At 67.7% G+C, this 56,080-nt stretch carries 52 protein-coding genes and 1 pseudogene (1 of these 53 cut by a window edge); 29 read left to right on the top strand and 24 right to left on the bottom strand.

The window, feature by feature from the left end; genetic code table 11:
- On the top strand, positions 1 to 246 hold the 3' portion of the coding sequence (locus MKD38_RS15235) for an MFS transporter (RefSeq protein WP_252677978.1). It extends 1,113 nt beyond the left edge of the window; 246 of the gene's 1,359 nt are visible here — the last part of the coding sequence; its start codon lies off the left edge, out of view; it ends in the stop codon at positions 244 to 246.
- A gap of 103 nt (positions 247 to 349) precedes the next feature.
- Here MKD38_RS15235 and ycaC read toward each other — a convergent pair whose 3' ends face one another.
- Both ycaC and MKD38_RS15225 read right to left on the bottom strand, forming a co-directional pair.
- A complete protein-coding gene (gene ycaC / locus MKD38_RS15230) occupies positions 350 to 976 on the bottom strand; it encodes an isochorismate family cysteine hydrolase YcaC (RefSeq protein WP_252677976.1) in 627 nt (208 codons plus the stop codon).
- Between the two features lie 86 nt (positions 977 to 1,062).
- On the bottom strand, positions 1,063 to 1,740 hold the full coding sequence (locus MKD38_RS15225) for an isochorismatase family protein (RefSeq protein WP_252677973.1): 678 nt from the start codon (positions 1,738 to 1,740) through the stop codon (positions 1,063 to 1,065).
- 148 nt (positions 1,741 to 1,888) lie between these two features.
- Here MKD38_RS15225 and MKD38_RS15220 point away from each other — a divergent pair, with 148 nt between their 5' ends.
- The 4 genes from MKD38_RS15220 to MKD38_RS15205 all read left to right on the top strand — a co-directional run bounded on the left by MKD38_RS15220 (position 1,889) and on the right by MKD38_RS15205 (position 4,168).
- Entirely contained in the window at positions 1,889 to 2,797 is a 909-nt protein-coding gene (locus tag MKD38_RS15220) for a LysR family transcriptional regulator (RefSeq protein ID WP_252677971.1), read from the top strand.
- 453 nt (positions 2,798 to 3,250) lie between these two features.
- Entirely contained in the window at positions 3,251 to 3,484 is a 234-nt protein-coding gene (locus MKD38_RS15215) for an isochorismatase (RefSeq protein WP_252677969.1), read from the top strand.
- Between the two features lie 108 nt (positions 3,485 to 3,592).
- Positions 3,593 to 3,814 carry a translation initiation factor IF-1 gene (gene infA / locus MKD38_RS15210; protein ID WP_008646230.1) on the top strand — a complete coding sequence of 74 codons (222 nt, stop codon included), beginning with the start codon at positions 3,593 to 3,595 and terminating at the stop codon, positions 3,812 to 3,814.
- Positions 3,815 to 3,913: 99 nt separating this feature from the next.
- Positions 3,914 to 4,168 carry a translation initiation factor 1 gene (locus MKD38_RS15205; RefSeq protein WP_252677967.1) on the top strand — a complete coding sequence of 85 codons (255 nt, stop codon included), beginning with the start codon at positions 3,914 to 3,916 and terminating at the stop codon, positions 4,166 to 4,168.
- Positions 4,169 to 4,222: 54 nt separating this feature from the next.
- Here MKD38_RS15205 and MKD38_RS15200 read toward each other — a convergent pair whose 3' ends face one another.
- The 4 genes from MKD38_RS15200 to MKD38_RS15185 form a co-directional block, all read right to left on the bottom strand.
- On the bottom strand, positions 4,223 to 4,597 hold the full coding sequence (locus tag MKD38_RS15200; protein WP_018008445.1) for a hypothetical protein: 375 nt from the start codon (positions 4,595 to 4,597) through the stop codon (positions 4,223 to 4,225).
- 115 nt (positions 4,598 to 4,712) lie between these two features.
- Complete coding sequence (locus MKD38_RS15195; RefSeq protein WP_252677965.1) at positions 4,713 to 5,039, bottom strand: hypothetical protein; 327 nt, start codon at positions 5,037 to 5,039, stop codon at positions 4,713 to 4,715.
- 67 nt (positions 5,040 to 5,106) lie between these two features.
- Positions 5,107 to 5,406, bottom strand: a complete 300-nt coding sequence (locus MKD38_RS15190; RefSeq protein WP_115712909.1) for a hypothetical protein — start codon at positions 5,404 to 5,406, stop codon at positions 5,107 to 5,109.
- A 178-nt stretch (positions 5,407 to 5,584) separates the two neighbouring features.
- On the bottom strand, positions 5,585 to 5,788 hold the full coding sequence (locus tag MKD38_RS15185) for a cold-shock protein (protein WP_020202065.1): 204 nt from the start codon (positions 5,786 to 5,788) through the stop codon (positions 5,585 to 5,587).
- A 281-nt stretch (positions 5,789 to 6,069) separates the two neighbouring features.
- Between MKD38_RS15185 and MKD38_RS15180 the strand changes: the two genes are divergently transcribed.
- Positions 6,070 to 6,288 (top strand): hypothetical protein, encoded by a 219-nt coding sequence (locus MKD38_RS15180; RefSeq protein WP_252677964.1) that lies wholly within the window; start codon positions 6,070 to 6,072, stop codon positions 6,286 to 6,288.
- Positions 6,289 to 6,389: 101 nt separating this feature from the next.
- On the opposite strand, the gene MKD38_RS15175 is transcribed toward MKD38_RS15180, so the two are convergent.
- Together MKD38_RS15175 and MKD38_RS31070 are read right to left on the bottom strand one after the other, a co-directional pair.
- Positions 6,390 to 8,627, bottom strand: coding sequence for an NADP-dependent isocitrate dehydrogenase (locus tag MKD38_RS15175; RefSeq protein ID WP_252677963.1), 2,238 nt, complete (start codon positions 8,625 to 8,627; stop codon positions 6,390 to 6,392).
- Between the two features lie 351 nt (positions 8,628 to 8,978).
- A pseudogene (locus MKD38_RS31070) lies at positions 8,979 to 10,245 on the bottom strand (methyl-accepting chemotaxis protein).
- Positions 10,246 to 10,522: 277 nt separating this feature from the next.
- Between MKD38_RS31070 and MKD38_RS15160 the strand changes: the two are divergent.
- Positions 10,523 to 10,957 carry a phasin family protein gene (locus MKD38_RS15160; RefSeq protein ID WP_252677962.1) on the top strand — a complete coding sequence of 145 codons (435 nt, stop codon included), beginning with the start codon at positions 10,523 to 10,525 and terminating at the stop codon, positions 10,955 to 10,957.
- Here MKD38_RS15160 and MKD38_RS15155 read toward each other — a convergent pair.
- The 6 genes from MKD38_RS15155 to MKD38_RS15130 all read right to left on the bottom strand — a co-directional run bounded on the left by MKD38_RS15155 (position 10,954) and on the right by MKD38_RS15130 (position 17,576).
- Complete coding sequence (locus MKD38_RS15155; RefSeq protein WP_252677961.1) at positions 10,954 to 11,259, bottom strand: DUF1272 domain-containing protein; 306 nt, start codon at positions 11,257 to 11,259, stop codon at positions 10,954 to 10,956. The genes MKD38_RS15160 and MKD38_RS15155 overlap by 4 nt on opposite strands.
- A gap of 92 nt (positions 11,260 to 11,351) precedes the next feature.
- On the bottom strand, positions 11,352 to 12,695 hold the full coding sequence (gene gdhA / locus MKD38_RS15150) for an NADP-specific glutamate dehydrogenase (protein WP_252677960.1): 1,344 nt from the start codon (positions 12,693 to 12,695) through the stop codon (positions 11,352 to 11,354).
- Positions 12,696 to 12,983: 288 nt separating this feature from the next.
- A complete protein-coding gene (locus MKD38_RS15145) occupies positions 12,984 to 13,739 on the bottom strand; it encodes a DeoR/GlpR family DNA-binding transcription regulator (RefSeq protein WP_092310324.1) in 756 nt (251 codons plus the stop codon).
- 253 nt (positions 13,740 to 13,992) lie between these two features.
- Complete coding sequence (phnY, locus tag MKD38_RS15140; RefSeq protein ID WP_252677959.1) at positions 13,993 to 15,456, bottom strand: phosphonoacetaldehyde dehydrogenase; 1,464 nt, start codon at positions 15,454 to 15,456, stop codon at positions 13,993 to 13,995.
- Positions 15,457 to 15,524: 68 nt separating this feature from the next.
- A complete protein-coding gene (gene phnA / locus MKD38_RS15135; protein ID WP_252677957.1) occupies positions 15,525 to 16,787 on the bottom strand; it encodes a phosphonoacetate hydrolase in 1,263 nt (420 codons plus the stop codon).
- Between the two features lie 72 nt (positions 16,788 to 16,859).
- The gene (locus tag MKD38_RS15130; protein ID WP_252677955.1) at positions 16,860 to 17,576 is read right to left on the bottom strand and encodes a phosphonate utilization associated transcriptional regulator; all 717 of its coding nucleotides are present in this window, start codon (positions 17,574 to 17,576) and stop codon (positions 16,860 to 16,862) included.
- Between the two features lie 264 nt (positions 17,577 to 17,840).
- Between MKD38_RS15130 and MKD38_RS15125 the strand changes: the two genes are divergently transcribed.
- The 5 genes from MKD38_RS15125 to MKD38_RS15105 all read left to right on the top strand — a co-directional run bounded on the left by MKD38_RS15125 (position 17,841) and on the right by MKD38_RS15105 (position 24,048).
- Complete coding sequence (locus tag MKD38_RS15125; protein ID WP_252677954.1) at positions 17,841 to 18,875, top strand: putative 2-aminoethylphosphonate ABC transporter substrate-binding protein; 1,035 nt, start codon at positions 17,841 to 17,843, stop codon at positions 18,873 to 18,875.
- A gap of 71 nt (positions 18,876 to 18,946) precedes the next feature.
- Positions 18,947 to 20,089 carry a putative 2-aminoethylphosphonate ABC transporter ATP-binding protein gene (locus tag MKD38_RS15120; protein ID WP_252677953.1) on the top strand — a complete coding sequence of 381 codons (1,143 nt, stop codon included), beginning with the start codon at positions 18,947 to 18,949 and terminating at the stop codon, positions 20,087 to 20,089.
- Complete coding sequence (locus MKD38_RS15115) at positions 20,080 to 21,918, top strand: putative 2-aminoethylphosphonate ABC transporter permease subunit (protein WP_252677952.1); 1,839 nt, start codon at positions 20,080 to 20,082, stop codon at positions 21,916 to 21,918. The genes MKD38_RS15120 and MKD38_RS15115 overlap by 10 nt, the downstream gene beginning before the upstream one ends.
- A 37-nt stretch (positions 21,919 to 21,955) precedes the next feature.
- Entirely contained in the window at positions 21,956 to 23,089 is a 1,134-nt protein-coding gene (locus tag MKD38_RS15110) for a 2-aminoethylphosphonate--pyruvate transaminase (protein ID WP_252677951.1), read from the top strand.
- Between the two features lie 107 nt (positions 23,090 to 23,196).
- Complete coding sequence (locus MKD38_RS15105) at positions 23,197 to 24,048, top strand: EamA family transporter (protein WP_252677950.1); 852 nt, start codon at positions 23,197 to 23,199, stop codon at positions 24,046 to 24,048.
- 30 nt (positions 24,049 to 24,078) lie between these two features.
- On the opposite strand, the gene MKD38_RS15100 is transcribed toward MKD38_RS15105, so the two are convergent.
- Positions 24,079 to 24,987 carry a LysR family transcriptional regulator gene (locus tag MKD38_RS15100; RefSeq protein WP_305882524.1) on the bottom strand — a complete coding sequence of 303 codons (909 nt, stop codon included), beginning with the start codon at positions 24,985 to 24,987 and terminating at the stop codon, positions 24,079 to 24,081.
- Positions 24,988 to 25,109: 122 nt separating this feature from the next.
- Between MKD38_RS15100 and MKD38_RS15095 the strand changes: the two genes are divergently transcribed.
- The 5 genes from MKD38_RS15095 to MKD38_RS15075 all read left to right on the top strand — a co-directional run bounded on the left by MKD38_RS15095 (position 25,110) and on the right by MKD38_RS15075 (position 32,360).
- Positions 25,110 to 26,018: a sterol desaturase family protein gene (locus MKD38_RS15095; RefSeq protein ID WP_252677949.1), complete on the top strand. Its 909-nt coding sequence runs from the start codon at positions 25,110 to 25,112 to the stop codon at positions 26,016 to 26,018.
- Complete coding sequence (locus MKD38_RS15090) at positions 26,015 to 27,484, top strand: coniferyl aldehyde dehydrogenase (protein ID WP_252677948.1); 1,470 nt, start codon at positions 26,015 to 26,017, stop codon at positions 27,482 to 27,484. The genes MKD38_RS15095 and MKD38_RS15090 overlap by 4 nt, the downstream gene beginning before the upstream one ends.
- 128 nt (positions 27,485 to 27,612) lie before the next feature.
- The gene (locus MKD38_RS15085) at positions 27,613 to 30,096 is read left to right on the top strand and encodes a GcvT family protein (RefSeq protein ID WP_252677946.1); all 2,484 of its coding nucleotides are present in this window, start codon (positions 27,613 to 27,615) and stop codon (positions 30,094 to 30,096) included.
- A gap of 339 nt (positions 30,097 to 30,435) precedes the next feature.
- A complete protein-coding gene (gene adh / locus MKD38_RS15080; RefSeq protein WP_252677944.1) occupies positions 30,436 to 31,956 on the top strand; it encodes an aldehyde dehydrogenase in 1,521 nt (506 codons plus the stop codon).
- Between the two features lie 2 nt (positions 31,957 to 31,958).
- Positions 31,959 to 32,360, top strand: a complete 402-nt coding sequence (locus MKD38_RS15075) for a DUF779 domain-containing protein (protein ID WP_252677943.1) — start codon at positions 31,959 to 31,961, stop codon at positions 32,358 to 32,360.
- Between the two features lie 73 nt (positions 32,361 to 32,433).
- Here the strand turns inward: MKD38_RS15075 and MKD38_RS15070 are convergent, their stop codons facing one another.
- Positions 32,434 to 32,676, bottom strand: coding sequence for a hypothetical protein (locus MKD38_RS15070; protein ID WP_010812795.1), 243 nt, complete (start codon positions 32,674 to 32,676; stop codon positions 32,434 to 32,436).
- A gap of 190 nt (positions 32,677 to 32,866) precedes the next feature.
- Here MKD38_RS15070 and MKD38_RS15065 point away from each other — a divergent pair, with 190 nt between their 5' ends.
- Genes MKD38_RS15065 through MKD38_RS15055 form a run of 3 tightly spaced genes read left to right on the top strand, consistent with a single transcriptional unit; the run spans position 32,867 to position 37,252 of the window.
- A complete protein-coding gene (locus MKD38_RS15065) occupies positions 32,867 to 33,832 on the top strand; it encodes an alpha/beta hydrolase (protein ID WP_252677942.1) in 966 nt (321 codons plus the stop codon).
- Positions 33,833 to 33,864: 32 nt separating this feature from the next.
- Positions 33,865 to 35,964: a penicillin-binding protein 1A gene (locus MKD38_RS15060; protein ID WP_252677941.1), complete on the top strand. Its 2,100-nt coding sequence runs from the start codon at positions 33,865 to 33,867 to the stop codon at positions 35,962 to 35,964.
- A gap of 34 nt (positions 35,965 to 35,998) precedes the next feature.
- A complete protein-coding gene (locus MKD38_RS15055; protein WP_252677940.1) occupies positions 35,999 to 37,252 on the top strand; it encodes an arsenic transporter in 1,254 nt (417 codons plus the stop codon).
- A gap of 10 nt (positions 37,253 to 37,262) precedes the next feature.
- Here the strand turns inward: MKD38_RS15055 and MKD38_RS15050 are convergent, their stop codons facing one another.
- Complete coding sequence (locus tag MKD38_RS15050) at positions 37,263 to 37,451, bottom strand: arsenite efflux pump ArsB (RefSeq protein WP_252677939.1); 189 nt, start codon at positions 37,449 to 37,451, stop codon at positions 37,263 to 37,265.
- A 296-nt stretch (positions 37,452 to 37,747) separates the two neighbouring features.
- On the opposite strand from MKD38_RS15050, the gene folE reads away from it, so the two are divergent.
- Both folE and MKD38_RS15040 read left to right on the top strand, forming a co-directional pair.
- Positions 37,748 to 38,530, top strand: coding sequence for a GTP cyclohydrolase I (gene folE, locus MKD38_RS15045; protein ID WP_252677938.1), 783 nt, complete (start codon positions 37,748 to 37,750; stop codon positions 38,528 to 38,530).
- 51 nt (positions 38,531 to 38,581) lie between these two features.
- Entirely contained in the window at positions 38,582 to 39,025 is a 444-nt protein-coding gene (locus MKD38_RS15040) for a BLUF domain-containing protein (RefSeq protein ID WP_252677935.1), read from the top strand.
- Positions 39,026 to 39,042: 17 nt separating this feature from the next.
- On the opposite strand, the gene MKD38_RS15035 is transcribed toward MKD38_RS15040, so the two are convergent.
- Together MKD38_RS15035 and MKD38_RS15030 are read right to left on the bottom strand one after the other, a co-directional pair.
- A complete protein-coding gene (locus MKD38_RS15035; protein ID WP_252677933.1) occupies positions 39,043 to 39,297 on the bottom strand; it encodes a hypothetical protein in 255 nt (84 codons plus the stop codon).
- 144 nt (positions 39,298 to 39,441) lie between these two features.
- Complete coding sequence (locus tag MKD38_RS15030) at positions 39,442 to 39,606, bottom strand: FmdB family zinc ribbon protein (protein ID WP_018008406.1); 165 nt, start codon at positions 39,604 to 39,606, stop codon at positions 39,442 to 39,444.
- 421 nt (positions 39,607 to 40,027) lie between these two features.
- On the opposite strand from MKD38_RS15030, the gene MKD38_RS15025 reads away from it, so the two are divergent.
- The 3 genes from MKD38_RS15025 to MKD38_RS15015 all read left to right on the top strand — a co-directional run bounded on the left by MKD38_RS15025 (position 40,028) and on the right by MKD38_RS15015 (position 45,608).
- Positions 40,028 to 40,675, top strand: a complete 648-nt coding sequence (locus MKD38_RS15025) for a response regulator (RefSeq protein ID WP_252677931.1) — start codon at positions 40,028 to 40,030, stop codon at positions 40,673 to 40,675.
- Positions 40,676 to 40,687: 12 nt separating this feature from the next.
- Positions 40,688 to 44,083 carry an ATP-binding protein gene (locus tag MKD38_RS15020; protein ID WP_252677929.1) on the top strand — a complete coding sequence of 1,132 codons (3,396 nt, stop codon included), beginning with the start codon at positions 40,688 to 40,690 and terminating at the stop codon, positions 44,081 to 44,083.
- Positions 44,084 to 44,216: 133 nt separating this feature from the next.
- The gene (locus MKD38_RS15015; protein WP_252677927.1) at positions 44,217 to 45,608 is read left to right on the top strand and encodes an MFS transporter; all 1,392 of its coding nucleotides are present in this window, start codon (positions 44,217 to 44,219) and stop codon (positions 45,606 to 45,608) included.
- 108 nt (positions 45,609 to 45,716) lie between these two features.
- Here the strand turns inward: MKD38_RS15015 and MKD38_RS15010 are convergent, their stop codons facing one another.
- The 3 genes from MKD38_RS15010 to MKD38_RS15000 all read right to left on the bottom strand — a co-directional run bounded on the left by MKD38_RS15010 (position 45,717) and on the right by MKD38_RS15000 (position 48,580).
- Positions 45,717 to 46,694 (bottom strand): Bug family tripartite tricarboxylate transporter substrate binding protein, encoded by a 978-nt coding sequence (locus tag MKD38_RS15010; RefSeq protein ID WP_252677925.1) that lies wholly within the window; start codon positions 46,692 to 46,694, stop codon positions 45,717 to 45,719.
- Between the two features lie 94 nt (positions 46,695 to 46,788).
- Complete coding sequence (locus MKD38_RS15005) at positions 46,789 to 47,601, bottom strand: SDR family oxidoreductase (RefSeq protein WP_252677923.1); 813 nt, start codon at positions 47,599 to 47,601, stop codon at positions 46,789 to 46,791.
- A gap of 49 nt (positions 47,602 to 47,650) precedes the next feature.
- Positions 47,651 to 48,580, bottom strand: a complete 930-nt coding sequence (locus MKD38_RS15000) for an IclR family transcriptional regulator (protein WP_252677922.1) — start codon at positions 48,578 to 48,580, stop codon at positions 47,651 to 47,653.
- 469 nt (positions 48,581 to 49,049) lie between these two features.
- Between MKD38_RS15000 and fdnG the strand changes: the two genes are divergently transcribed.
- Genes fdnG through fdhE form a run of 4 tightly spaced genes read left to right on the top strand, consistent with a single transcriptional unit; the run spans position 49,050 to position 54,575 of the window.
- A complete protein-coding gene (gene fdnG / locus MKD38_RS14995) occupies positions 49,050 to 52,139 on the top strand; it encodes a formate dehydrogenase-N subunit alpha (protein ID WP_252677921.1) in 3,090 nt (1,029 codons plus the stop codon).
- Positions 52,136 to 53,050: a formate dehydrogenase subunit beta gene (gene fdxH, locus MKD38_RS14990; RefSeq protein ID WP_252677920.1), complete on the top strand. Its 915-nt coding sequence runs from the start codon at positions 52,136 to 52,138 to the stop codon at positions 53,048 to 53,050. Before fdnG ends, fdxH begins: the two co-directional genes overlap by 4 nt.
- Positions 53,047 to 53,712, top strand: coding sequence for a formate dehydrogenase subunit gamma (locus tag MKD38_RS14985; protein ID WP_252677919.1), 666 nt, complete (start codon positions 53,047 to 53,049; stop codon positions 53,710 to 53,712). The genes fdxH and MKD38_RS14985 overlap by 4 nt, the downstream gene beginning before the upstream one ends.
- Positions 53,709 to 54,575: a formate dehydrogenase accessory protein FdhE gene (gene fdhE / locus MKD38_RS14980; RefSeq protein ID WP_252677918.1), complete on the top strand. Its 867-nt coding sequence runs from the start codon at positions 53,709 to 53,711 to the stop codon at positions 54,573 to 54,575. Before MKD38_RS14985 ends, fdhE begins: the two co-directional genes overlap by 4 nt.
- A 255-nt stretch (positions 54,576 to 54,830) precedes the next feature.
- Here fdhE and fba read toward each other — a convergent pair whose 3' ends face one another.
- Both fba and pgk read right to left on the bottom strand, forming a co-directional pair.
- On the bottom strand, positions 54,831 to 55,868 hold the full coding sequence (gene fba / locus MKD38_RS14975; protein WP_252677917.1) for a class II fructose-bisphosphate aldolase: 1,038 nt from the start codon (positions 55,866 to 55,868) through the stop codon (positions 54,831 to 54,833).
- 39 nt (positions 55,869 to 55,907) lie between these two features.
- Positions 55,908 to 56,080, bottom strand: a 173-nt coding sequence (pgk, locus tag MKD38_RS14970; RefSeq protein ID WP_252678216.1) for a phosphoglycerate kinase, incomplete at its 5' end; no start/stop codon positions are given.

The raw sequence follows: 56,080 nt of genomic DNA, 5'->3' as shown, positions 1-56,080 counted from the left end.
ATGGCGGTGCGCGGCACCGGCATCGGCTGGGCCTCGGGCGTGGGCCGCAGTGGCGCCATCCTGGCCCCGATCGTGATTGGCGTGCTGGTCGGGATGTCGCTGCCGCTGCAGCAGAACTTCATGGCGATGGCGATCCCGGCGGTAATCGCGGCGGGTGCCGTATCGATGATCAACCACCGGAGGTCGGCCTCGGCGCAGGCGGAGGTCGAGCACGCGGCAGTGGCAGCCGCGGTGAAGCAGGCTTGAGCCTGAGCAGGCGCGTCGACATCGCCACGGCCTGCCCTCTCCCCCAGCCCCTCTCCCGCAAGCGAGAGAGGGGAGCAAACCGCCAGCTTGGCGAAGGGTGTTTTTACTTCCCGCCCTTCACCGTCGTATAGGCCGTGATCAGGTTGCGGTAGTCCGGGATGTGGTTCGAGAACAGCGTGCCCAGGCCTTCGATGTCGTTGCGCCAGTCGCGGTGCAGCTCGCAGGCCACGCCGAACCACGTCATCAGCTGCGCGCCGGCCTCGGACATCCGCCGCCACGCTGAATCACGCGTGATTTCATTGAAGGTGCCCGAGGCATCGGTCACGACGAACACTTCAAAGCCCTCTTCGATCGCCGCCAGCGCCGGGAACGCCACGCATACTTCCGTGACTACGCCGGCGATCAGCAACTGCTTCTTGCCGGTGGCGCGCACGGCCGCGACGAAATCCTCGTTGTCCCAGGCATTGATCTGGCCCGGGCGCGGGATGAACGGCGCATCCGGGAACATGGCCTTCAGCTCGGGCACCAGCGGCCCGTTGGGGCCGTCCTCGAAGCTGGTGGTCAGCACCGTCGGCAGCTTGAAGTACTTGGCCAGGTCGGCCAGCGCCAGCACGTTGTTCTTGAACTTGTCGGGCTCGATGTCCCGCACCAGCGACAGCAGGCCGGCCTGGTGGTCGACCATCAGCACGGCGGCCTGGGTCTTGTCCAGGCGCTTGTAGGGCTTACTCATGGCACGCTCCTGTGGAGAAATTGCGGGCGCTGCAAGGGATCCCTTGCAGCGCCCGCGTTGAGAGGCAGTGCCTACAGGTTAGGACGTTAACGCTGGGAGTCCAGTACCTCGTGCTTCTTCTCGACTTCCTGCGCCTTCATGTAGCTTTCGATCAGCAGCTGGTAGGCCGGGAAGATCTTGGTATAGACCTCGGCCCATTGCTGCGCGTCCGGGCGGTTCCAGCTCTGCTGCAGCTCCGACGCCACCGCGGCGGTGTCCATCGGCACCACGCCGGCCTGGACGATGCGCGCCAGCGTGATCTCCTGCGCCATCTTGGAATAGGTGCCGGAAGCGTCGACCACCGCGAACACCTTGTAGCCGTCGGCGACCGCGCTGATCGACGGGAACGCCATGCACACGCTGGTGATGGTGCCGGCAATGATCAGGGTCTTCTTGCCGGTCTCGCGCACGGCGTCGACGAAGTCGGGGTTGTCCCAGGCGTTGATCTCGCCCTTGCGCGCGACGTATTTGGCATGCGGCGCGTTCTCGTGGATCTCCGGGATCAGCGGGCCGTTGGGGCCCTGCGGCACGGACGCCGTAGTGATCACCGGCAGCTTGCACAGCGTCGCCATCCTGGCCAGTGCGGCGGCGCGCAGGCGCAGCTCTGGCATCGGCATGTCGCCCACGGTCTGGAACAGGCCACTCTGGTGGTCGATCAGCAGCATTGCCGTATCGGCGGGATCGATGGCCGGACGCTTGCCGTTGAAATTGGCGGGTGTGGTCATTGGGCATTCTCCTATGCGGTTGGCAAAACCGGCGGACCGGACCATCCGGAACCGACCGTGTTGCGGAAGCATAGGACTTGGCAAATCCGCCCGGTAGACCGGAAAATCTGCCCTCAGCGTCCTACTGGCAGGACGACAGGAGCCGCCGTTGCATCCGGACCTCAATGACCTGTACTACTTCGCGCAGGTGGTCGACCACCAGGGCTTTGCCCCGGCCGGCCGCGTGCTGGGCATTCCCAAGTCCAAGCTCAGCCGGCGCGTGGCGCTGCTGGAAGAGCGCCTGGGCGTGCGCCTGATCCAGCGCTCGACGCGGCGCTTCTCGGTAACCGAACTGGGACAGACCTATTACGCCCACTGCAAGGCCATGCTGGTCGAGGCCGAGGCCGCGCAGAGCGCGATCGAGCAAAGCCGCGCCGAGCCCAGCGGGCTGGTGCGCATGACCTGCCCGGTGGCCCTGCTGCATGCGCACGTGGGCGAGATGGTGGCCGACTTCATGGCGGCCAATCCCAAGGTGATCGTGCACCTGGAGGCCACCAACCGGCGCGTCGACGTGGTGGCCGAGGGCATCGACCTGGCCGTGCGCGTGCGCGTGCCGCCGCTGGAAGACAGCGACCTGGTGATGCGGGTGCTGGCGCAGCGCGCCTGGTGCTTTGTCGCCAGCCCGGCGCTGCTGGCCAGGCACGGACCGCTGCTGGCGCCGGCGGACCTGAACGCCCTGCCCACGCTGGACCTGGGACCGCCGCGCCCGTCGCACACCTGGTCGCTGTACGGGCCCGGCGGCGCCAGCGCCGACCTGCATCACAAGCCCCGGCTGGTCACCGACGACATGATCATGCTGCGCACCGCGGCAATGGCCGGCGCGGGCGTCGTGCAACTGCCGGTGATGATGATGACCGACCAGCTGCGCGATGGCCGCCTGGTCAAGGTGCTGCCAGAATGGGCGGTCAAGGGCGGGGTGATCCACGCCGTGTATCCGTCGCGGCGCGGGCTGCTGCCGTCGGTGCGCGAGCTGATCGATTTCCTGTCGCAGCGCTTCGCGCAGATCAATGAATCCTGAGGCGGCGGCGCGCCCCCGCTACGGGCAGTGGCCGTCACGCGGGCGGCCTTGGCCCGAAAGTGGTATTATCCACGTTCCCATGTACAGACCGGATCGGCAACGCCCGCCTTCTGTGCATCTGCCGCAGACCTCTCTGCTGTAAGCACTTCAGTAGCGGCATATCAGGCGCAAACCCGGGCCGACACCCGTTGCGTCCTCGGGCCGACAGCCCATCACCCTTTTCCGACCAGCGGCTGGTCCGCTCCGCGACGAGCGCCCGTACCCTGCCCCCGGTACGCCGGCGCTTCGGCTTGCGCAGGCATGGTCCACTTCACGCCAGATGCAACGCCCGTGCTGCCGCGCGGGCCCGATGCTGGCACATCGCAACGGCTGACGGCCGCCACCGCGCCACGTGCCGCATCGGCATGCCGATGCCCGCGCTGCCGACGGCTGCGCCCTAGAACAGGTAACACATTGAATCGAGTCAACTCCATCCAGCACAGCCCTTATACCGTTTCCGTCTATCCGATCGAGCAGGAACCCGGCCTCTGGTTCGCGACCTACATGATTGCGGAATACCGCAACGGCGCCGAACACATCGTGGCCAACGTGGCCATGCGCCATGACACCCACCGCTCCGAAGCCCGCGCCAGGCAGGCAGCGCGCCGCGCCGGCGAACATGCCGCGGCGCGCCTGCGCCGGCAATAGGCCGCGCCGCAAGCCGCCTCGTCAGTCCCATCCCATCGGCCCGCCGCTATCCGGCTGGCCGCCACCACGGCACGCGCACAAGCCGCGCGGCTACAGCAAGGAGCTCCCTTGGCAAAAGAAGAACTGGTCGAATTTGGCGGCAAGGTGTCGGAAGTGCTGCCCGACAACCGCTTTCGCGTGATCCTGGAAAACGGCTTCGAAGTCTGGGCGTATTCGTCCGGGCGGCTGAAGAAGAACCGTATCCGCGTGCTGGCGGGCGACCGTGTCACGCTGGAGATGTCGCCCTATGACCTGACCAAGGGCCGCATCAATTACCGGCACAAGTCCTAGCCGGCACAAGTCCTGGCCGGCACCACTTCGCCATGGCATGCGCCGCGCCGGCGCGTGCCGTCCCGCAACGCTCTATCCCTCAATCCAGGAGAATCGATCATGTCCGTCATCGAAGAATGGGAAGCCCTGCACTTGACGCCAGAAGGCTGGCAGCCGGGCAGCTACCGGCACGCGCCCTGGCAAGCCGTGGAAATCGCACCGCCCGCGGCGGGCGTGCTGACCGTCAGGCGCCACGTGACGGCCACCTATTGCGGTCCGTCACGCGCGGTGGAAAACCGTACTCCGGAGATCACGGACATGGCGCTGATCGAAGCGCTGCTGGAGCGCCACGGGGATCCCGTGTTCCGGATCTGACGCCACGCGGCGTTCCGCGCAGCCGCCTACCGTTGCCGCTGGCGCGCTGACACGTCAGCCAAGCACGCGCACATGCGGCCGGGCCGTCCTGAGCCCGGCGCCGACCGTGCGCAACTCGCCGTCCCACGGGGCGGCGGCCAGGTCCAGCACATAGTCGCCCTCGCGCGCCTTGTCGTGCAGCTGGTCGCGCACCACCTGGCCGATGGCCAGGCGGCACAGCGCCTCGCCATTGGTGGCAAGCTGGCCGCGCAATGCGGCCGGGTCGGTCAGCACGCCGAACGAACGCCTCCCCACGCCGACGAAGCTGGTGAACAGCACGCCGGTGGGACGCTCGGCATCGATAAAGCAGATGGCCACGTGATAGGTGGTGCCTTTGCCCTCGCCGGGCAACGTGCACAGAAAACCGGATGATCCCGTACGTATGTCCATGAACGGACTCCTTGCAGTCTGACGGATGGCGCCGCGCGCCTCCGGTTGCGCAACGGGCCGGATCGACCGGCACGCTGCAAACACCGGCGCCCTATAGCGACCCTACAGCGACGCCCTACAGCGACGCCACGGATTCGCCGGCAACCAGCCCGTTGATGATGTCTTCGCCGAACTGCAGCGCGCCGCGGCGCGCCGAGCCGATGTTCTCCCAGCGCGACTGGCCCAGCGGGAACACGCGTGCATGGTCCTCGCCCGGGCGATAGCCTTCGCGGCAGATCACGATCGAAGCCTGGAAACTGTTGTCGGGCCGGGTGCGCGGCCAGGCCTGCTCGGGCCGGTTGCGGTAGACCAGCGGGTACAGGTCAAAACCCTTGTAGCTGGCAAAGGGCGTGCTGCCGGGAACATTGTTGCCGGGACTGCGGCTGGGACTGCTGTCGCTCACGACGGCTCCATGCGGCATGATGCCGCGTCGATGGGAAGAGAAATGCAGGAACGGCGCCGGGGTTAGTTCAGGACGCCGGCAATCCGGACGAGGTCACCGACACCCCGGGCACTGCGCCGTTGATGATGGCTTCGGCATAGCGCAGCGCACCACGGCGGGCGCCGCCGACGTTGTCCCACGGCGTGGCATCCAGGCGGAACGTGCGCGCCTGCGCGCCTTCCGGCGACTCGCCCTCGAGACAGATCACCACCGCCGCATCGAACGAGCGGTCGGGCCGCGGCTCGGGCCACACGCGCGTGATGGTGTGCTTGTACACCAGGGGATAGAGGTCGTACCCCTTGTAAGTCGCAGCTGGATAGATATCCATGGCAGCCTCCGGCGGAATGGTGGTGTTGCCCCCACTCTACGCCTGTTGAGGGCCGCGCAGTGGCTTTATTTCGCCATCGGCCGGCATCATGCCGGGCAAAACGAAAAAGCTCCGCCACGGCGGAGCTTTTCTTATCAAACTGGCGCCGGGGCGCTCAGCTCAACTCGGTTCGGCGCGCTCAGATCGGCTCGATCTTGGTCGCGGCCGGGCCCTTCTGGCCGACGCCGGCGACGTAACGCACCTTCTGGCCTTCTTGCAGCGACTTGAAACCGCTGCCCTGGATTTCGGAGAAGTGCGCGAACAGGTCGTTGCCGCCTGCATCAGGCGTGATGAAGCCAAAACCCTTCGAATCGTTGAACCACTTGACGGTACCGGTTTCCATGTTGGATTCCTCAAAAAGTATTTCTTGCCTGGCAAAAGCGCCGGCAAGGCATGACGATCAAGGAAGTAACTTGGAGAATAAGTGGCGCCGTGTGGGCAAGCACCTGGACTTCGAGATTGCTGCTTGAAAGACCTGCACTCACCCTTATACAGGTGCCCCCGCCCCGGGTCAATGCACTTCGCCAGATCGGCAGGAAATTGCGGCAATAAGCGTCGCAGGCGCTGGCTGCGGGCCGCGCTGTCCGTGCGTGCTACAGTGCCGCATCGAATGGAAAAGAACGAATGACACTCTGCCCTGCCTGCCAGGCCATCGAACGCCACCGCCGCGGTGCCCCCGGGCACGCCGCGCTGCGCATCACCGACACCCAACGCATCAAGCCGCCCGGGTCGGCCGCGGTGACCATCAGCACCTTTGTGTGCCAGGACTGCGGCGCGCGCTGGACTTACCGGGACCAGAAAAAAGGCACCGAACAAGGCTGGGAAATACAACCGGACACATAGAACAACCGGACACTTAGACCGGCCCTGAAAAGAAAAAACCCCGGAGACCTCGTCCCCAGGGTTTCGAGCCTGCTCCGGCCCGTCATGCGGGCCGGCTTCCATCAGGCCGTGACCGAGGCCAGCGCGGCGTTCAGCGTCTGGCTCGGGCGCATCGCGGCGCTGAGCTTGGCGGCGTCCGGCTGGTAGTAGCCGCCGATGTCCACCGGCTGGCCCTGCACCGCGGCGAGTTCGCCGACGATCTTCTGCTCGTTGTCGGTCAGCGTCCTGGCCAGCGGCGCGAACCTGGCCGCCAGTTCCGCGTCGTCCGACTGCGCGGCCAATTCCTGGGCCCAGTACATCGCCAGGTAGAACTGGCTGCCGCGGTTGTCGAGCTGGCCGGTCTTGGGCGACGGGCTCTTGTTGTTGTCGAGCAGCTTGCCGGTGGCGGCATCCAGCGTCCTGGCCAGGATCTTGGCCTTCGCATTGCCGGTCTTGATGCCGACGTCTTCCAGCGACACCGCCAGCGCGAGGAACTCGCCCAGCGAATCCCAGCGCAGGTGGTTCTCTTCCACCAGTTGCTTGACGTGCTTCGGAGCCGAGCCGCCGGCGCCGGTTTCATACATGCCGCCGCCGGCCATCAGCGGCACGATCGACAGCATCTTGGCGCTGGTGCCCAGTTCCATGATCGGGAACAGGTCGGTCAGGTAGTCGCGCAGGATGTTGCCGGTCACCGAGATGGTGTCGAGGCCGCGGATCACGCGCTCCAGCGTGTAGCGCATGGCGCGCACCTGCGACATGATCTGGATGTCCAGGCCGCTGGTGTCGTAGTCCTTCAGGTAGGTCTCGACCTTCTTGATCAGTTCGGCCTCGTGCGGACGGTACGGGTCCAGCCAGAACACGGCCGGCATGCCCGAGTTGCGCGCGCGCGTGACGGCCAGCTTGACCCAGTCGCGGATCGGCGCGTCCTTGACCTGGCACATGCGCCAGATGTCGCCCTGCTCGACGTTCTGCGTCAGCAGCACTTCACCGGTGGCCAGGTCGACAATGTTGGCGACGCCGTCTTCGGCGATCTCGAAGGTCTTGTCGTGCGAACCGTACTCTTCCGCCTTCTGCGCCATCAGGCCGACGTTGGGCACGGTGCCCATGGTGGTCGGGTCGAAGTTGCCGTTGGTCTTGCAGAAGTTGATGATCTCCTGGTAGATCCGGGCGAAGGTGCTTTCCGGGATCACCGCCTTGGTGTCCTTCGGACGGCCGTCGGCACCCCACATCTTGCCGCCGATGCGGATCATGGCCGGCATCGAGGCATCGACGATCACGTCGTTGGGTGCGTGCAGGTTCGAGATGCCCTTGGCCGAATCCACCATCGCCAGTTCCGGGCGATGCTCATGGCAGGCATGCAGGTCGCGGATGATCTCTTCGCGCTTGGAGCTGGGCAGCGACTCGATCTTCTCGTACAGGTTGACCAGGCCGTTGTTGACGTTGACGCCCAGTTCGTCGAACAGCGCGCCGTGCTTGGCGAAGGCTTCCTTGTAGAAGATCTTGACGGCGTGGCCGAACACGATCGGATGCGACACCTTCATCATGGTCGCCTTGACGTGCAGCGACAGCATCACGCCGGTGGCGCGGGCGTCTTCGAACTGCTCTTCATAGAAGGCGCACAGGGCCTTCTTGCTCATGAACATGCTGTCGATGATCTCGCCGTCCTGCAGCGATACCTTGGGCTTGAGCACGATGGTCTTGCCGCTCCTGGTGATCAGCTCCATCTTGACGTCGCGGGCCTTGTCCAGCGTCATCGACTTCTCGCCGTGGTAGAAGTCGCCGTGCTTCATGTGGGCCACGTGGGTGCGCGAGGCCATGCTCCACTCGCCCATGCTGTGCGGGTGCTTGCGCGCGTAGTTCTTGACCGCGGCCGGGGCGCGGCGGTCGGAGTTGCCTTCGCGCAGGACCGGGTTCACGGCCGAGCCCAGGCACTTGGAATAGCGCTTCTGGATCGCCTTTTCCTCGTCGGTCTTGGGATCTTCCGGATAGTCGGGCACCTTGTAGCCCTTGCCCTGCAGTTCGCGGATGGCGCTGACCAGCTGGTGCACCGAGGCCGAGATGTTGGGCAGCTTGATGATGTTGGTGTCCGGCAGCTGCGTCAGCTTGCCCAGCTCGGCCAGGTTGTCCGGCACGCGCTGCGCTTCGGTCAGGAATTCGGCAAACTCGCCCAGGATCCGGCCCGCCACCGAGATATCGCTGGTGGTCACGTTGATGCCGGCCGGCTTGGTGAAGGTCTGGATGATCGGGAGGAACGCACTGGTCGCCAGCAGCGGGGCTTCGTCGGTCAGCGTGTAGATGATGGTGGGTTGCTGGGTACTCATTGCTTCTCTCAGATCCTCTATCGGTGGGTGGGACTTCTGCCTGCCGGGTCACGGTCAGGGCAACAAACTAGGCGAAAAGTAGAATTTTGCCTCAGTTTGCTTTCAGGAATCTGAAAAACCACCGCATCCGGGGCGGCAATCGGGCAGAAATTTGGGTTGGCACCCGGCTTGCGGCGCCGGATGGCGTTCGTTGCACCTGAACGGTGCCGACCAGGCGGCGGCTCTAATTATTTAGGGACGGGCAAGCGCCCGCCGACTGGCCGGCAAGTGCCACCCACGGATCACTTCCGCACGGGCGGGGGCACTAGCCCTCTCCCTCCCGGGGAGAGGGAAAAACCGGCGGCTGGCCCGTCAGGCCGCCAGCCTGAACGTCGCCACCGCCTCCTTCAGCCGCTGTGCCTGTTCCTCCAGCGAACCCGCCGCCGCCGCGGCCTCTTCCACCAGTGCCGCGTTCTGCTGCGTCACCGTATCCATCTGCGTCACGGCCTGATTCACCTGCTCGATGCCCGAGCTCTGCTCGGCCGACGCGGCGCTGATCTCGCCCATGATGTCGGTCACGCGCCTGACCGCGGCGACGATCTCTTCCATGGTCTGGCCCGACTGTGTCACCAGCATCGAGCCCTTTTCGACGCGATCGACCGAATCGCCGATCAGCGCCTTGATCTCCTTGGCCGCGGTCGCGCTGCGTTGCGCCAGCGTGCGCACTTCGCCGGCCACCACGGCAAAGCCCCGGCCCTGCTCGCCGGCGCGCGCGGCTTCCACCGCGGCATTGAGCGCCAGGATATTGGTCTGGAACGCAATGCCCTCGATCACGGCGATGATGTCGACCACCTTCTTCGACGCGCCGTTGATCTCTTCCATGGTTTCGGCCACCTTGCCCGCGACTTCACCGCCCTTGGCGGCGATATCCGAGGCGTTGACCGCGAGCGTGCTGGCCTGGCGCGCGTTGTCGGCGTTCTGGCGCACGATGCTGGTCAGTCGTGATGCCGCGGGTCAGCCAGAACGCGAACGCGATGCCGATCCCCAGCACCACCACGCCCAGCCCGATCAGGCTGTTGCGCGCATTGACATAGATGGCGTTGATCTCGCGCGCGGTGGCGTCGATGCTGGCGCGCTGGATGTCGAGCAGCTTCTGGATCTCGGCCAGGTAGGCGTCGCCGGCGGGTACGAATTCCTGCTCCAGCACCTGGTTGGCTTCCTCGGTCAGGCCTTCCTGCTTGAGTTTGGTGATCTTGTCGCGGCCGTTGTTGTAGGGGTCGCGCACGCTCAGGATCTTCTGGAACGCGGCCTTTTCCTGCTCGGAGCCGAGCATCGGCTGCAGCTTGTCGCGCAGCTGCGCAATGCCTTCGATCGAAGCCTTGGTCTCGGCGGCAAAGAACTGGCCCAGCGACGGGTCGGCGCTGCGCGCCACCGCGGTGGTACGGCGCACGCTGGTATGCATGAGGCGGTACCAGTCGCTGACCAGCCGCTCCTTGGTCAGCGGCTGCTGCATCATTGCGTGCGTGCGCTCGGCCACCTGCTGCAGTCGCAGCATGCCCAAGCCCGTCATCAGCGCCGCAAGCAGCAATACCACCCCAAAACCGATGCCGAGGCGAACCCCGATACCTAGATTCTTCATTTCTTCTACCTGATTAGCATTGGTCATGGCGAAGTGCTGCCGCGCGTGAAACGGCTCGGCGCAACGCTCTTCGCTCTCATCGTCCGCAGGTGGGCCGGGTGGGGCCGACGCACAGGCGGGCTATGGATGCCAACGGCAGCGGCGGCGGTAACTTTAGGGTCTTCCTCGATTGACGGCCAGAAGTGTGCGGATACCGGCTATAGTGGACAGGATGCCGGCCAAAGGGCACACCACCCCCGCCGGCCGACCTGCCAGTCCTTCCACCAGGAGACCCAGCATGGCCACGCCTCCCAATCCCTTTGCCGATTTCACCAGGATGATGGAACAGTTCCGCCTGCCGGGCGTGGACATGAGCGCGGTGGTCGAAGCGCGCCGCAAGGACATCGAGGCCCTGACCGAGGCCAACCGGCTGGCCTATGAAGGCATGCAGGCCATCGTGAGGAAGCAGCAGGAGATCTTCGCCCAGACCATGCAGCAGCTGCAGGCGGCCGCGCAGCAGTACGGCACGGCGGCCAACCCGGCCGAGGCCATGGCCAGGCACAGCGAGTTCGTGCAACAGCAGTTGCACCAGGCGCTGGAGAATATGCGCGCGCTCGCCGAGACCGCGCAGAAGGCGCAAGCCGAGGCGCTTGCCGTGATCAGCAAGCGCGCCGAACAGAACGTGAAGGAGGCTGGCGAGATCCTCCAGCCGAAAACGAAACCGCGCGGCTAGCGCCGCTCAGGCAAGACCTGGCCCACCGCCTCGACCAGGCGGGCATGCGCGGCCAGGTCCACCGGCCGGTGCTTGACCCTGGTACTGGCCGGGTTGTTGCCCAGGTAGTTGCCGTTCTTCCAGTCCCGCGCCGGCCGCACCGGCCGCGGCGCGAAGCCGCCGCCGCAATTCGGGCAGACATTGCCGAGCAGTTCGACGCAGCCCGCGCAGAAGGTGCATTCGAACGAGCAGATGCGCGCTTCGGCGGAATCCGGCGGCAGGGGCTTGTTGCAGTGTTCGCAGCCTGGTCTGAGTTCCAGCATGGCGCATGGCTCCTTTTCTGGATGAGCGGTTCGGGACCGCCATCCTAGCCGGATTCCGCGCGGCCGGCATGGCGCCGGCCGCTGCTTTCACGTCAGATCACGCCTTGCGCCAGCATGGCGTCGGCCACCTTGACGAAGCCGGCGATGTTCGCGCCTTCGACGTAGTTGATGTAGCCATCCGCCTTCTGGCCGTGGTGGATGCAGTTCTGGTGGATGTCCTTCATGATCGCGTGCAGCTTCTCGTCGACCTCGGCATGGTGCCAGGACAGGCGCATCGCGTTCTGCGACATCTCCAGGCCGGAGGTGGCCACGCCGCCGGCGTTGCTGGCCTTGCCCGGCGCGTACAGGATCTTCGCGTCGACAAAGCGGTCCACCGCTTCCAGCGTCGACGGCATGTTGGCGCCTTCGGCCACGCAGATCACGCCGTTGCCCAGCAGGGTCTCGGCGTCGTTGCCGTCGAGTTCGTTCTGCGTCGCGCACGGCAGCGCCACGTCGGCGGGCACGTGCCAGGGGGTGCGGCCGGCTTCGAAGGTCATGCCGTGGCGTGCGGCAAAGTCCGACAGGCGGCCGCGCTCTTCATTCTTGAAGGCCATCACTTCGGCCAGCTGCTCGGTGGTCATTCCCTGCGGGTAGTGCAGCACGCCGCCGGAGTCGGACAGCGTCAGCACCTTGGCGCCCAGTTCGATGGCCTTCTCGGCCGCGTACTGCGCCACATTGCCCGAGCCGGAGATCAGCACGCGCAGCCCGTCGAAGCCGCGCCCGCGACGATGCAGCATTTCCTGGGCGAAGTAGACGGTGCCGTAGCCGGTCGCTTCCGGGCGCATCAGGCTGCCGCCGTAGGCCAGGCCCTTGCCGGTGAACACGCAGGCCGACTGGTTCGACAGCTTCTTCATCATGCCCGCCATGAAGCCGACCTCGCGCGCGCCCACGCCGATGTCGCCGGCCGGGATGTCGGTATCCGGGCCCAGGTGGCGGTACAGCTCGGTCACCAGCGCCTGGCAGAAGCGCATCACTTCAGCGTCGGACTTGCCCTTGGGATCGAAGTCCGAGCCGCCCTTGCCACCGCCCATGGGCAGCGTGGTCAGCGCGTTCTTGAAGGTCTGCTCGAAGCCCAGGAACTTCAGCACCGACAGGTTCACGGTCGGGTGGAAGCGCATGCCGCCCTTGAACGGGCCGATGGCGGAGCTGTGCTGCACGCGGAAGGCGCGGTTGACCTGCACGCGGTTCTGGTCATCGGTCCACGCCACGCGGAACTGGATCACGCGCTCGGGCTCCACCAGCCGCTCGAGCAGGGCCTCGTCGGCGTAGCGCGGATTGCGCTCGACGAACGGCCACAGCGTCATCATGACTTCCTTCACGGCCTGGAGGAATTCGGGTTGATTGGGGTCGCGGCGGGCAACCCCCGCCAGAAATGCTTCAAGGGAAGGAGAATTCACGGATGTCTCTTGCTGTGCTGGAGTGGCAGGATCCGGCAGCCTTGCCGGCTGGATGCCGGTCTGCGGTGCCGTCTGGCGTTGCGCCGATGGAAGGTGGGTCGCCTCCGGTTTATCGGACGGGCACGGCTGACCGTGCCGGTCCGACAACCCAGCACTTTAGCACCGCCATGGGGCACACGACAGTCAAAACACCTGTGACAGCGGCGTCAAAGCCGCATTTCGGTGCGCGGCCGGACGGATTTGCGTGCGATCAGCGGACATGGCGGTCCACCAGCCGATGCCCGGCCGTCAGGCAATCAGCAGCTTGTTGCCCCGTTCCTTCAGCGCCGCGCCCAGCTCGGGCTCCGGCGCCATGTCGGTTATCACCCAGGCCGCCAGCTCGGCATGCTTGATGGTGACGCCGGTGTTGCGGCCGAACTTGGTGTGGTCGGCGACCACGCAGGCCACGTCGGCGGCCAGCAGCATGCGGCTGCGCAGCTCGGCCGCGGCGCGCGAGAAATCGCAGATCTCGCCGCGCGGGGTGATGCCGCCGATGCCGATAAAGGCGAAGTCGGTGTGGTAGCGCGACAGCTGCTCGATGGTGTCCCAGCCGTGGGTGGCGTCTTCGTTGTCCTGCAGCTCGCCGCCCAGCACGATCACGCGGTTGCCGTTGCGCCGGCCCAGCAGCTGGGCGATGGCGAGGTCATTGGTGTAGACCAGCAGGTTGTGGTGCCCGTGCAGCGCCTGCGCCACCGCATGCGTGGTGGTGCCGTAGTCCAGGATCAGCGAGGCACCGTCGCGCACCAGCTCGGCCGCGCGCACGCCGATGGCGCGCTTGCCCTCGGCATTGACCTGCGCGCGGGTCTGGGTATCGGGCTCGGTCCGGTCGGGCGCCAGCGCGCCGCCGTGGGTCAGCACCAGCAGCCCGCGCGTGGCCAGCGCGTTGAGGTCGCGCCGGATGGTCTCGCGCGATACGTCGAGCTCGCTCACCAGCTCGCTGATGGCCAGCGCGCCGGTCGCGGACAGCTGGTCGAGGATGTATTTCTGCCGTTGTTCGGCGAGCACAGGGACTCCGGGAGGATCGGGGACTTGGGGGCTGATTCTAGCGCAGCCTATCCTTGGCGTGCGAAGGCACCCTGCCCTGCAAACGACCGCTGGCAGGCTCCCTCTCCCGCTTGCGGGAGAGGGTTGGGGAGAGGGCCGAAGCCTCCACGAAGTGAGGGCTGTCGTGATTGCCAGCGCCGGCCCTCTCCCCCGGCCCCTCTCCCGCACGCGGGAGAGGGGAGCAAACCAGCGTCCGGGCCATGCCTTCAGTGCCTCACCCCCACGGCAACGTAATCGTCTTCAGGTTGGTAAAACTCTTCGCCGCCTCCTGCACCCCCTCCTTGTAGCCCAGCCCCGAATCCTTGATCCCGCCGAACGGCGTCAGCTCGATGCGGTAGCCAGGCACTTCCCACAGGTTGACGGTGCCCACATGCAGCGAATTGGCGATCCTGGTGAAGGCCTCGATATTGTTGGTGCACACCCCCGACGACAGCCCGAACGCGGTGCCGTTGGAAATCCGGATGGCATCGTCCACGTCACGGAAAGTGATGATCGGCGAGACCGGACCGAAGGTTTCCTCGCGCACCACCGTCATCGCCGGGTCGACGCGATCGATCACGGTGGGCGCGTAGCTGGCGCCGTTGCGCTGGTTGCCGACCAGCAGCCGCGCGCCCTGCGCGACCGCCTCGTTGACGCGCGCCTCGAACAGCATGGCCGCCTCTTCGTCGATGACGGTGCCCATGTCGACGCCGCGGTCCATCGGGTCACCGTACTTCCACGCGCGGGTCTTCTCCACCACCAGTTCGGTAAAGCGCGCCGCCACGGCCTGGTGCACCAGCATGCGCTTGACCGCGGTGCAGCGCTGGCCGGAGTTCTTGTACGAGCCCTGCACCGCCAGATCGGAGGCACGGTCGAGGTCGGCGTCGTCCAGCACGATCAGCGGGTCGTTGCCGCCCAGCTCCAGCACCACGCGCTTGTAACCGGCCTTGCTGGCGATGTACTTGCCGATCGCCACGCCGCCGGTAAAGGTGACCAGGTCCACCGCCGGGTGCGTGATCAGCTCGTCGGCAATCTCGCGCGGATCGCCGGTCACCACCTGGAACATCTGCGGCGGCAGGCCGGCTTCGTACAGCAGGTCGGCCAGGTAGAACGCCGACAGCGGCACCTTTTCCGACGGCTTGAGCACCATGCGGTTATTGGTGGCGATCGATGGCGCCACCTTGTGCGCGACCTGGTTCATCGGGTGGTTGAACGGCGTGATCGCGCTGATCACGCCCATCAGCGGCTCGCGCTGGGTCATCACGCGGCGCTTCTTGCCGTGCGGCGTCAGGTCGCACGAGAACAGCTGGCCGTCGTCGCGCAGCGCCTCGGTGGCGGCAAAGCCCAGCACGTCGGCGACGCGGCCGATCTCGTACAGCGAATCCTTCTTGGACAGGCCGGATTCCAGCGTAATCAGGTCCGACGCCTCCTCGGTGCGCTCGCGCAGCAGCGCCGCGGCGCGGTTGAGGATGGCGGCGCGCTCGTAGCGCGTCAGGGTGGCGCGGTAGGCCTGGCCCACCTCGAAGGCGCGGCGCACGTCTTCGAGCGTGGCCTTGGGCACGGTGCCCACCAGCGCGCCGTCGAACGGATTGCGCACTTCGATCACGCGCTCGCGCACGATCTTCTGGCCGTCGATGCGCAGCGCCTCGGCGCGGAAATGCGGGCTGACGGCGCCAGCGGGAAATTGGGGGGCGTTCATGGGTCTCCTCCGGAAGATGCGTGCTCAGTTCAGGCGGCGGCCTGAACCGACAGATGCGATGCAGGCGTTCAGTGCAGGTGGTTCAACGCGACATCGAAGATGTCGAAATTGCGCAGCACGGCCTTGCCGGGAATGCCGGCGGTGGCGCGGTTGAACACCAGCGGCACGGTCTGCTCCGACACGCCACCGTGCGAGCGCAGCGGCGCGTCGAGGCCGGACAGGTCATGGCGGCTGCGGCTGGTGCCCAGCACCACGTGCTTGTCGCTGGTGACCACCAGGTCGCCGACGCGGTCGGACGGCAGCTCGAAGCGCGCGCAGGCGTCGGCGTTGGTCAGCACGCTTTCCACGCCCTGCAGGTCCGACAGGCGCGCCTGGATCGCGGCGGCGTCGGCATCGTCGGGCAGGTAGATGGTGGCGTAGGAGCCCAGCGCGCCGTGGTGAACCACGTACGGGTCGGTGATCGGCAGGATCACGCGCGCGCCGCCCTCCTCCACGCCGCGGCCCAGCCAGGCATCCAGCTGGTCTTGCAGGTAGATCACGTTGGGCGCCTTGGTGGCCTCGTCATGCTTGGCGTTCATGCCGTGGTCGGCGGTCAGCGCCACCACGCAGCCGAGTTCGTCCAGCCGCGCCAGGTACTGGTCCATCATCGCGTAGAAGGCATTGGCACCGTCCGAGCCGGGCGCGAACTTGTGCTGGATATAGTCGGTGGTGGACAGGTACATCAGGTCCGGGCGGCGCGTTTCCATCAGGCGCACGCCGGCGGCGAAAACGAATTCGGACAGCTCGGCGCTATAGACGTCCGGCACCGGCATGCCCACCAGATCGAGCACGCCGTCGATGCCGTTCTCCGCCACGGTGGCCTGGTCGGCCTTCTCCGACGAGAAGCAGATGCCCTGCATGCCGTGGCCCAGCAGCCGGCGCAGCTTGTCCTTGGCGGTGACCACCGCGACGCTGGCGCCGGCCTCGGCAAAGGCGGCCAGGATGGTGCCTGCACGCAGGTACTTGGGGTCGTTCATCATCACTTCCTCGCCGCGCCCGCCGTTGGCGCTGCGGTCAAAGAAGTAGTTGCCGCAGATGCCGTGGACCGCGGGCGGCGCGCCGCAGACGATGGAAAGGTTGTTGGGGTTGGTGAAGGTCGGCACCACGCACGCGCCGCGGAAGGCGGAACCGGCCTCCAGCAGCCTCTTCAGGTAAGGCGCGCGGCCGCTGGCCGCGGCGGCTTCCAGGTAATCGAACTCGCAGCCGTCGACGCAGACCACCACGACGGGCTGCTGCATCCAGCGATAGCTGCGCTGGTTGACGGTGATGGTGCGGGCGTTGGTATCGGGCATGGTCGGTTCCTGTGCGGGATCGCGGTCGGTAAGGCGGTAGCAGCGGGGGGATTCGGTCAGGCTTGGTCAGTTTCAGGCGGCGCCATCGGTGCCGGTGCCGGGGCCTGCCGGGGCCACCGCGGCATGCATGCGTGCGCGGCCGCGCTCGACATGCTCGCGCATCAGGCGCGCGGCCAGTTCGCCGTCGCGCGCGGCAATCGCCGAGACGATGGCGCGGTGCTCGCGGGTGGAATCGGGCATGGCGGCGTGGCTGCGCGACAGCGCCTCGCGCCGGAACAGCGTCAGTTCCTTGACCAGGCGCCGGTAGGTCTCCAGCAGCTTGCGGTTGCCGGCCAGCTCGACCATGCGGTCGTGGAAGGTCAGGTTCAGCCGCGTGTATTCATCGACATCGCGCGCCTCGCTCGCCGCGTCGAGCGCCTCCACCAGGGCGCGCAGCTCGCGCAAGCTCTCGGGCGTGATGCGGGCGGCCAGCTGCCGGCCGATGAATTCGTCCAGCACCGCGCGCAGTTCATAGATCTCATCGGCTTCCTCCACCGAGATGGCACGCACATACACGCCGCGGTTCTTCTCGGTGCGCAGCAGGCCGGCCTGCTCCAGCGCGCGAAATGCCTCCCGCACCGGACCGCGCGACACATTGAGCTGCCCGGCGACTTCGATCTCGTTGAGCTTGGCGCCGGGTGCCAGTTCGCCGGACATGATCCGCAACTCCAGTTCGCGCTGCACCAGGGTGGTCAGCGACTGGCTCTGCAGGATGGTGATTTCGCTCGCCAGCGGGGCTTGGCGTGACATGAACACTCCCGTTTGTGACGGATTCAGCAGTATCGAAAATCCTTATTGCCATTAAAGCAAGCGGTTTGTATATTGTCAACAATCAAGACATCGGCGCAGTCAGATGGGTGACGAAGCAAGCGCAAAAGGTTTGGCATATGTCTTGCAAGTGTTGCAGCACAAGGGTTTTACGGCGATTCGATGTTGTGCAGCCCGCCCCATGACATTGCAACAGATTCACCACATTGACACATTTCTACACCTACAATGCCGGAAGGAGTCCCCATGCAACCGTCCTTCACCACCACCCTGCGCACCGCCGCCACCCTGTTTGCGCTAGCCGCCTCCGGCACCGCGCTGGCCCAGAAGACCACGCTCACCGTCTATACGGCGTGGGAAACCGAGACCCTCAAGCCCTATGCCGAAGGCTTCGCCAAGGTGGCGCCCGATATCGAGCTGAAATACGTGCGCGATTCCACCGGCGTGATCACCGCCAAGGCACTGGCCGAGAAAGCCAACCCGCAGGCCGACGTGATCGCCGGGCTGGCGGCGTCGAGCCTGGAACTGCTCAAGCAGGAAGGGATGCTCGCGCCCTACACCCCCAAGGGCTTCGAGAAGCTGACGCGCGACTACAGCGACAAGGCCACGCCGCCGTCGTGGGTGGGCCTGGATGTTTGGGGGGCGACCATCTGCTTCAACACCATCGAGGCCAAGAAACGCAACCTGCCGCGCCCCGAGACCTGGAAGGACCTGGCCAAGCCGGTCTACAAGGGCACCATCGTGATGCCCAACCCAGCCTCGTCCGGCACCGGCTTCCTCGACGTGACCGCCTGGCTGCAGCTCTACGGCGAGCAGGAAGGCTGGAAGTACATGGACGCGCTGCACGAGAACATCGCGCAGTACACGCATTCCGGCTCCAAGCCCTGCAAGCAGGCGGGCTCGGGCGAGTTCCCGATCGGCATCTCGTTCGAGCTGCGCGCGCACAAGACCCTGGCCGCGGGCGCGCCGATCGAGATGATCTTCCCCAAGGAGGGGCTGGGCTACGACATCGAGGCCGCCGGCATCGTGAAGGGCACGAAGAAGATGGAGGCCGCGCAACGCTACCTGGACTGGCTGGCCAGCAAGGAAGCCAACCAGCTGTTTGCCAAGGACTGGGCCATCGTGGCCTACCCCGGCGTGGCGAGAAAGGTCGAGACCATCCCGGCCAACTACGAGCAGATGCTGGTCAAGAACGATTTCAGCTATATCGCCAAAAACCGCGAGCGCGTGCTGACCGAATGGCAGAAGCGCTACGCCAGCAAGTCGGAGGCCAAGCAGTAGCCACCCGTCGTCCCGCGAAAGCGGGACGGACGGCAAAGACCGATACCACATCGCGCGAGGACTCCCACGCCATGCAAGCCCCCACATCCACGGCCGACACCTACCTCAGCCTGAAAGGCATTCACAAGCGCTTCGGCGGCAGCAGCGGCGCCTTCGTCGCCCTGCACAACATCGACCTCGACGTGCGCCAGGGCGAGCTACTGTGCTTCCTGGGCCCGTCGGGCTGCGGCAAGACCACGCTGCTGCGCATCATCGCGGGGCTGGAATCGCAGAACGCCGGCACCATCCACCAGGGCGGGCGCGATATCTCCACGCTGCCGCCGATGGAGCGCGACTACGGCATCGTGTTCCAGTCCTATGCGCTGTTCCCCAACCTGACCGTGGCCGACAACGTCGCCTACGGCCTGGTCAACCGGCGCATGCCGCGCGACCAGCGCCGCGCCCGCGTGGCGGAACTGCTGACGCTGGTGGGGCTGCCCGATCGCGGCAACCAGTACCCGGCGCAGCTGTCGGGCGGCCAGCAGCAGCGCGTGGCGATCGCGCGCGCGCTGGCCACCTCGCCCGGCCTGCTGTTGCTGGACGAGCCGCTGTCGGCGCTCGACGCGCGCGTGCGGGTGCGGCTGCGCAGCGAGATCCGCGCGCTGCAGCAGCGGCTGAACATCACCACCATCCTGGTCACGCACGACCAGGAAGAGGCGCTGTCGATGGCGGACCGCATCGTGGTGATGAACCAGGGCGCGATCGAGCAGGTCGGCACCCCGGCGCAGGTCTACCAGCGCCCGGCCACGCCGTTCGCGGCGGACTTCGTCGGCAAGACCAACATGCTGGGCGCGCGCGTCTGCGGCGACGGCGAGCTGCACCTGGGCGGCGTGCGCATGCGCTGCGCCGCGCCGGCGGGCTGCTGCCCCGACGAGGACGTGCAGGTGTTCTTCCGCCCCGAAGACGTGTGCGTGCGTGGCATCGAACAGCATGGCCCCAATGTGCTGGAGGCCACCGTCGACAAGATCGAGTTCCTCGGCGCCTTCTCGCGGCTGACGCTGCGGCTGCCCGACGCCGCGCCCGCGGCAGGGGGTGCCCCCGGCGCAACCGGGGGCGCGCTCTATGCCGACCTCTCGCTCAATGACCTGCACGAGCTGCGCCCGCACACCGGCGACCGGCTGCGCCTGGCCATTCCCGCTGACCGTATTCGCATCTTCCGCCACGCATGCGCATGAGCCTCACTGCGGCGCCGGCCACCACGTCTGCCTCCCTGCCGGCTACCGATACCCTAGCCCCCGCCTCGGCCAGCGCGCCGGCGGGGCCTGCCGACCCTGGCGCGCAGCCCCCGCTGCAGGCACCGCCGGTCTCGCCGGCGCTGGTCGCCACCTCGGTGCGCTCGCACTGGACCGACCGCCTGGCCCACGTGCTGCTGGCGCTGGCCGCGCTGGCGCTGGCCTGCTTCGTGCTGGCGCCGATCGTGATGATCCTGGCCAAGAGCGTGCAGAACCGCGACGGCACCCTGGCCGGCATCGCCCACTTCCGCGCCTACTTCGAGTCGCCCGCGCTGCTGCGCTCGGTCTGGAACAGCCTGTGGGTCTCGGCGCTGGCCACCTGCATCACGGTGCCGCTGGCGTTCGGCTTTGCCTATGCGCTCACGCGCAGCCGCATCGCCTGCAAGGGACTGCTGCGCAACCTGGCGCTGATCCCGCTGCTGGCGCCCTCGCTGCTGGCGGCGATCTCGTTCATCTTCTGGTTCGGCAACCAGGGGCTGTTCAAGCCGTGGATGGGCAGCACGCAGATCTACGGACCGCTGGGCATCGTCGCGTCGCTGGTGTTCGCCACCTTTCCGCATGCGCTGATGATCCTGATCACGGCGCTGTCGCTGACCGACGCGCGGCTGTATGAAGCCGCCGATGCGCTGGGCACCTCGACCGTGCGCAAGTTCTTCACCATCACCGTGCCGGGCGCGCGCTACGGGCTGGTCAGCGCCGCCATGGTGGTGTTCACCTATGCGATCTCGGACTTCGGCATCCCCAAGGTGATCGGCGGCAACTTCCACATGCTGGCGACCGACATCTACAAGCTGGTGATCGGCATGCAGGACTTCTCGCAAGGCGCGGTGGTGTCGCTGATGCTGCTGGTACCGGTGGCCGTGACCTACTGCGTCGACGCGCGCGTGCAGCGCCGCCAGATGGCGCTGATGTCGGCGCGCTCGGTGCCCTACGTGCCGCGCCGCAGCCCGCGCTATGACATGGCCATGGCGGTGTTCTGCTGGCTGATGGCGGCGCTGATGCTGGCGGTGATGGGCATGGCGGTGTACGCGTCCTTCGTCAAGCTGTGGCCGTACAACTTCTCGCTGTCGCTGAACCACTACCGGGTCGGGCTGGTCGAGGGCGGCGTGGTCGATTCCTACCTGAACAGCTTGCGCATGGCGGGCCTGGCCGCGGTGATCGGGCCGGTGTTCATCTTCGCCACCGCCTACCTGCTGGAGAAGACCCGCGGCATGGACTGGCTGCGCGGCTTTGTGCGGCTGATGGCGGTGCTGCCGATGGGCGTGCCAGGGCTGGTGCTGGGGCTGGGCTACATCTTTTTCTTCGTGCCGCAGGCCAATCCCCTGCACGGGCTGTACCAGACCCTGGGCATCCTGGTGCTGGTGACCATCGTCCACTACTACGCGTCGTGCCACCTGACCGCGGTGACCGCGCTCAAGCAGCTCGACAGCGAGTTCGAGGCCGTGTCGGCATCGCTCAAGGTGCCGTTCTACAAGACCTTCTTCAAGGTCACGGTGCCGGCCTGCCTGCCCGCCATCCTGGAGATCTCGCGCTACCTGTTCATCAATGCGATGACCACGGTCTCAGCGGTGGTGTTCCTGTACGGCGCCGACACCAAGCTGGCCTCGGTCGAGATCGTCAACCTGGACGAGTCCGGCGACATCGGCCCGGCGGCGGCCATGGCCACGCTGGTGGTGCTGACCTCGGCCTTCGCCTGCCTGCTCTATTACCTGCTGCAACGCGTGCTCGATTGCAAGACCCAGGCCTGGCGCCAGGGCCAGGGCAACGACTGATCTTCCACTTTCACTCCTTCCCAATCAGGAGCTCACCATGATCCGCGGCAACGACCCGATCCTTCTGACCCCCGGCCCCCTGACCACCTCGCTCGCCACCAAGCAGGCCATGCTGCGCGACTGGGGATCGTGGGATGCCAGCTTCAACAGCATCACGCGCAGCCTGTGCGACGACCTGGTGCGCATCGTTCACGGCGAAGGCACCCATGTGTGCGTGCCGATGCAGGGCAGCGGCACCTTCTCGGTGGAAGCGGCGATCGCCAACGTGGTACCGCGCGACGGCAAGGTGCTGGTGCCGCAGAACGGCGCCTATTGCCAGCGCATCCTGAAGATCTGCAAGGTTCTCGGGCGCGCCAGCGTGGAACTGCCGATCCCGGAAGACCAGCCCGCCAGTGTTGCGCTGATCGAGGAAGCGCTGCGGCGCGACCCCTCGATCACGCATGTGGCGCAGGTGCACTGCGAGACCGGCGCCGGCGTGCTCAACCCGCTGCAGGACATCGCGCTGCTGTGCCAGCGCCTGGGCAAGGGCCTGATCGTCGATGCCATGAGCTCGTTCGGCGCGATCGAGATCGATGCCCGCACCATGCCCTTCGATGCGCTGGTGGCCGCCACCGGCAAGTGCATCGAGGGCGTGCCCGGCATGGGTTTCGTGCTGGTGAAGCAAGACGTGCTGGAAGCCAGCCAGGGCAACAGCCACTCGCTCGCGCTGGACCTCTACGACCAGTACGTCTACATGCAGAAGACCACGCAGTGGCGCTTCACGCCGCCGACGCACGTGGTGGCGGCGTTCCGCGCGGCGCTGGACCAGTTCCTGGAGGAAGGCGGCCAGCCGGTGCGCGGCGCGCGCTATCGCCGCAACTGCGACACGCTGGTGCAGGGCATGGCGGCGCTGGGCTTCCGCACCTTCCTGCCGGCGGCGGTGCAGGCGCCGATCATCGTCACCTTCCACGCACCGGCGGATGCGCGCTATGACTTCAAGACCTTCTACGCCAAGGTGCGCGAGCGCGGCTACATCCTGTACCCGGGCAAGCTGACCCAGGTGGAAACCTTCCGCGTGGGCTGCATCGGCGCGATCGACGACAACGAGATGCGCAACGTGGTGACGGCGATCGGCGAGGTGCTGCGGGAGATGGGGATCGAGATGCAGGGGCAGCTGGCGGAGGCGGCGTAAGTCATTTCTCCGACGCCAGCAGCAAGCTCCCCTCTCCCGCATGCGGGAGAGGGGAGCAAACAAGCGGGCGCACGAATGCACCAGCAGATCACAAGAACAATTCCTTCATGTCCCTCCCTCCCGATTTCCACGGCCTCGCCTTTGCCGCCGTGATGCTGTCGGCGCTGATGCATGCGTCGTGGAACGCCATCGTCAAGATCGGCGGCGACCGGTTGTCGTCGATGGCGCTGATCGACACCTTCTGCCTGCTGGTGGCGCTGCCTTTCCTGTTCCTGGTGCCCATGCCGGCACCGCAGGTGTGGCCGTTCCTGCTGGCCACCGTGGCGCTGGAGGTGGTCTACAAGCTGTCATTGGTGGCCGCCTACAACCGCGGCGACTTCAGCCAGGCCTATCCGCTGATGCGCGGCTCCGCGCCGATGATGGTGGCGATGCTGCTGTTGCTCACGGGCAGCGAACGGCTGGGGCCGGGCGGCTATGCCGGCATCGCGCTGATCTGCTGCGGGCTGGTCAGCCTGGTGCACTGGCGCCGGCAGGCGCCCGACCTGCTTGGCTTCGCGCTGCTGGCCGGGGCCTGCCTGGCGGGTGGCACCGTGATCGACGGCACCGCGGTCAAGCGCCATGGCGAGGTGCTGACCTACATCGTCTGGTTGCAGGCGATGTCGCACGTGTTCATGCCCGGCTATGCCTTTGCCCGCCGCGGCACGTCACTGCTGGCGCTGCTGCGCACGGAATGGAAGCGCGCCGGCATCGGCGGCATCAACCGCGTCGGCTCGTATGCGCTGATGCTGTGGGCCATGACCATGGCGCCGGTGGCCAAGCTGGCGGCGCTGCGCGAGTCGAGCGTGATCTTCGCCGCGTTGCTGGGGCACTTCCTGCTGCGCGAGGCTTTCGACCGGCGGCGGCTGATTGCCACAGCGCTGGTGCTTGCGGGCATTGTGACGCTGCAGATGGCGCGGTAGCAGTCATATTCCCGTGGCGATCCGCGTCAGCTAGCGGTTCATTTCGCGGGCTACCCGCGTGAAGCAGGCGATGGCATTCTGCGCCATCGGCGATGGCGTCCGGTTGCGAAGGCTCACCACTCCCATTTCGGAATACAGCGAGGGCAGCCCGCGGATTTGCAGCGGCAACAGCGCGCCTGACTCAACATCTGCCCGCATCGACACCTGCGTCGCGGCAAGCACCGTGTCGGTGGACAACGCCACGCGCCGGAGCACGGCAATGTCATCGCATTCCAGCGCAAGGACGGGTTCCTGGCCCGCAGGTAAACCAAGCAACCTTGCCAGCGCAGCTCGCACCGGGCTTGGCAGCTTCGTCGCCGCGATGCCGTACGCCCAGGCGTCCTTCAATGAGCATTGACGTCCGGCAAGCGGATGCGCGGCGCGGACGTAGAGGTCGCCGCGCTGCTTTCCCAGGGGACGGATATCCAGCGCCGCGTCATCAGGCAGGTCGCGCACATCGGCGACGAAGAACTCGATATCCTCGGCGCGCAGGCGTTCCAGCAACTGCTGCCAGTTGCTCTCCTCCACGCGCAAGGCAACCTCCGGATGCAGTCGGCGCAATTCGGTCAGCACCAGCGGCAAGAGGGTCGCGGCCGGGAAGGGCCCGATGCCGAATGCCGTGTCGCCCAACTGACTGTCGCGATAGAGATCGACATCGCGCTGCAGGCAGCGTGCCTCGAACAGCAGCCGCCGCGCCCGCGCGACCACGAATTCGCCGGCCGGGGTTGGCCGCACATCTCCGACCTCGCGATCGAACAGGCGGATGCCAAGGTCGCCTTCAATGGCCTGGATGCTGCGACTGAAGGCTGGCTGGCTAAGGTGAACGCGCTCCGCCGCCCGCGCGAAATGCAACTCATCGGCAAGCGCCAGGACATGACTGAGGCGGCGGAGGTCCATCATTGCAATGCTCTCAACGCATTAGAACATTGCAAAGTATGCATTGGACGCATTAGCACGGCAAGCCTACAGTCATCCGGACGCTGGCGTCATACAGCCCATAAAGCGAGATCGGAGACACCCACATGAGTCCGCAGCTACAGAACATATTGATCGTGACACTCATGCTTGGCTTTGCCGGGCTGGAGATCGTCACACGGCGCTACAAAGATAGCGTTCACGCTACACAGGACGACACCCGGCTGGAACTGGCCATGTTCCTGAGCTTGCTGGCCGTGGTGCAGCCGCTGCTCGTGCTCGCCACGAACGTGCTCTGCACGTGGCTGATTCCGGAACAGCGTGGCGCCTGGGCGGACCTGCCGTGGTGGGCCATGGCCGCGATCCTGCTGGTTTGCGATGACCTGACCCAGTACTGGTGGCATCGGATCTCGCATACCCCATTGTTGTGGCCATTGCACCGTGCGCACCACACCGCGCAATACATGAGCATCCGCATCACGTACCGCAACAACTTCTTCTATTACCTGATGATGCCGGGTCTCTGGTTCGCGGGTGTGTTGCTGTACCTCGGCTTTGCCAAGGTCTACGGCGTCTACTTCGTCATCAAGATCGCCGTGATTCTCGGGGCGCATAGCGCATGGCGCTGGGACGAGCCCTTGTACAGGATCCGTGTGCTGCGCCCGCTGATGTGGCTGCTGGAACGGACCATCTCGACGCCTGCCACGCACTGGGCCCATCACGCGCTGACCAACGAGGACGGCATCGGGCATTACAAGGGCAACTTCGGCAATCTCCTGTTCTTCTGGGACATCCTGTTCGGCACCGCCCACATCACGCGCAAGTACCCGACCAAGGTCGGCTTGCAGGACGATCTGATCTTTGGTCAGGAGCGCTGGTTCATCCAGATGTTCTACCCGCTGTGCCAGTCTCGTCGCGAACATTCCGCGCTGCGCTTTGGCGGCCGCGCCTATGCCGAAGAGGAAACCCGATCCGATACGCTGCCGCAGGCCACCGAACAGCGGAGGTCGGCATGAATGACCGCGCGCTGACAGATCAGCAGGCCAGCCAGGTCATTGAGCATGCCCGCGTGGAAGCGCTATTCGCTGCCCAGCAGCAAGCCTTCCTGCAGGACACCTGCCCGGACGCCGGCACAAGACGGAACCACCTGCACGCACTCAAACGGCAACTGCTGCGCTACCAGGACGTGCTGGCCGAGGCAATTTCGCGCGACTTCGGCGAGCGGGCCGTGGCCGAAACCAAGATGTTGGAAGTCCTGCCGACCACGCTCGAAATCCGGCACGCGATCTCGCACCTGCGCCGCTGGATGCGCCCGAGCCGACGCAGGCCCGAACTGCTGTTTGCGACCAACAGCCTCCAGGTGAGATACCAGCCCAAGGGCGTGGTCGGGGTTATCGCCACCTGGAATTTCCCGGTCTACCTGTCGCTCGGGCCGCTGGTGACAGCGCTGGCGGCAGGCAACCGCGTCATGATCAGGATGCCGGAGACCACTCCGGCCACCAACGCCACGCTCAGGAAGATGCTGGGCGAGGTCTTCGCCGAGGACCATGTTGCGCTGATTGGCGAGGAGCTGGAAGATCCCGCCGTCTTCACCGCCCTGCCCTTCAACCACATTGTGTTCACCGGCTCGCCGGCGGTGGGCCGCATTGTCATGGCCCAGGCAGCGCGCAATCTCACGCCGGTCACGCTGGAACTCGGCGGCAAGTCGCCTGCCATCGTGTTGCGCGACTATCCGGTGCGCGAGGCCGCCAGAAGCATCGCCCATGGCAAGGGGATCAACTGCGGGCAGATCTGCGTGGCACCTGACTATGCATTGGTGCCGCGAGAGCAGGTGGACGCCTTCGTCGACGCATTGCAGCAGAGTTTTGGGAAACTGTTCGGCAAGCTGACTGACACCAACGCCGACTACACAGCGCTGGCCACCGACCGCCACGCGGCGCGGATACTGGACCTGCTGGACGATGCACGCGCCAAGGGCGCGACGGTCATCGCCTGCGGCGAGGTTGGCAGCGGGCGGCGCATGCCACTCCATATCGTCACGCATTGCACGCCGCAGATGCGCCTGATGCGCGAGGAAATCTTCGGTCCCGTCTTGCCCGTGGTGCCCTACGACACGCACGAGCAAGCAATCGAAATGGTGCAGCAACAAGCACGCCCGCTGGCGCTGTACTGCTTCAGCCATGACAAGCCTGAACGCGAGAAGCTGCTGGCGCGCACGCATTCCGGCGGGGTCACGATCAACGACTGGGCCTGGCACGTGGTCAACCACGATGCGCCCTTTGGCGGCGTCGGCCAGTCAGGGATGGGCAATTATCACGGCGAGGAGGGGTTCCGGGAGCTGTCGCACGCGCGCACCGTGTTCAAGCGGCATCGCTTCTTTCCTATCGGCTTGTTCCTTCCGCCGTATGGCAACCTTGCGCAGCGCCTGACGCTGAAGCTGTTCGCCGGACATGGCGATTCTGAGGTGAAAGGGCCCTTCTGACCTCCGGCGCTTTAGTTGCCACTGCCGCGCGACCTCGCGAGCGCCTATGTTGCATTTTGCGTTGTTATTTGGCATTTTGTGGAATAAGATTCAGCCACACGCTGATCATCGTTCCCAAGGTGCCCTACATGCCCCCACTGCCCTCCCACTCCCGCGTCGTCATCATCGGCGGCGGCATCATCGGCTGCAGCGTGGCCTACCACCTGACCAAGCTGGGCTGGAAAGACGTGGTTCTGCTTGAGCAAGGGCAGCTCTCGTGCGGCACGACCTGGCACGCAGCGGGCCTGGTCGGCCAGTTGCGCGCGCAGGAGAGCATGACCAAGCTGATACGCTACTCAACCCGCCTCTACAGCGAGCTGGAAGCGGAGACCGGCCTTGGCACCGGCTGGAAGCAATGCGGGTCGCTGTCGGTGGCGCGCACGGCTGAGCGCATGACGCAACTGCGCCGCACCGCGGCGGTGGCGCGGGCCTATGGTGTTGAATGCGAAGTCATCTCTGCGTCCCAGGCCGGCGAACTGTGGCCGGTGATGCGCACCGACGATCTGCTTGGCGCGGTGTGGCTGCCGGGCGACGGCAAGGCCAACCCGACGGACCTCACGCAGGCGCTGGCACGTGGCGCGCGCTCACGCGGCGCGGTGGTCGCGCAGGACACCAAGATCACCGCGGTCCACACCCGCGATGGCCGCGCCACCGGCGTCAGTTGGCGCAACAAGGCCGGCGACGAAGGCCGCATCGAAGCCGAGATCGTGGTCAATTGCGCCGGACAGTGGGCGCGCCAGGTTGGGCTGATGTGCGGCGTGACCGTGCCGCTGCACTCGGCCGAGCACTACTACATCGTCACCGAGCGCATTGCCGGCGTGCATCCCGACCTGCCGGTGATGCGCGACCCCGATGGCTTTATCTACTTCAAGGAGGAAGTCGGCGGGCTGGTGATGGGCGGCTTCGAGCCTGACGCCAAGCCCTGGGGCATGCAGGGCATCCCCGAGCCGTTCGAGTTCCAGCTGCTGCCCGACGACTGGGACCAGTTCCAGATCCTGATGGAAAACGCGCTGGTGCGCGTGCCGGCGCTGGAAACGGCGCAGGTCAGGCAGTTCTACAACGGCCCGGAATCGTTCACGCCGGACAACAACTTCATCCTTGGCGAGGCGCCGGAGCTGCGCAATTTCTACGTCGGCGCGGGCTTCAACTCGATGGGCATCGCCTCGGCCGGAGGCGCCGGCATGGCGCTGGCCGAATGGATCGTCGCGGGCGAGCCCACCATGGACCTGTGGCCGGTCGATATCCGCCGCTTCGCCGGCTTCAACGGCAACCAGAGCTGGCTGCACGACCGCGTCAAGGAAACGCTCGGGCTGCATTACGCGATGCCGTGGCCGAACCGCGAACTGGAGACCGCGCGCCCGTTCCGCCGCTCTCCCCTGTATGCGCCGCTGCGCGATGCCGGCGCCGGTTTCGGCAGCAAGATGGGCTGGGAGCGGCCCAACTTCTTCGCGCCGCCGGGAACCTCTCCGCGGATCGAATACGCCTTCGGCCAGCAGAACTGGCTGCCGTGGAGCGGTGCCGAGCACCGCGCCTGCCGCGAGGGCGTGGCGCTGTTCGACATGAGCTCGTTCTCCAAGTACCTGGTCAAGGGTGCCGACGCCGAGGCGGTGCTGCAGTACGTGATGAGCAACGACGTGGCGGTGCCGCCGGGCCAGACCGTCTATACCGCGATGCTCAACGAGCGCGGCACCTATGAGTCCGACCTGACCGTGACCCGGCTGGCGCACGACCAGTACCTGGTGGTGACCGGGTCGGCGCAGACCACGCGCGACTTCAGCTATATCGAGCGGCTGATCCCCGCGGACAAGCGCTGCGTGATCGTCGACGTCACCGGCCAGTACGCGGTGCTGGCGCTGATGGGACCGCGCTCGCGCGAGCTGCTGCAGAAGGTGTCGCGCGCGGATTTCTCCAATGAAGGCTTCCCGTTCGGCAGCTCGCGCGAGATCGACCTCGGCTATGCCACCGTGCGCGCTACGCGCCTGACCTATGTCGGCGAACTGGGCTGGGAACTGTACGTGCCGGTGGAATTCGCGGTGGGCGTGTACGAAACCCTGCATGAGGCCGGCCGCACGCTCGGGCTGGTCAACGCCGGCTACTACGCGATCGAGTCGCTGCGGCTGGAAAAGGGTTACCGCGCCTGGGGCCGCGAGCTGTCGCCGTCGATCAACCCGTTCGAGGCGGGACTGTCGTTCGCCTGCAAGCTGGCCAGCGGCATCGACTTCCGCGGGCGCGAAGCGCTGCTGCGGCTGCGCCAGGCCGGCGGGCCCGCGCGGCGCATGGTGGTGGTGACGGTCGACGGCGCCAGCGATGCCATGCTGTGGGGCGGCGAAGCCGTGTTGCGCACCGGCCCCGACGGCAGCGTGCGCGCGGTGGGATCGCTCAGTTCCGCCGCGTTCGGCCATACGCTGGGCTGCCCGGTCGGCATGGCGCTGCTGGCGCGCGCGGACGGGCCAGCCGATGCGGCGTGGCTGGAAGCCGGCAGCTACCACGTCGACCTCGCCGGCGCCCTGCTGCCGGCACGCGTGCATTTGCGCGCGCCCTACGATCCGGCCTCGGCGCGGCCCAAGGCTTGAACGGAACGGGCTGGAACATTAAGGCCTGCCTGCGGCGCTGATCATCCCACCGCTTTGCTCCCCTCTCCCACTGCGGGAGAGGGGAGCGATTGCGTGAGCTATCAGCAAGCGTTAACGCTGTTGCAAAACCAGCTGTTGCATAACCACCGAACCGCCGAGTGTTCCAATCTTGAACACCCCTGTCACGCGCTGGCACACCTGGCCTGATTGCGCGGCCAGATCTTCGATTTCTCCGCGCATTTCCGCCCTCTCCCGCCCGGCACACCTCTTGCGATCTGCTCCTGTGCGCACGGCGAAGGCCGTGACGGCACCACACAGATCATTCGAACGGAGCGAGACATGAACATGGCGGAAATCGCCCAGCTGGGCGCCAGCAACCCCTACAAGCAGCAGTACGACAACTACATCGGTGGCCAGTGGGTGCCGCCCGCCGGCGGCGAGTACTTCGAGTCCATCACGCCGATCACCGGCAAGCCGTTCACGCGCGTGCCGCGCTCGAACCAGCAGGACGTCGACGCCGCGCTGGATGCCGCGCACGCCGCCAAGGCCGCGTGGGCGCGCACCTCCACCACCGAGCGCGCCAATATCCTGAACCGCATCGCGGATCGCATCGAGGCCAACCTGAAGCTGCTGGCCGTGGCGGAAAGCATCGACAACGGCAAGCCGGTGCGCGAAACCACCGCCGCCGACCTGCCGCTGGCGGTCGACCACTTCCGCTACTTCGCGGGCTGCATCCGCGCGCAGGAAGGCGGCATTTCCGAGATCGACGGCGACACCATCGCCTACCACTTCCATGAGCCGCTGGGCGTGGTCGGCCAGATCATCCCGTGGAACTTCCCGCTGCTGATGGCCACCTGGAAGCTGGCCCCGGCGCTGGCCGCCGGCAACTGCGTGGTGCTGAAGCCCGCCGAGCAGACGCCTGCCTCGATCCTGGTGCTGATGGAGGTGATCGGCGACCTGCTGCCGCCGGGCGTGATCAACGTGATCAACGGCTTCGGCCTGGAGGCCGGCAAGCCGCTGGCCTCGAGCCCGCGCATCAGCAAGGTGGCGTTCACCGGCGAGACCACCACCGGCCGGCTGATCATGCAGTACGCCTCGCAGAACCTGATCCCGGTCACGCTGGAACTGGGCGGCAAGTCGCCCAACATCTTCTTCGAAGACGTGCTCGCCGCCGACGACGCCTTCTTCGACAAGGCGCTGGAAGGCTTTGCCATGTTCGCGCTGAACCAGGGCGAGGTCTGCACCTGCCCGTCGCGCGCGCTGATCCAGGAATCGATCTACGACCGCTTCATGGAGCGCGCGCTCAAGCGCGTCGCCGCGATCCGCCAGGGCCATCCGCTCGACACCGGCACCATGATCGGCGCGCAGGCGTCGGCCGAGCAGCTGGAAAAGATCCTGTCGTATATCGACCTGGGCCGCAAGGAAGGGGCGCAGTGCCTTGCCGGCGGCGAGCGCAACGTGCTCGACGGCGACCTGGCCGGCGGCTACTACGTCAAGCCGACCGTGTTCGCCGGCCACAACAAGATGCGCATCTTCCAGGAAGAGATCTTCGGCCCGGTGGTCTCGGTCACCACCTTCAAGGACGAGGAAGAGGCGCTGGCGATCGCCAACGACACGCTCTACGGCCTCGGCGCCGGGGTCTGGACGCGCGACGGCGCGCGCGCGTTCCGCATGGGCCGCGGCATCCAGGCCGGGCGCGTGTGGACCAACTGCTACCACGCCTACCCGGCCCATGCCGCGTTCGGCGGCTACAAGCAGTCCGGCATCGGCCGCGAGAACCATCGCATGATGCTCGACCACTACCAGCAGACCAAGAACCTGCTGGTGAGCTACAGCCCCAACGCGCTCGGGTTCTTCTGACCATGGCAAAGCCGGGCACCGCGCCGGCCGCGCTGCCGGTCGAGCGGGTGGTGGCAACGCCGGCCGCGCTGGCGCTGATCGCCGAGCTGGCCGCGCAGCATGGCCCGCTGATGTTCCACCAGTCCGGCGGCTGCTGCGACGGCAGCGCACCGATGTGCTATCCGGCCGGCGAATTGCTGGTGGGCCCGGGCGATGTCTGCCTGGGCCGGATCGGCGGCGCCGCGTTCTACATGACGCGCGCGCAGTTCGAGTACTGGTGCCACACCCGGCTGGTGATCGACGTGGTGCCGGGCGCGGGCGGGATGTTCTCGCTGGAGGGACGCACGGGCAAACGCTTCCTGACGCGCTCCGAGCTGTTCAGCGACGCAGAGGCCGCGTGGCTGGCGGCGCAGCCGGAACCGTGATGTCGTAGTGTCGAGATGCCGCGTGGTGCGATGGCGTGCGGGGCATGGATGCCCGCACGCCATCCCCGGCGGCTCAGCGTTTCTCGTCGAGCAGGTCGTTCAGGATTTCGTCGAAGGTCGCCTGCGCGTCCTCCAGCGCCTGCAGCGCCGCGTCGAAGGTCTGCAGCGCCAGTTTCGACGGCTTGCCGCTGCCCTGCGGCGGATAGTGGGCCTGCAGCGCAGTGAAGGCAACCTGCACCTGCCGCGTGGCCGCAACCACGCGTTCCATGGCCTGCGCCTCTTCGGCGCGGTATTGCTCGTGTTTCTGTTCGCTCATGCCGGTTGGCTCCCTGAAGGCGCGTCGTCTCGGTGGGGTGCGCGCGCCCGAATGAGGCATATCGTACAAGAACTGCGCCGGCCGGCTTGCGCCGCGGCCACACCGCCGGCAAAAATAAGGTAGGCTGCGCGGCTGGGCGGCAAGGCCGGCGCACACGCGCCACGCCTGGCCGCGGCCACTGACGAATGCCATGCCATTGACCACCCGCCGCGCGCTGGCGGCCGCGCTGATGACCGCCAGCGGCTTCGCCTGCTACTGGACCTACCTGACGCTGAACCAGGACCGGCTGCTGTTCGACGCGCGCCGGCGCCCGCCGCGCGACCTGCCCGACGGCATCATCGGCTATTCGCACCTGATTCCCGGCGGCGTGGTGCGCGGCTACATCTACCACGCGCCCGGCGACACCGTGCGCGATCTGCTGTTCTACCTGCCCGGCCGCGGCGAAGATGTGCTGGAAACGCTGCAATACGCGCGCTGGCTGCCGGCCGGCATGGGCTTCGCCACCTACGATTACCGCGGCCTGGGCCACTCCGACGGGCGCCCGTCCGAGGGCGCCGCGGTGGCCGACGCCAGCCAGTTCCTGCTGCATGTGCGGCGCGTGTTCCCCGACGCTCGCGTGCACGTGGTGGGGCGCAGCCTGGGCACCGGCGTGGCGATCCAGCTGGCCGACCTGCAGGATTTCGAGAGCCTGCAGCTGATCACCCCCTACGACTCGCTGCTCGAGCTGGTGCGCAAGCGCTTTCCGCTGGTGCCGCTGCGCCAGCTGATGCGCCACCACTTCGACTCGATCTCGCATTGCAAAAAGGTCGTGCAGAGCACCAAGGTGCTGCTGGCCGCCACCGACGAAGTAGTGCCGCACGCCTGCTCGGAACGGCTGATGGCGGCCTGGCCTGGCCCGGTGGCGCTGCAGACCGTGCCGGATACCGATCACTTCACCATCATCGAGCGCGAGCAAACCTGGTTGTCGCTGTGCGAATTCGCGCGCCAGCACAGCCAGGCGCGCCTGCGCGTGGCCGCGGTCCAGGCCGGGCCTCAGCCGGTGGAGCCAGCGCCACCGGCCCAGCCGGCACCGCGGGCCGCGCCAGCGGCGCCCCCGCCACAGCCGGTCGACCATGACGAGCTGGGCAATCCGCTGCCGCTGGCGGCCAACCGCTGAGCCGGCCGGTGGCAGCGGGTAAAATGCGGCGCATGAAAAAATTCGCAGTCAAGGCAGGCGGCGCCGCACTGGCGCTGGCTGCCGCCGGTGCCTTGCTGGCCGGTTTTGCCGCCGTGGTCAGCCTGCGCCAGCTTCCCCCCGTCGATGCGCTGCGCGACTACCGGCCCGATGTGCCGCTGCGCATCTACACCAGCGACAACGTCCAGATCGGCGAGTTCGGCAGCGAGCACCGCGAGTTCATTCCCTTCGAGCAGATCCCGAGGCAGATGGTGCAGGCCCTGCTCGCGGCCGAGGACGACCAGTTCTACCAGCACCAGGGCATCGACATCCCCGGCGTGTTCCGCGCCGCGCTGGCCAACCTCGGCCAGGGCTACGCCCAGGGCGCTTCCACCATCACCATGCAGGTGGCGCGTGCCTTCTACCTGTCGCGCGAGAAGACGCTGGCGCGCAAATGGTACGAGATGCTGCTGGCCTGGCGCATCGACCACGCGCTGCCCAAGGACCGCATCCTTGAGCTGTACATGAACCAGGTCTACCTGGGCGAGCATGCCTATGGCTTCGGCAGCGCCGCGCATGCGTACTTCGGCAAGCCGCTGGCGTCGCTGTCGCTGGCCGAGACCGCGATGCTGGCGGGCCTGCCGAAGGCGCCGTCGGCGGTGAACCCGGTGGTCAATTTCGCGCGCGCCAAGCGACGCCAGGAGTATGTGCTGGGACGCATGCTGGCGCTGGGCATGATCAGCCAGGACGATTACCGCGACGCCCGCGCCGCGCGCCTGGCCATCAGCGACGACAGCCCCGGCAGCTTTGCCGGCCATGCGGAGTACGTGGCCGAACTGGCGCGGCAGCTGGCGCGCGAGCGCTTCGGCGACGAGGCCTACACGCGCGGCCTGAACGTCTACACCACGGTGTCGTCGGTGCGCCAGACCCTGGCCCACGATGCCGTGCATGGCGGGCTGGAGCGCTACGCGCGCCGCCACCGCAACTTCGTCAAGGACCTGTCGCAAGGGCCGCAGGCCGCGCTGGTCTCGCTCGACACCGGCACCGGCGCGATCGAGGCCATGGTCGGCGGCGCCGATTTTGCCGCCAGCCGCTTCAACCACGCCACCCAGGCGCTGCGCCAACCGGGCTCGACCTTCAAGCCCTTCATCTATGCCGCGGCGCTGGAGCGCGGCGTGTCGCCCGGCACGCTGATCAACGACGCGCCGCTGCCGAATGGTTCGCGCTGGCAGCCGGCCAACGACGACGGGCGCTTTGTCGGCCCCATCAGCGTGCGCCAGGCGCTGGCCGAATCGCGCAACCTGCCCGCGATCCGCACGCTGCAGGCGATCGGCATCCCCTATGCGGTGGAATTCGCCAGCCGCTTCGGCTTCTCGCCCAGGCGGCTGCCGCGCTACCTGCCGCTGGCGCTGGGCACCGGCACCACCTCGCCGCTGCGCCTGGCCGCGGCCTATGGCGTGTTCGCCAACGGCGGCCACCGCGTCGAGCCCTACCTGATCGAGCGCATCACCGACAGCGACGGCAACGTGCTGTTCAGCGCTGCGCAGGACACCGAGGAGCGCCCCGCGCCGCCGCCCGTGATCAGCGCGCGCAATGCCTTCGTGATGGACAGCCTGCTGCGCAGCGTGGTCGATGCCGGCACCGGCACCGCCGTGCGCCGCTACCTGCGCCGCGACGACGTGGCCGGCAAGACCGGCACCACCAACGACTCGGTCGACGGCTGGTTCGCCGGCTATGCCGGCGGCGTGGTCACGGTGGCGTGGATGGGCTATGACGACAACCGCAGCCTGGGGGAGCATGAGTTCGGCGCCACCACCGCGCTGCCGGTGTGGGCCGCCTACATGGAAGGCCGCCTGGCCGGCGTGCCGGTGGAGGACGTGCCGGCCCCCGCCGGGGTGGTGCAGGCCGGAGGCGACTGGATGTACGCGGAGAATGCCGACGGCAGCCACGGCATCGCCGCGATCGGCTTTCCGCCGCCGGCGCCCGCCACGGCGCCGGCCAGCCAGCCGCTGACGGCTCCGGTCGCAAGCAGCCTCGGCGGCCCCTCCCCGGCGGCCCCGGCCGCCCCCACCCCTGTCACCAGCACGAAGCCTGGCGTCCCCGCGCCGGCAGCGCCGGCCGAAAACCCGCTGTAAACTTGCCGCTTCCCCGATTTCCGTCCCGAACCCGATGTCCAGCCACACCCCGCTGCTGATCTGGTCGGTCGCCGCGCTGACCACCGCTGGCGTCCTGTTCCGCCCCTTCCGCCTGCCCGAAGCCTTCTGGGCTGCCGGCGGCGCCGTGCTGCTGTGCGCCACCGGCCTGATGGCGCTGCCCGAGGCTTTTGCCGCGGTGCTGCGCGGCTACGACGTGTACCTGTTCCTGGCCGGCATGATGCTGATCGCGGAACTGGCCCGCAAGACCGGCCTGTTCGACCACGTTGCCGCGCTCGCCGTGCGGCAGGCGCGCGGCTCGGCGCCGCGGCTGTTTCTGCTGGTGTACGGCTTCGGCACGCTGGTGACGGCGTTCATGTCCAACGACGCCACCGCCGTGGTGCTGACGCCCGCGGTGCTGGCCGCGACCCGCGCCGCGCGCGTGCGCCAGCCGCTGCCCTACCTGTACGCCTGCGCCTTTATCGCCAACGCGGCCAGCTTCGTGTTGCCGATCTCGAACCCGGCCAACCTGGTGATCTTCGGCGAGCGCATGCCGCCGCTGGCCGGCTGGCTGGCGAGCTTCGCGCTGCCGTCGGCGGCCGCGATCCTGGCCACGCTGGCAGCGCTGTGGTGGACCCAGCGCGCGGCGCTGGCCGAGCCCATCGCCGATGACGTGCCGGTGCCGCCGCTGTCGCGCCAGGCATGGATGAGCGCGCTGGGCATCGTGCTGACCGGGCTGGTGCTGCTGGTGGCCTCGCTGCGCGGCAACGCGCTGGGCTGGCCCACCTGCGCCGCGGGCGTGGCCACGCTGCTGCTGGTCTGCGCCACCCGGCGCGAACTGCTGTGGCCGACGCTGCGCGAGGTTTCGTGGGGCGTGCTGCCGATGGTGGCCGGCCTGTTCGTGCTGGTGGCGGCGCTGGAGCAGACCGTGGTCATCGGCCAGCTTGCCGACGCGGTCGCCGCCGCCTCGCGCGACGGCGGCGCGCTGGCGCTGCTGGGCGTGGGCGCGGTGGTGGCACTGGCGGGCAATGTCGTCAACAACCTGCCGGCCGGACTGATCGCGGCTTCGGCGCTGGCAGCCGGGCAGGCCTCGCACGCGGTCAGCGGCGCGGTGCTGGTCGGCATCGACCTGGGCCCCAACCTGTCGGTCACCGGCTCGCTCGCCACGCTGCTGTGGCTCACTGCGCTGCGGCGCGAGGGGCATATGGTCAGCGCCGGCCAGTTCCTGCGCGTGGGTGCCGTGGTGATGCCGGCGGCCATGCTGCCGGCGCTGGCACTGCTGCTGCTTTAGGCCGCCGGGCTCAGCCGTTGGCGGAAACCGGCGCCGCGGGGCGCGGCGCCGGCGACAAGGGCCGGCGCAGTCCGCCCGCGCCGTGGCGCACGGCACTGGCATGGTGTTCCGCCACGCCGGTTTCCACCGGCGTGGCCGGTACCGGCACTGTCACCACATGGAGCAACATCAGGCTGCTGCACGGAAAGGCGATCGGCATGATGAGGTGGATCCCGACAAAGCGTCAGGCCGCGCTTGGCCGCGGCCGGGTGCCGGCAGCCTGCGATGGGCTGCCTGGTGTTGTGCAGACATTATGTGGGCTTGTCGGCGCCCTGCGTGGCGGGCTTGAGCGATGTCACGAACTCTTCATGGAAAGCGCATCGGTTGTGGCGCATCCGCCCCACCGCAAAGACTTTTCCGAGCGAGCGCGCGGGTTGTGAGGCCACGGCATCTGCCATATAGTGAATCCGGCACACACCCGCTGCGCAGCCATTCACACCATCACCGCCCCCATCCATGAACAGCAAGGACGCAGCGCACCGCGCCAAGGACAGCAACGCCGGCGAAGTGGCTGGCGATAGAGCCGGCGAAAGGGCCGGCGAAAGGGCTGGCCATCCCGCCGCCAGCGTCTCGGCCCGCATCCGCGCGCGGCTGGAGGCCGCGCAGGAGCGCTTCCACGCCAACGACAATATCGCCCGCTATATCGAGCCGGGTGAAATGGAGCAGCTGCAGGCCGAAGTCCAGGCCCGGCTGCACGACGTGCTGCGGGCGCTGGTGATCGACGTCGACAACGACCACAACACGCAGGAAACCGCACGCCGCGTGGCCAAGATGTACCTGAAGGAAATCTTCGCCGGCCGCTATGCCAAGCCCCCGCCGGTGACGGAATTCCCCAACGTCGGCCAGCTCAATGAACTGATGATCGTGGGCCCGCTGCGCGTGCGCAGCGCCTGCTCGCACCACCTGTGCCCGATCATCGGCAAGCTGTGGATCGGGGTGATGCCGAACCAGCATTCCAACCTGATCGGGCTGTCCAAGTACGCGCGGCTGGCCGAATGGATCATGTGCCGCCCGCAGATCCAGGAAGAGGCAGTGGCGCAGGTGGCCGACCTGCTGCAGGAAAAGATGAGCCCCGACGGCCTCGCCATCGTGATGGAGGCCGAGCACTTCTGCATGCACTGGCGCGGCGTGCGCGACACCGACGCCAAGATGACCAACAGCGTGATGCGCGGCTCGTTTCTGAAGGACGACAGCCTGCGCCGCGAGTTCCTCACGCTGCTGAACCAGAACCGCGGCTAGCGGCCCGGGCCCTGCCGCCACACGGAGCGCCATTACCGGAGCGCCACGACCATGCTAGTCCGCCTGCTCTATGCCAGCCGTGCCCGCCAGGCCATCGATGCCGCCCTGCTCGATGCCATCCTGGCCGCCAGCCTGGAACGCAATCCGCGCCACGGCATCACCGGCGTGCTGTGCCATGGCAACGGCATCTTCCTGCAGGCGCTGGAAGGCGACCGCCAGGAGGTCTCGCAGCTGTTCCAGTCCATCGCGCGCGATCCGCGCCACCACGACGTGACCCTGCTGCATTTCGAGGAAACCTGCACGCGCGAGTTTGCCGGCTGGGCGATGGGGCAGGTCAATGCGGCGCGGCTCAATACCGCCACCCTGCTCAAGTTCTCCGCGCGCGCCGAGCTCGACCCCTACCGCACCGGCGGCGCGGCCTCGCTGGCGCTGCTCAAGGAACTGATCGCCGGCGCGTCGGTGGTGTCGCGCACCGGCGAGCGCGGCAGGCACTGAGGCGCGCCGTCTACCCGCTAGACCGTGACCGGCCCGTACAGGCCGCATTCGAGGTCGCTCTCGAACTCTTCCATCCATGCCGTTCCGGCGCCGGCCTCATAGACGCTGGTCTTGTCGGTGCCGACGCGGCGCACGCTGACGCGCCGCGCGCCAGCGTCATCGCCCTCGTCGGTAATGTCGAACATCTCCGCGGCCAGCCCGACATGCCTGCATACGTCCAGGACCTGCTGCTGCTCGTCGGCGGGAAATTCAGTGAACGGTCTCGTTGCCATGGCATCCTCCGTCAAGGTTGAGATCGCCGCTTGCGCGCAGCGCGAACGCGCGTGGCACCGCAGGCGCCACGCATGAAGCAGCACGCGCGCCGGCATCCGGCCGGCGGCGCGTCCGCGTCCTCCTGGGATCTTGTTGTTCGCGACTCAGCTCTTGCGCTGGGTCACCGCCACGAACGGCGCCGGCGCGTGCTGCACGGACTGGCTGCCGCAATTCGGGCACGGTGGATGGGCAGAGGCATGTTCCGCGAGATGTTCGGTTTTTTCGAACACATGGCCGCACTTCTCGCAGCGGTATTGATAGACAGGCATGGCATTCCCCCACGCGGTGCACACGCCGCGAGGCGCGTGTCAGCTTCATTCTAGGACAGCGGTCCGCGCCGCCAAGCGCCAAAATGCCGCTGCGCCGGCCTGTGGCTGGCGTGTGTGGCCGGCGATGTCGCCACGGCGGCACTTTGCCGTGCATTGATCTCCCGCAATGGCTGTATCGCAAGACAAGCGCCGGACCCCTGCGCAAACCCAAGTCAAGCCGGGGCGGCCTGCCGCTTATCTTCCAGAGATGTCATTGCATCGGCCGGATCCGGTCCTCTGCGCAATTCCAGCGGCATCCGTGAACTAGCCGAATTCCGATTCAGGGAGGCGCGGAATCTGGCCAGAATCCGAGTCTTGTGATGACGCCACCGCACGGCGACACCAGCCGCAACCCGGTTGCCGTCTCACTCGGAGATTGCCCATGAACGACCAAGTCCTGCGCGTTGCCCTGGCCGACGACCACCCGCTGGTGGTGGCCGCGCTGCGCGACTGCCTGCAGCGCAGCGCGCGCGTCCGGATCAGCGCCGAATGCCGCAACGGCACCGAGCTGCTCGGCACGCTGGCGCGCCACCCGGCCGATATCGCCATCACCGATTTCTGCATGGGCCACGGCGATGCCTCGCTGGACGGCTTCAACCTGCTCAGCCGGCTGGCGCGGCGCCATCCGGCGACGCGGGTGGTGGTGATCAGCGCCCGCTCCAATGCGGCCATCGTCCGCCGCGCCATCAAGCTGGGCGTGCGTGGCTTCGTCAGCAAGGAGGATCCGCTCGAGGAAGTGGTGCGCGCCTGCGCCCACGCCGCGTTCGGCAGGGGTTGCTTCTGCTCGCCCGCGGTGCACGCGGTGCTGCAGCGCGCGGCGCTGCCCGGCACGCCCGCGCGGGAGCCGACCCAGCGCGAGCTCGAGGTCATCCGGCTCTATGCGCAGGGCGCGCAGCTGACCGAGATCGCCGCCAAGCTGGGCCGCTCGGTCAGCACCATCTCCAGCCAGAAGACCGTGGCCATGCGCAAGCTGGGCGTGCAGACCAATACCGGCCTGATCCGCTACGCCTATGAGAGCGGCTTGATCTGACCGCCGCGGGCCATGCAGCAAGACCCCGAACGCACCGGCGACACCCTGGCCAGCACCTTCGACGCGCTGGCCGACCACGCCCGCCGGCAGCAGCACCTGTACTCGGTGACTATCGCGGCGCTGATCGCCATCGTGCTGTGCGCGGGCACGCTGCTGGCCGGGCTGGCGGCGGAGCAGCACCTGGACTACCGGCGCAGCCAGGTCGCGCATTATGTCGGCACGGTGTCGCAGCGGCTGCATAACGAAGCCTCGTTCGTGCGCCGCACCGCGCTCAGCATCCGCTACCATCTGCGCGCCGCCGTCGCGGCCCCGTCGCGCGACCCCGACGTCGAGGCCTTGCGCCGCACCGGCGCGGCCGGCGTCCATGTCGAGGCCGTGCACAAGGACTATCATCTGCTGGCCGGCGATGCCACGCGCCAGGCCTGGGGCGCGGACCTGCCCACGGAGTTCGCGCGGCTGCGGCAGGTCGCGCTGGCCGCGGTGGCCACGCAGCAAGCCTTCGACCTCGACCATGGCGCCTATGCGGTCTCGCTGGACGAGGACAGCGCGGTCGTGATCCGCCAGCCCGAGGCCGGCGCGCGCGCGCCGCTGGCGCTCGATCCGGCGCTGATCCCGCGCCTGCGCGCGCAGCTGACCCGCGCGCTGCTGGACCGCACCGGGCACGCCGTGCCGGCGCGCGACCAGCCCGTCTGGCTGGGGCCGCTGCCCGACCCCGTGGACGACAGCCCCATCATGGTCCTGGCCGGCGCCGCCTATGCCGGCGACTCAGCCACCATGCTGGTGGTCGCCTGCGTGCCGGTGCAGGCGTTCCTGGCCGGCCTGCCGCCGCCACAGGACCACGCCGGCCTGGCGCTGCTCAATGACGCGGACCGCCTGATCGACGTGTGGCCGCATGCCGGCACGCTGACCTCGGCCAGCGCCCGCGACATCGCCGCCCGGGTCCGCGGCCTGCCGCACAACGCGCTGCGCCTGACGCGCTCCGGCGTGGTGCTGGTGCAGCCGTTGCAGCCCGGCTTCGGCCTGCTGGTCTACCACCTGCCATACCGGCTGCTGGGCAAGGCGCTGGCGGCCGAGCTGGCGGTGATCGGCGCTGCCATGCTGCTGCTGACCGGCGCCATCGTGCTCGCGGCGCGCTACTGGAGCCGCCACCTGCTGCGGCGCTCGCATGCCGAAGCCCGGCGCGCGCTGGAAAGCGAGCTGATGAACCAGGTGCTGGTCAGTGCCACGCCGGTCGGCCTGTGCATCGTGCGCCAGCATGACCACGCCGTGCTAGCCTGCAACCCGCTGGCGGCATCGTTGCTGCCGGCGCGGCCGCACGAGCCGCTGCCCGCCGCGGTGACCGCTGCGCTGGGGCGGCAGCCTTGCGGCGCCGGCGGCGGCCCGGCATCGGTCTGCAGCGTCACCGTCGCGGCCCCGGACGCGCCCGGCCCTGCCAACGCGGCACCGCGCTTCCTGCAGGTCACCTATGCCCCGGCGCGCTACCGCGATGAAGCCGTGCTGTTCTGCGCGGTGCTGGACTGCACCGCGCAAGAGGCCCTGCAGCAGCAGTTGCGCTCCGCCAAGCAGGCCACCGAAGCGATGCTGCGGGTACGCTCGACCTTCTTTGCCGCGATGAGCCACGAGATCCGCACGCCGCTGAACGCGCTGCTCGGCAACCTGGAGCTGCTGGCGCGCAGCGGCGGCATGGAGCCGCACGCGGCGCGGCTGCGCGCGCTGGAGACCGCCGCCGGCTCGCTGCGCCGCATCGTCAACGATGTGCTGGACTTCTCCAAGATCGACGCGGGCCAGCTGGCGCTGGTCAATGCGCCGTTCCGTCCGGTCGAGGCCCTGGAGAGCCTGGCACTCGCCCATGCGCCCATGGTGGCCGGCCGCCCGCTGCGCTTCTGCCTGCAGCTGTCGCCGACGCTGGACACGGAAGTCGTGGGCGATCGCGCGCGGCTGGTGCAGGTCTTCAACAACCTGCTGAACAACGCCTTCAAGTTCACCGCCAGCGGCCGCATCACGCTGAGCGGCGAACTGCAGGCGGATGCGCATGGCATGCAGCGGCTGGTCTGCCGCGTCAGCGATTCCGGCATCGGCATGACACCGGCACTGACGGCGCGCGTGTTCCAGCCGTTCGTGCAGGGCGATGCCGCTGCCGCCAGCCGCTATGGCGGCACCGGGCTGGGGCTGTCGATCTGCGCCAGGCTGTGCGAGCTGATGGGCGGCAGCATCGTCGTCAACAGCGTGCCGGACGTGGGCAGCGTGTTCACGGTGTCGTTGCCGCTGGCGCCGGCCGATGCAGAGCCGCACGCGCCAGCGGCGGCCAGCGCGACACACAGCGGCCATGTGCTGGTGCTGTCGCAGGACCCACGCACCGCCGCGTCGATCGAAGCATGGCTCAAGACCGAAGGCTGGCATACCGAGACGGTGGCATCCATCACCGTGGCGCAGGAGAGCGTGCAGCGCAATGCGCCCGCTGCCGTGGTCGCGACCGAAGACTTTGCGCCAGCGGCGCTGGACGCGCTGCGCCGGTCCGCGCCGCTGGTATGGCTGACGGCCGACGGCCCGCATCGCCCGCGGCAGCACGGCGCCGGCGTGCTGGAGGCCTCGGCATTCAGCCATCGCGCGCTGCTCGACGCCGTGGCGGCCGCCACCGGCGCAACACCGCAGGCGACGACGCCCATGCCCGCCCCCGCACCGCCTGCGCTGCCCGCGCCCGCGGCGGCGCCCCTGACCATCCTTGTGGCCGAGGACAACCCGCTGAACCAGTCCCTGGTCGCCGAACAGCTGCAGGCAATCGGCTGCCACCCCATCGTCACGGGCGACGGCAAACAGGCACTGACGGTGCTGGAGCGCACGCGCGTCGACGCGCTGCTGACCGATCTGCATATGCCGGATATGGACGGCCACGCCTTGCTGCACGCCGTGCAGGCGAAGTATCCGGAACTGCCGGTCATAGCCTTCAGTGCCTTGGCATGCAGCGATCCCGAGCACGACTGGCGCCTGCGCGGCTTCTCCGGCTACCTGGCCAAGCCCGCCTCGCTGCAGGACCTGGACGCCTGCCTGCGCGGCCTGCCTCGCGCCGCCGGCGATGCCGGCGCCTGCGCGCCACCGCGCGACCCGGCCACCGCGGCAGAGGCCCCGCGCCGCCGCTACGAAGACATGCTGCGCCGGCAGCTGCGGCAAGACCTGCCGGCGCTGGCCGGCATCCTTGCGCAGCAGGACCTGCCCGGCCTGCGCCACTGGGTACATGCCGCGGCGGGCGCCTTTATGATCGTGCGGCGCCAGTCGATCGTCAGGGAATGCCGCGACCTGGAGGCACTGTGCGAGGCGGCGCCCGGCTGGGTCCCGGCCATGGCCGAAGCGGCGGAGAACCTGTACAAGCGGCTGCAGCGCTACGCGCTGGGCGCCGCGGCGGGGTCGTGACCGCTGACAGCACCGCCTTACCACAATTGGCGGATTTGCGAGCAGCCCCACGCGCGACCATAATGGCAACGCCGCGCCGTGGCCCGCCTGGCCGATCCGACCCGGGCGCGGCATTGTCTCCAATGTCTCCCTCATGCCGCCAGAACAAGGCCTGCCCCAGCCCCAGCGCACCTGGGCCATCCTCACCGTTTTCTTCGGCCTGATCATGGCCGTGCTCGACGGCTCGATCGCCAATATCGCGCTGCCGTCGATCTCGCGCGAACTGCAGGCCGAGCCCGCCAGCACCATCTGGGTCGTCAACGCCTACCAGCTGACGGTCACCGTGTGCCTGCTGCCGCTGTCGTCGCTGGGAGACATCCTGGGCTACAAGCGGGTCTACCGCGCCGGGCTGGCGACCTTCTTGGTGGGGTCGCTGCTGTGCGCGCTGGCGGTCAACCTGCCGATGCTGGTGGCCGCGCGCGTGCTGCAGGGCATCGGCGGCGCCGGCATCATGAGCGTCAACACCGCGCTGGTGCGCTTTATCTACCCGCCCACGCGCCTGGGCCGCGGCATCGGCCTCAATGCGCTGGTGGTGGGCGTGACCATCGCGGTGGGCCCATCGCTGGGCGCGCTGATCCTCGCGGTGGCCAGCTGGCCGTGGCTATTCGCGGTCAATGTGCCGGTAGCCATCGCCGCGCTGGCGCTGAGCCGCACCGCGCTGCCGAACACGCCGCCGCAGCCGCGCGGTTTCGACTACCCCAGCGCGCTGCTGTCGGCGCTGGTGTTCGGCATGTTTATCCTGAGCGTCGATGGCCTCGGCCACCCCGGCTGGCGCCTGGCCGGCTGCGCGGGCGTGGCGCTCGCGGTTGGGCTGGGCTGGCTGCTGGTGCGGCGCCAGCGCGGACGCGCCGCGCCGCTGGTGCCGGTGGACCTGTTCGCCAGCCGCGCCTTTACGCTGGCGGTGGGGACTTCGTTCTGCTCGTTCATGACGCAGATGCTGTCCTTTATCGCGCTGCCGTTCTTCCTCGAATACCAGCTCGGACGCTCGCTGCGGGAGACCGGCCTGCTGATCACGCCGTGGCCGCTGATGGTGGCGGTGATGGCCGCGGTCTCGGGCCGGTTGTCGGACCGCTATCCGGCCAGCATCCTCGCCGGCATCGGCCTTGCCATGCTCGGCGGCGGCCTGGTCGGCCTGGCCACGCTGGGCCCCGACGCCGGCAGCTTCGACATCGCCTGGCGCATGGCCATGTGCGGCACCGGCTTCGGCTTGTTCCAGTCCCCCAACAACCGCGCCATGATCGGCGCCACGCCGGCGGAACGCAGCGGCGGCGCCAGCGGCGCGCAGGCGACCACGCGGCTGCTGGGGCAGACCACCGGCACGGCGCTGGTGGCGCTGCTGTTCAGCCTGTCGCCTGCGGGCGCGGCGCGGATGGCGCTGTATGTGGCGGCGGCCGTGGCAGCGGTGGGAGCGATGATCAGCCTGAGCCGGTTGCGCGACGGCAGTGGCGAGACGGTGGGGCGGGAGGCGGTAGAGCCGGATGCGTAGATGTTTTGTGCGCTGAGGGCGCGGCCGCGACCGTAGGTTTGCTCCCCTCTCCCGCAAGCGGGAGAGCGAGTATGCAAGCAGTAGTTGGAAGGCCGGTGGCAAATGGTGTTACTCCGCCTTCGCCCCCGATTCCTTCACCACCTTCGCCCACTTGGCGATTTCCTGGCGCTGGTACGCGGCCAGCTTTTCCGGCGTGCCCAGCACCGGATCCAGTCCCAGCGTCTTCAGCTTCGCCTGCACCTCGGGCAGCGTGAAGATGCGGTTGAGCTCGGCATTCAGTTTGGCCACCACCTCCTTCGGCGTATTCGCCGGCGCGAACACCGCGAACCAGGAATCCGCCTCGAAGCCCGGCAGGCCCTGCTCGGCCAGTGTCGGGATATCCGGCGCCGAGGCCGAGCGCCTGGCGCTGGTGATGCCCAGCGCGCGCAGCTTGCCTTCGCGCACCACCGGCAGGGCCGAGGGCAGGTTGTCGAACATCATGGTGATATGGCCGCCGAGCAGGTCGGGAATGGCCATGGCGCGGCCCTTGTAGGGGACGTGCGTGATCTTGACGCCCGCCATCGTATTGAACATTTCCCCCGCCACATGCGGCGAGGTGCCGATGCCGGGCGTGCCGAAGGTCAGGCCACCCGGACGCGCCTTGGCCAGCGCGATCAGCTCCGCCACGTTCTTCGCCGGCACGCCGGGATTGACCACCAGCACGTTGGGCGTCGAGGCGATCAGGATCACCGGCGCGAAGTCCTTGACCATGTCGTACGGCATCTTGCTGTACAGCGCGCCGTTGATCGAATGCGTGCCGACGGTGCCGAGCGCCAGCGTATGGCCGTCGGCCGGCGCGTGGGCCACGGCCTCGGCGCCGATATTGCCGCCGGCGCCGGGCTTGTTGTCGACCACCACCGGCTGGCCCCAGGCCGGCGAGATCTTCTCCGAGACGATGCGCGCCAGCGTGTCGGGCGCGCCGCCGGTGGGGAAACCCACCACGATGCGGATGGGCTTGGCGGGATAGCCCTGTGCCCGCGCATCGGCTGCGCTGATCAGGGTGGATGCGGCAAGCACTGCCGCCGCGGCAACGGTACCGAAACGCATGGGATGCTTCTCCGGTTGCGCACGGCTGCGTGGCCGCGCGCATAGTGAAGGCGGCGGCAATGCCGCCGCCGGAACCTGCCAGCCTGCCCGCCCTTCAGACCGCGATGCCGCCGAACTCCTGCATCACCTTGTCATGCAGGCGGCGCATGCCGCGCAGCCAGCGGTCGTAGTCCTGGCCCTTGCGGCGATAGTACTCAAGCACTTCGGGGTGCGGCAAGATCAGGAAGCGCTCGTCGGCCATGCCTTCCAGCGTCACCGCGGCGACATGCTCGGCGGTGACCGAGCCTTCCTGCAGGAAGCCCTTGCGCTCGCCGTTCTCGCCGAACAGCATATTGGTCTGCACGCCCTGCGGGCAGATGCAGCTGACCTTGATGCCGCGCTCGCCGTAGGTGATCGACAGCCACTCGGCAAAGCCGATGGCGGCGTGCTTGGTCACCGCGTAAGGCGCCGAGCCGATCTGCGACAGCAAGCCCGCCGCCGACACCGTGTTGACGAAGTAACCGTCGCCACGCTCCAGCATCTGCGGCAGCACCGCCTTTGCCGCATGGATGTGCGCCATCACGTTGATGTCCCAGATGCGCTGCCATTCGCCGGCGCTGGCGTCCAGGCCCTTGCGCAGGATGATGCCGGCGTTGGAACAGAAAATATCGACCTGGCCGAAGCGCTGCGTGGCCAGGCCGACCAGCCCCTGCACCGCGGCCGCGTCGGCCACGTCGACCGGCTGGGCGAACACCTGGCAAGCGGGCACGGCCGCCTGGACCTCGGCCGCCACCGCGGCGGCGCCGGCCGCGTTCAGGTCAGCCACGGCCACGCCGCGCGCGCCGGCCTGGGCAAAGGCCAGTGCCAGCGCGCGGCCGATGCCGGTAGCCGCGCCGGTCACGACGACGGTCTTGTTGCGTACTTCCATGGGTGGTCTCCTCGTTGAATTCGAATGCCGGCATCTGCGGCCGGACGCATCAGGCCCGCTTCGCCGCGCCGGGCTCGGGCCCGGGTTCCGGCTGTGCCGAGGCAAAGCGCGCGGTCGCGCGCGCGCCGCCAGGCTGCCACAGCCGCGCCTGCAGGGTCTGCGCCAGCTCGCGCACGCGCGGGCCCAGGTTGGCTTCCAGGATTTCCGGCGACAGCCGCGCCGCGGCGCCGCCGATATTCAGCGCCAGCACCTCGCTGCTGCCCGCCAGCCGCAGCGGCGCGGCGGCGCCGCTGACGGTGCGGTCCCATTCCGCGTGCGCCACGCAGAAGCCGCGCCGCGCATGGTCACGCAGCGCACGCTCCACGCCCGCGCGCACCGCCGGCCAGCGCGCACCGTAGTGGCGCGCCAGCTCCGCCAGCGCGGCCTCGCGATGATCGGCATCCAGTCCCGCCAGCCACGCCCGCCCGATCGCCGAGGTGGCCATCGGCAGCCGCGCACCCGGCGCCAGCCGGATCACCAGCGCGCCGCGCGGCTGGCAGCTTTCCAGGTAGACCATGGCATGGCGGTCCGGCATCGCCAGCGCCACCGTGCAATCCGTCGAAAACGCCAGCGACTGCATCAGCGGCTGCGCGATCTCGCGGATGCCGGCGCCCCCGACATAGCGGTGCCCCAGCACCATCGCGCCCTGCCCCAGCCGGTACTTTTCCGTCCCCTCGATATAGGTCAGGTAGCCCAGCGTCGCCAGCGTATAGGTCAGCCGCGACACCGTCGGCCGCGGAATGCCCGTGCGCCGCGACAACTCGGCATTGCCCAGGTAATCGTCCTGCGGCCCGAACGCGCGCAGCAGCTCCATGCCCCGCGCCAGCGCCGTGACGAAATTGCGGTCATCGGCGCAGCCATTGCCCGCCGGCACGTCGGCCGGCACCGGGATGTGCGCGGCATCGGGCGGCGGCGTGGGAATGGTGGTGGTGCGTTTCATGGGCAGCGCTTGGGGCAGGCCCATTAGATTGCAGCAAAGGCGGCTGCCGCAGGGGCGCTATGTAGGGAAAGCATGTGCCCCAGAAACGGTGTTCATGAACATCCTTCGACCGCCCGGTGCGGGCGCCGGTCACATCTCTCGCACCAGCGTCGTCACTTAACGAATTGCTTATGGCCCGGCAAAGAATCGCTGAATTGTCCTTCGCCTGGCACGCGGATATCTTTGCGCAACAGGCACGGGACATGCCGGCGACGCTGGCGGTCACGGCAACGCTGGGACCCGGCGCCCGGAGACGACCTGACAGGCTGCCCAAGGCAGCAATTCCCATCAAGGATGGCTCTCACTGCCACTGCGCAACCCTGCGCAGCGGGGCTGCGCGCGCGCTCATTCCTTGTCGGACATAAAAAAGGCGGAGACCCCCGGCCCCGTTCATCCGCGGGCCGGCGGAAAAAATGACGATGAGACCACGATGACTACACCCACCAGCATTGGACGCCGGCGGTTCCTCAAGATCCTTGGCGCCGGTTCGTTCGCGGCTTCGGCCGCGGCCCTGGGCATGGCGCCCGCCTGGGCTCAAACCCCGGCAGGCGTGCGGCCCTACAAGCTGCTGCGTGCGAAAGAGACGCGCAACAACTGCACCTATTGCTCGGTCGGGTGCGGCCTGCTGATGTATTCGCTGGGCGATGGCGCCAGGAACGCAAAGCCACGCATCTTCCACATCGAGGGCGATCCCGACCACCCTGTCAGCCGCGGTTCGCTGTGTCCCAAGGGCGCGGGGCTGCTCGACATCGTCCATTCGAAAAACCGGCTGCTGTACCCGGAATACCGCGCGCCGGGGTCGAAGGAATGGGTGCGCATCAGCTGGGACGACGCGACCCGGCGCATCGCGCGCCTGCTCAAGGACGACCGCGACCGGCACTTCATCGCGCGCAACGAGAAGGGCCAGTTGGTGAACCGCTGGCTGACCTCGGGCATGCTCGCCTCGTCGGCGGCCTCCAACGAAACCGGCGTGCTCGACTTCAAGTTTGCCCGCTCCCTCGGCATGCTGGCGCTGGACTGCCAGGCGCGGCTGTGCCACGGGCCCACGGTATCCGCACTGGGCCCGTCGTTCGGGCGCGGCGCGATGACCAACCACTGGGTCGACATCAAGAACGCCAATGTCGTCATGGTCATGGGCGGCAACCCCGCCGAGGCCCATCCCGTCGGCTTCAAGTGGGTGATCGAGGCCAAGATTAAAAACAAGGCCAAGGTCATCGTCGTCGATCCGCGCTTCAACCGCACCGCCGCGGTGGCCGACATCTTCTCGCCGATCCGCGCGGGATCGGACACGGCCTTTCTGATGGGCCTGGTCAACTGGCTGCTGCAGCACGACAAGATCCAGCGCGATTACGTACGCGCGTACACCAATGCATCGCTGATCGTGCGCGAGGATTTCGGCTTCGACGAGGGGCTGTTCTCGGGCTTCGATGCCGAAAAGAAGCGCTACGACAAGTCCTCGTGGGCCTATGAACTCGACGGCGCCGGAAACGCCCGGCGCGATCCGTCGATGCGCCATCCCCGCTGCGTGCTGAGCCTGCTGAGGCAGCACGTATCGCGCTACACGCCGGAGAAGGTCGAGGAAATCACCGGCGTGAAGCAGGCCGACTTCCTGCAGATCGCCGAGATCGTGGGCACGTGCGCGGCAAAGGACAAGACCCTGACGTGGCTGTACGCGCTGGGCTGGACGCACCACACCGGCGGCGCGCAGATCATCCGCGGCGCGGCGATGATCCAGCTGCTGCTGGGCAATGTCGGCATGGCCGGCGGCGGCGTGAACGCGCTGCGCGGCCACTCCAACATCCAGGGCTATACCGACCTGGGCCTGCTCTCGGTAAGGCTGCCCGGCTACATGGACCTGCCCACCGACGGCCAGCAGACGCTGAAGAAATACCTGGCGGATGCCACGCCCAAGGCGCTGCTGCCCGACCAGGTCAACTACTGGAAGAACCTGCCGAAGTTCTTCGTCTCGTTGCAGAAGAACCTGTTCGGCAAGCATGCCACGGCGCAGAACGACTGGGCTTACGAGCTGCTGCCAAAGTGGGACCGCAGCTACGACATGCTGGCGTATTTCGACCTGATGTACGAAGGCAAGGTCAACGGCTATATCGTCCAGGGCTTCAACCCGCTTGCGGCGATGCCGGACAAGAACAAGTCCTCCGCCGCCCTGTCGAAACTGAAGTTCCTGGTGGTGATCGACCCGCTGGTGACCGAGACCTCCAACTTCTGGCGCAACGAGGGCAAGTTCAACGACGTCAGCACCGAAGCGATCATGACCGAGGTGTTCCGGCTGCCGTCGAGCTGCTTTGCCGAAGAGGACGGCACCGTGGTCAATTCCGGCCGCTGGCTGCAATGGCACTACGCCGGCCAGCAGCCGCCGGGCGAGGCGCGGCATGACCCGGCCATCCTCGGTGGCATCATGATGGAGCTGCGCCGGCTGTACCAGACCGAAGGCGGCGCATGTCCCGAACAGGTGCTGCACATGACCTGGGACGCCGACACCTACCACGATCCCCACCACCCGCATCCCGAGGAAATGGCCAAGGAGGCCAACGGCTATGCGCTGGCGGATGTCTTCGACGGGAACGGGAACAAGATCCTGCGCAAGGGCCAGCTGCTGGATTCGTTCGCGCAGCTGCGGGACGACGGCACCACCTCGAGCTACTGCTGGATCTTCACCGGCTCCTGGACCGAGGCCGGCAACCAGATGGCCAGGCGCGACAACACCGACACCGGGCTCGGCAATACGCCGGGCTGGGCCTGGTCCTGGCCGGCCAACCGCCGCATCCTCTACAACCGCGCTTCGATGGACGAGATGGGCAGACCCTGGGACCCCAGGCGCCAGATCCTGCATTGGAACGGCCAGCAATGGACGGGCGCGGACGTGCCCGATTTTCCGCTGACGGCGGCGCCAGGCACACCCGTCGGGCCTTTCATCATGCTGCCCGAAGGCGTGGGGCGCCTGTTCTCCGCCGGCGGCATGATCGACGGCCCTTTCCCCGAGCACTACGAGCCGGTCGAAAGCCCGATCGCAAAAAACCCGCTGCATGCCAGGGTCACCCACAACCCGACCGCGCGCATTTTCCAGAACGATGCGCAGCGGCTGGGCAACCGCACCGACTTTCCTTATGTCGCCACGACCTATTCGGTGACCGAGCTGTTCCGCCACTGGACCAAGCACTCGCACCTGAACGCCATGCTGCAGCCCGAGCAGTTCGTCGAGATCGGCGAAAAGCTGGCCGCGGACAAGGGCATTGCCCATGGCGATACGGTCAGGATCACCACCCGGCGCGGCTACATCACGGCCAAGGCCGTAGTGACCAAGCGCATGCGCACGCTGCAGGTGGCGGGGCAAACGGTCGAGCAGGTCGGCATCCCCTGCCACTGGGGCTTCGAAGGCGCGACCCGCAAGGGCTATCTCGCCAACACGCTGGCGCCGGGCGTTGGCGACGCCAATTCGCAAACGCCGGAATTCAAGGCATTCCTCGTCAACATTGAAAAGATCGCCGGAGCCCGGGCATGAACTCACAGAACATCATCCGCCGCTCGGCCTCGTCCGACCTGACGCCGGCGCCGCGCATCCGCGACCACCAGATGGAGGTGGCCAAGCTGATCGACGTGTCGATCTGCATCGGCTGCAAGGCGTGCCAGGTCGCCTGCAATGAATGGAACGACCTGCGCGGCGACGTGCAGGAGAACGTTGGCATCTACGACAATCCGCGCGACCTGTCGCCCAACACCTGGACCCTGATGCGCTTCACCGAGCATGAGGACCAGGCCGGCAAGCTGGAATGGCTGATCCGCAAGGACGGCTGCATGCATTGCGAGGATCCCGGCTGCCTGAAAGCCTGCCCCGCGCCCGGTGCCATCGTGCAGTATGCGAACGGCATCGTCGACTTCCAGTCCGACCTGTGCATCGGCTGCGGCTATTGCGTCGCCGGCTGCCCCTTCGACGTGCCGCGCATCTCGCAGCTGGACAACAAGGCCTACAAATGCACGCTGTGTTCCGACCGCGTCGCGGTCGGCCAGGAGCCGGCCTGCGTCAAGACCTGCCCCACTGGCGCCATCGCCTTCGGCTCGAAGGCGGAGATGCAGTCGCTTGGCGCCGAGCGCGTGGCCGAGCTGAACGAGCGCGGTTATGCCAAGGCCGGCGTATATGACCCCGCGGGGGTCGGCGGCACCCACGTGATGTACGTGCTGCAGCATGCCAACGACACCGAGCGCTACGCGGGCCTGCCGAAGGATCCTGAGATCAGCGCGCTGGTCGCCGGCTGGAAAGATGGCCTGAAACCCGCTGCCGCGGTCGTCGGCGCAGCCGCGGTCGTGGGCATGGCCGCGCATTTCATGGCGGTCGGCCCGAATACCACCGACACGGGCCACGACGGCGCCAGTGACCGCGCCACTGACGGCACGGCAAGCGGAGACGGGAAATGATGCGCCACGACGACAGGATCCTGCGCACGAAATTCGCCGAGCGGCTGTGCCACTGGGCGGTCGTGCTGTGCTTCTTCCTTGCCGCGGTGTCGGGAATTTCGTGGTTCTTCCCGACGGTGAGCTGGATGAGCGGCCTGCTTGGCACGCCGCAGCTGGCGCGGCTGCTGCATCCGTTCCTCGGCATCGCGGTGTTCGCCGGGCTTTGCTTCATGTTCGCGCGCTTCGTGGGCTACAACCTGCCGGCGCGCACTGACGCGATCTGGTTTCGGCGCATCCGTGACGTGCTGATGAACCGGCATGGTGGCGAACCGCTGCAGATAGGCAAGTACAACGCCGGCCAGAAGGTGCTGTTCTGGCTGATCATGGCTTCGATACTGGTGCTGCTGGTCTCCGGGCTGGTCATGTGGCGCGCGTATTTCGCCGAATATTTCCCGATTGTTGTGCTGCGCCTGGCGATCCTGGCCCATGCCGTGGCCGGGATCGGGCTGATCCTGCTGATCCTCGGGCATATCTATCTGGCGCTCTGGGTGCGCGGCTCGATCACGGGGATGGTGACCGGGTATGTCTCGCGCGCCTGGGCCAGGCAGCACCATGACCGGTGGCATGGCGAACTGGAAGCGAATGACGCGCAGGCGGCGAACGCAAGGGGGCATGGGCAATGAACCAGCATCCTAAAATGCCGGGGGCGCTGCCGCCGGACCAGGCCTCGCGGCATTTCGCGCCGCTGATCCAGCCTGACCTTTCCCAGCTTTACAGCCGCCGCGCCGCACGCCTGCGCGCGCTGGCCGAAGGCCACGACCATGCCGCTTACCTGCGTTGGGCCGCCCGCGTGACCGAGGCGCAGGCAGCACTGCTGCCTGAGGCCCGCGCATGCGGGCCGGTGGCAGCCGGGGCGATGCCGGATGCGGGGCATTGCATTGCCCTGCTCGACCGTCTGCTCGAGCACCTTGGACACGACGTTCCCGCGCCGGTCGCACCCCATCTCGCGGCACTGCGCGGCCTGGCCACGGCAGAACGCCTGGCGGCCGCACAGGCGCTGGCCGAGGGCCGCTTCGACGCCGCGCCGGCGGCAATCGCGCCGTTGCTCTGGGCCGCGCTGTCGCTGCAATGGGCCACCGCCGCGCGCGCGGCGCCGGTGCCCGCCGGCGGCAGCGCCGAGCCGCCGGCCTGCCCGCTGTGCGGCACCGCCCCGGTGGCAAGCCTGATCCTGAGCGGCGAGCACCACGGCATGCGCTACCTGCATTGCCCGCTCTGCGAGAGCGCGTGGCACATGGTGCGGGCCAAATGCAGCAACTGCGGCTCCGCCGCCGACCTCGACTACCTCAGCTTCGATACCGCCGAAGCCACTGTGCGGGCCGAGAGCTGCGGCGTGTGCCGCGGTTATCTGAAGGTGGTGTCGCTGGAGCGGGATCCGCATGCCGAAGCGGTGGCCGATGATCTGGCCACGCTGGCGCTGGACGATGCGGTGGCGGGGGAAGGCTTTCAACGTACCGGGTTCAATCCGTTCGCTTTGCCGGGAGAATGATCAGGCAGCAATGCCAGCGGTGGTGCGCGTGGGCGATCAGGGTCTAGAAAGCCGGTGACGTTTTCGCTGTGTCGCGTTGTGTTTCCTCCGAGAGGGCAGGCGTGTGGCAAGCAGGAGGCGTTCGAACTTCGTGGATGCTCTGGCCCTCTCCCCGACCCTCTCCCGCAAGCGGGAGAGGGAGTACACAATCGGGATTTGAAAATTCAGTGGCGTTTCGCTGTACCGCGTGTTTTTCTCCCATCTTCCGCGCGCCGTTCAGCGATAGAGCCCCGCCATCTTTTCCATCGCCACCGGCTTGATCCGCGCCGCCTGTCCGGCGCAGCCGAAGGCCTCGAAGCGCAACCTGACCACGCCCCGTGCGCCCTTCTTGGCCGCCAGCAGCGCCTTGCGCGGATCGAACTCGCTGCGGTCTTCGGCCAGCGACTTGCGGATGGCGCCGGTCATGGCCAGGCGGATGTCGGTGTCGATATTCACCTTGCGCACGCCGTTCCGGATGCCGCGCAGGATCTCGTCGACCGGCACGCCGTAGGTCTCCTTGATGTCGCCGCCGTACTGGCGGATGATTTCCAGCCATTCCTGCGGCACCGAGCTGGAGCCGTGCATCACCAGGTGGGTGTCGGGAATCTGCTCGTGGATCGCGCGGATGCGGTCGATTGCCAGGATGTCGCCGGTGGGCTGGCGCGAGAACTTGTAGGCGCCGTGGCTGGTGCCGATGGCGATGGCGAGCGCGTCCACGCCGGTGCGGGCGACGAAGTCGCGCGCCTGCGCCGGGTCGGTCAGCATCATGTCGTGCGACAGCGTGCCCGCCGCGCCGACGCCGTCTTCCTCGCCCGCCTGGCCGGTTTCGAGCGAACCGAGGCAGCCCAGCTCGCCTTCGACCGAGACGCCGACCGCATGCGCCATCTCGCACACGCGCCGCGTGACGTCGACGTTGTAGTCGTAGTCGGACGGCGTCTTCATGTCTTCGCGCAGCGAACCGTCCATCATCACGCTGGTGAAGCCTGAGCGGATCGACGCCTGGCACACCGCCGGGCTGGAGCCGTGGTCCTGGTGCAGCACGATGGGAATGTCCGGATGCGTCTCGGCGGCGGCCAGCACCATATGGCGCAGGTAGGCCTCGCCCGCATATTTGCGGGCGCCGGCCGAGGCCTGCAGGATCACGGGGCTGTCGGTTTCCTCCGCCGCTTCCATGATCGCGTGGATCTGCTCCAGGTTGTTGACGTTGAAGGCCGGCACGCCGTAGCCGAACTCTCCCGCGTGGTCGAGCAGCTGGCGCAGGGATATGAGTGCCATGATGAGTCTCCTTAGCTTGATGCGGATTGGGGTGAGCGATCAGTCGGCCGCGCGTTGCGCCAGCACGGCCAGTGCGGGCAGCGTCTTGCCTTCCAGGAATTCCAGGAACGCGCCGCCGCCGGTGGAGATATAGCCCACGCGGTCGGCAATGCCGTACCTGGCGATGGCCGCCAGCGTGTCGCCGCCGCCGGCAATCGAAAACGCCTTCGATG

The sequence above is a fragment of the Cupriavidus sp. WGlv3 genome, from assembly GCF_023952475.1.
In the GTDB taxonomy this organism is placed as follows: Bacteria; Pseudomonadota; Gammaproteobacteria; order Burkholderiales; family Burkholderiaceae; genus Cupriavidus; species Cupriavidus phytorum.
This window is presented reverse-complemented; position numbering and strand designations above follow the sequence as displayed.

Bases quoted from the DNA above. Each gene is read 5' to 3' on its own strand.
- MKD38_RS15175 (WP_252677963.1), bottom strand. From the start codon at position 8,627: ATGAGTACCCAGCAACCCACCATCATCTACACGCTGACCGACGAAGCC.
- fdxH (WP_252677920.1), top strand. From the start codon at position 52,136: ATGAACTCACAGAACATCATCCGCCGCTCGGCCTCGTCCGACCTGACG.
- MKD38_RS15160 (WP_252677962.1), top strand. From the start codon at position 10,523: ATGGCCACGCCTCCCAATCCCTTTGCCGATTTCACCAGGATGATGGAA.
- MKD38_RS15110 (WP_252677951.1), top strand. From the start codon at position 21,956: ATGATCCGCGGCAACGACCCGATCCTTCTGACCCCCGGCCCCCTGACC.
- MKD38_RS15130 (WP_252677955.1), bottom strand. From the start codon at position 17,576: ATGTCACGCCAAGCCCCGCTGGCGAGCGAAATCACCATCCTGCAGAGC.
- fba (WP_252677917.1), bottom strand. From the start codon at position 55,868: ATGGCACTCATATCCCTGCGCCAGCTGCTCGACCACGCGGGAGAGTTC.
- MKD38_RS15105 (WP_252677950.1), top strand. From the start codon at position 23,197: ATGTCCCTCCCTCCCGATTTCCACGGCCTCGCCTTTGCCGCCGTGATG.
- ycaC (WP_252677976.1), bottom strand. From the start codon at position 976: ATGAGTAAGCCCTACAAGCGCCTGGACAAGACCCAGGCCGCCGTGCTG.
- MKD38_RS15085 (WP_252677946.1), top strand. From the start codon at position 27,613: ATGCCCCCACTGCCCTCCCACTCCCGCGTCGTCATCATCGGCGGCGGC.
- MKD38_RS15005 (WP_252677923.1), bottom strand. From the start codon at position 47,601: ATGGAAGTACGCAACAAGACCGTCGTCGTGACCGGCGCGGCTACCGGC.
- adh (WP_252677944.1), top strand. From the start codon at position 30,436: ATGAACATGGCGGAAATCGCCCAGCTGGGCGCCAGCAACCCCTACAAG.
- MKD38_RS15020 (WP_252677929.1), top strand. From the start codon at position 40,688: ATGCAGCAAGACCCCGAACGCACCGGCGACACCCTGGCCAGCACCTTC.
- MKD38_RS15075 (WP_252677943.1), top strand. From the start codon at position 31,959: ATGGCAAAGCCGGGCACCGCGCCGGCCGCGCTGCCGGTCGAGCGGGTG.
- MKD38_RS15035 (WP_252677933.1), bottom strand. From the start codon at position 39,297: ATGGCAACGAGACCGTTCACTGAATTTCCCGCCGACGAGCAGCAGCAG.
- MKD38_RS15050 (WP_252677939.1), bottom strand. From the start codon at position 37,451: ATGCCGATCGCCTTTCCGTGCAGCAGCCTGATGTTGCTCCATGTGGTG.
- MKD38_RS15065 (WP_252677942.1), top strand. From the start codon at position 32,867: ATGCCATTGACCACCCGCCGCGCGCTGGCGGCCGCGCTGATGACCGCC.
- MKD38_RS15100 (WP_305882524.1), bottom strand. From the start codon at position 24,987: ATGATGGACCTCCGCCGCCTCAGTCATGTCCTGGCGCTTGCCGATGAG.
- MKD38_RS15010 (WP_252677925.1), bottom strand. From the start codon at position 46,694: ATGCGTTTCGGTACCGTTGCCGCGGCGGCAGTGCTTGCCGCATCCACC.
- MKD38_RS15200 (WP_018008445.1), bottom strand. From the start codon at position 4,597: ATGGACATACGTACGGGATCATCCGGTTTTCTGTGCACGTTGCCCGGC.
- MKD38_RS15125 (WP_252677954.1), top strand. From the start codon at position 17,841: ATGCAACCGTCCTTCACCACCACCCTGCGCACCGCCGCCACCCTGTTT.
- MKD38_RS15095 (WP_252677949.1), top strand. From the start codon at position 25,110: ATGAGTCCGCAGCTACAGAACATATTGATCGTGACACTCATGCTTGGC.
- MKD38_RS15185 (WP_020202065.1), bottom strand. From the start codon at position 5,788: ATGGAAACCGGTACCGTCAAGTGGTTCAACGATTCGAAGGGTTTTGGC.
- folE (WP_252677938.1), top strand. From the start codon at position 37,748: ATGAACAGCAAGGACGCAGCGCACCGCGCCAAGGACAGCAACGCCGGC.
- MKD38_RS15025 (WP_252677931.1), top strand. From the start codon at position 40,028: ATGAACGACCAAGTCCTGCGCGTTGCCCTGGCCGACGACCACCCGCTG.
- MKD38_RS15190 (WP_115712909.1), bottom strand. From the start codon at position 5,406: ATGGATATCTATCCAGCTGCGACTTACAAGGGGTACGACCTCTATCCC.
- MKD38_RS15030 (WP_018008406.1), bottom strand. From the start codon at position 39,606: ATGCCTGTCTATCAATACCGCTGCGAGAAGTGCGGCCATGTGTTCGAA.
- fdhE (WP_252677918.1), top strand. From the start codon at position 53,709: ATGAACCAGCATCCTAAAATGCCGGGGGCGCTGCCGCCGGACCAGGCC.
- MKD38_RS14985 (WP_252677919.1), top strand. From the start codon at position 53,047: ATGATGCGCCACGACGACAGGATCCTGCGCACGAAATTCGCCGAGCGG.
- MKD38_RS15090 (WP_252677948.1), top strand. From the start codon at position 26,015: ATGAATGACCGCGCGCTGACAGATCAGCAGGCCAGCCAGGTCATTGAG.
- phnA (WP_252677957.1), bottom strand. From the start codon at position 16,787: ATGCCCGATACCAACGCCCGCACCATCACCGTCAACCAGCGCAGCTAT.
- MKD38_RS15155 (WP_252677961.1), bottom strand. From the start codon at position 11,259: ATGCTGGAACTCAGACCAGGCTGCGAACACTGCAACAAGCCCCTGCCG.
- phnY (WP_252677959.1), bottom strand. From the start codon at position 15,456: ATGAACGCCCCCCAATTTCCCGCTGGCGCCGTCAGCCCGCATTTCCGC.
- MKD38_RS15225 (WP_252677973.1), bottom strand. From the start codon at position 1,740: ATGACCACACCCGCCAATTTCAACGGCAAGCGTCCGGCCATCGATCCC.
- MKD38_RS15115 (WP_252677952.1), top strand. From the start codon at position 20,080: ATGCGCATGAGCCTCACTGCGGCGCCGGCCACCACGTCTGCCTCCCTG.
- MKD38_RS15120 (WP_252677953.1), top strand. From the start codon at position 18,947: ATGCAAGCCCCCACATCCACGGCCGACACCTACCTCAGCCTGAAAGGC.
- fdnG (WP_252677921.1), top strand. From the start codon at position 49,050: ATGACTACACCCACCAGCATTGGACGCCGGCGGTTCCTCAAGATCCTT.
- MKD38_RS15040 (WP_252677935.1), top strand. From the start codon at position 38,582: ATGCTAGTCCGCCTGCTCTATGCCAGCCGTGCCCGCCAGGCCATCGAT.
- MKD38_RS15015 (WP_252677927.1), top strand. From the start codon at position 44,217: ATGCCGCCAGAACAAGGCCTGCCCCAGCCCCAGCGCACCTGGGCCATC.
- MKD38_RS15060 (WP_252677941.1), top strand. From the start codon at position 33,865: ATGAAAAAATTCGCAGTCAAGGCAGGCGGCGCCGCACTGGCGCTGGCT.
- MKD38_RS15205 (WP_252677967.1), top strand. From the start codon at position 3,914: ATGTCCGTCATCGAAGAATGGGAAGCCCTGCACTTGACGCCAGAAGGC.
- MKD38_RS15070 (WP_010812795.1), bottom strand. From the start codon at position 32,676: ATGAGCGAACAGAAACACGAGCAATACCGCGCCGAAGAGGCGCAGGCC.
- MKD38_RS15180 (WP_252677964.1), top strand. From the start codon at position 6,070: ATGACACTCTGCCCTGCCTGCCAGGCCATCGAACGCCACCGCCGCGGT.
- MKD38_RS15055 (WP_252677940.1), top strand. From the start codon at position 35,999: ATGTCCAGCCACACCCCGCTGCTGATCTGGTCGGTCGCCGCGCTGACC.
- MKD38_RS15000 (WP_252677922.1), bottom strand. From the start codon at position 48,580: ATGAAACGCACCACCACCATTCCCACGCCGCCGCCCGATGCCGCGCAC.